Origin of the sequence: Paenibacillus sp. S150, assembly GCF_019352175.1 — a bacterium.
In the GTDB taxonomy this organism is placed as follows: domain Bacteria; phylum Bacillota; class Bacilli; order Paenibacillales; family Paenibacillaceae; genus Paenibacillus_AQ.
Window position 1 is genome coordinate 1 of record NZ_JACBYI010000004.1, and the last position, 57,671, is coordinate 57,671.

The 57,671-nt window shown below is 52.4% G+C and carries 56 protein-coding genes, 1 pseudogene and 1 riboswitch (1 of these 58 running past the window's edge); of the genes and pseudogenes, 35 read left to right on the forward strand and 22 right to left on the reverse strand.

All coding sequences use genetic code 11. The features are described 5' to 3' along the window. Positions 1–418, reverse strand: a pseudogene (locus HYD27_RS05895) (DUF6385 domain-containing protein); the annotation flags it as partial. Between the two features lie 326 nt (positions 419–744). Here HYD27_RS05895 and HYD27_RS05900 point away from each other — a divergent pair. Beyond that, positions 745–1,281, forward strand: a complete 537-nt coding sequence (locus HYD27_RS05900) for a hypothetical protein (RefSeq protein WP_219212542.1) — start codon at positions 745–747, stop codon at positions 1,279–1,281. A gap of 19 nt (positions 1,282–1,300) precedes the next feature. Next, positions 1,301–1,876: a hypothetical protein gene (locus HYD27_RS05905; RefSeq protein WP_219212544.1), complete on the forward strand. Its 576-nt coding sequence runs from the start codon at positions 1,301–1,303 to the stop codon at positions 1,874–1,876. 572 nt (positions 1,877–2,448) lie between these two features. Here the strand turns inward: HYD27_RS05905 and HYD27_RS05910 are convergent. Further along, a complete protein-coding gene (locus HYD27_RS05910; protein ID WP_219212546.1) occupies positions 2,449–3,468 on the reverse strand; it encodes a LacI family DNA-binding transcriptional regulator in 1,020 nt (339 codons plus the stop codon). 79 nt (positions 3,469–3,547) lie between these two features. Between HYD27_RS05910 and HYD27_RS05915 the strand changes: the two genes are divergently transcribed. After that, the gene (locus HYD27_RS05915; RefSeq protein ID WP_219212549.1) at positions 3,548–5,248 is read left to right on the forward strand and encodes an alpha amylase N-terminal ig-like domain-containing protein; all 1,701 of its coding nucleotides are present in this window, start codon (positions 3,548–3,550) and stop codon (positions 5,246–5,248) included. Positions 5,249–5,284: 36 nt separating this feature from the next. Here the strand turns inward: HYD27_RS05915 and HYD27_RS05920 are convergent, their stop codons facing one another. Further along, positions 5,285–6,349, reverse strand: a complete 1,065-nt coding sequence (locus HYD27_RS05920) for a M23 family metallopeptidase (protein WP_219212551.1) — start codon at positions 6,347–6,349, stop codon at positions 5,285–5,287. A 224-nt stretch (positions 6,350–6,573) separates the two neighbouring features. On the opposite strand from HYD27_RS05920, the gene lipA reads away from it, so the two are divergent. Together lipA and HYD27_RS05930 are read left to right on the forward strand one after the other, a co-directional pair. Then, positions 6,574–7,476 carry a lipoyl synthase gene (lipA, locus tag HYD27_RS05925; RefSeq protein ID WP_219212553.1) on the forward strand — a complete coding sequence of 301 codons (903 nt, stop codon included), beginning with the start codon at positions 6,574–6,576 and terminating at the stop codon, positions 7,474–7,476. A 33-nt stretch (positions 7,477–7,509) separates the two neighbouring features. Then, positions 7,510–8,103, forward strand: coding sequence for a YutD family protein (locus tag HYD27_RS05930; protein WP_219212555.1), 594 nt, complete (start codon positions 7,510–7,512; stop codon positions 8,101–8,103). A gap of 1,505 nt (positions 8,104–9,608) precedes the next feature. Here the strand turns inward: HYD27_RS05930 and HYD27_RS05935 are convergent. The 4 genes from HYD27_RS05935 to ylbJ all read right to left on the reverse strand — a co-directional run bounded on the left by HYD27_RS05935 (position 9,609) and on the right by ylbJ (position 14,664). Then, positions 9,609–11,051, reverse strand: a complete 1,443-nt coding sequence (locus HYD27_RS05935) for a S41 family peptidase (RefSeq protein WP_219212556.1) — start codon at positions 11,049–11,051, stop codon at positions 9,609–9,611. A 52-nt stretch (positions 11,052–11,103) separates the two neighbouring features. Continuing rightward, the gene (locus HYD27_RS05940; RefSeq protein WP_219212558.1) at positions 11,104–12,288 is read right to left on the reverse strand and encodes a stalk domain-containing protein; all 1,185 of its coding nucleotides are present in this window, start codon (positions 12,286–12,288) and stop codon (positions 11,104–11,106) included. A 224-nt stretch (positions 12,289–12,512) separates the two neighbouring features. After that, on the reverse strand, positions 12,513–13,316 hold the full coding sequence (locus HYD27_RS05945; RefSeq protein ID WP_219212560.1) for an NAD kinase: 804 nt from the start codon (positions 13,314–13,316) through the stop codon (positions 12,513–12,515). 85 nt (positions 13,317–13,401) lie between these two features. Next, positions 13,402–14,664, reverse strand: a complete 1,263-nt coding sequence (ylbJ, locus tag HYD27_RS05950) for a sporulation integral membrane protein YlbJ (RefSeq protein ID WP_219212563.1) — start codon at positions 14,662–14,664, stop codon at positions 13,402–13,404. Positions 14,665–15,077: 413 nt separating this feature from the next. On the opposite strand from ylbJ, the gene HYD27_RS05955 reads away from it, so the two are divergent. Continuing rightward, positions 15,078–15,461, forward strand: coding sequence for a globin domain-containing protein (locus HYD27_RS05955; protein ID WP_219212565.1), 384 nt, complete (start codon positions 15,078–15,080; stop codon positions 15,459–15,461). Between the two features lie 21 nt (positions 15,462–15,482). Then, positions 15,483–16,196, forward strand: coding sequence for a DUF2225 domain-containing protein (locus HYD27_RS05960; protein ID WP_219212567.1), 714 nt, complete (start codon positions 15,483–15,485; stop codon positions 16,194–16,196). Between the two features lie 138 nt (positions 16,197–16,334). Here HYD27_RS05960 and HYD27_RS05965 read toward each other — a convergent pair whose 3' ends face one another. Continuing rightward, positions 16,335–16,565 carry a hypothetical protein gene (locus tag HYD27_RS05965; RefSeq protein WP_219212568.1) on the reverse strand — a complete coding sequence of 77 codons (231 nt, stop codon included), beginning with the start codon at positions 16,563–16,565 and terminating at the stop codon, positions 16,335–16,337. Next, on the reverse strand, positions 16,562–16,753 hold the full coding sequence (locus tag HYD27_RS05970) for a YycC family protein (protein WP_219212570.1): 192 nt from the start codon (positions 16,751–16,753) through the stop codon (positions 16,562–16,564). The genes HYD27_RS05965 and HYD27_RS05970 overlap by 4 nt, the downstream gene beginning before the upstream one ends. 104 nt (positions 16,754–16,857) lie before the next feature. Between HYD27_RS05970 and HYD27_RS05975 the strand changes: the two genes are divergently transcribed. Beyond that, positions 16,858–18,657, forward strand: coding sequence for a M3 family oligoendopeptidase (locus HYD27_RS05975; protein ID WP_219212572.1), 1,800 nt, complete (start codon positions 16,858–16,860; stop codon positions 18,655–18,657). Between the two features lie 344 nt (positions 18,658–19,001). Continuing rightward, entirely contained in the window at positions 19,002–19,409 is a 408-nt protein-coding gene (locus tag HYD27_RS05980) for an O-methyltransferase (RefSeq protein ID WP_219212574.1), read from the forward strand. 120 nt (positions 19,410–19,529) lie between these two features. On the opposite strand, the gene HYD27_RS05985 is transcribed toward HYD27_RS05980, so the two are convergent. Together HYD27_RS05985 and HYD27_RS05990 are read right to left on the reverse strand one after the other, a co-directional pair. Then, on the reverse strand, positions 19,530–19,763 hold the full coding sequence (locus tag HYD27_RS05985; protein WP_074110156.1) for an alpha/beta-type small acid-soluble spore protein: 234 nt from the start codon (positions 19,761–19,763) through the stop codon (positions 19,530–19,532). Positions 19,764–19,864: 101 nt separating this feature from the next. Continuing rightward, positions 19,865–20,839 carry an aldose 1-epimerase gene (locus HYD27_RS05990; protein ID WP_219212576.1) on the reverse strand — a complete coding sequence of 325 codons (975 nt, stop codon included), beginning with the start codon at positions 20,837–20,839 and terminating at the stop codon, positions 19,865–19,867. Positions 20,840–21,279: 440 nt separating this feature from the next. Here HYD27_RS05990 and trpS point away from each other — a divergent pair, with 440 nt between their 5' ends. Continuing rightward, on the forward strand, positions 21,280–22,269 hold the full coding sequence (trpS, locus tag HYD27_RS05995) for a tryptophan--tRNA ligase (RefSeq protein WP_219212578.1): 990 nt from the start codon (positions 21,280–21,282) through the stop codon (positions 22,267–22,269). Here the strand turns inward: trpS and HYD27_RS06000 are convergent. Next, positions 22,266–22,460, reverse strand: coding sequence for a hypothetical protein (locus HYD27_RS06000; RefSeq protein ID WP_219212580.1), 195 nt, complete (start codon positions 22,458–22,460; stop codon positions 22,266–22,268). The two genes, trpS and HYD27_RS06000, sit on opposite strands and share 4 nt — an antisense overlap. Before the next feature lie 266 nt (positions 22,461–22,726). Beyond that, positions 22,727–23,731, reverse strand: a complete 1,005-nt coding sequence (locus HYD27_RS06005) for a metal-dependent hydrolase (RefSeq protein WP_219212581.1) — start codon at positions 23,729–23,731, stop codon at positions 22,727–22,729. A gap of 259 nt (positions 23,732–23,990) precedes the next feature. On the opposite strand from HYD27_RS06005, the gene cyoE reads away from it, so the two are divergent. Both cyoE and HYD27_RS06015 read left to right on the forward strand, forming a co-directional pair. After that, positions 23,991–24,923, forward strand: a complete 933-nt coding sequence (gene cyoE / locus HYD27_RS06010; protein ID WP_219212583.1) for a heme o synthase — start codon at positions 23,991–23,993, stop codon at positions 24,921–24,923. A gap of 15 nt (positions 24,924–24,938) precedes the next feature. Beyond that, positions 24,939–25,556 carry an SCO family protein gene (locus tag HYD27_RS06015; RefSeq protein ID WP_219212585.1) on the forward strand — a complete coding sequence of 206 codons (618 nt, stop codon included), beginning with the start codon at positions 24,939–24,941 and terminating at the stop codon, positions 25,554–25,556. Positions 25,557–26,389: 833 nt separating this feature from the next. Here HYD27_RS06015 and HYD27_RS06020 read toward each other — a convergent pair. The 3 genes from HYD27_RS06020 to HYD27_RS06030 all read right to left on the reverse strand — a co-directional run bounded on the left by HYD27_RS06020 (position 26,390) and on the right by HYD27_RS06030 (position 28,573). Further along, on the reverse strand, positions 26,390–26,746 hold the full coding sequence (locus HYD27_RS06020) for a DNA primase (RefSeq protein WP_219212587.1): 357 nt from the start codon (positions 26,744–26,746) through the stop codon (positions 26,390–26,392). 277 nt (positions 26,747–27,023) lie between these two features. Next, entirely contained in the window at positions 27,024–27,215 is a 192-nt protein-coding gene (locus tag HYD27_RS06025; RefSeq protein ID WP_219212590.1) for a hypothetical protein, read from the reverse strand. 185 nt (positions 27,216–27,400) lie between these two features. Beyond that, on the reverse strand, positions 27,401–28,573 hold the full coding sequence (locus HYD27_RS06030; RefSeq protein WP_219212592.1) for an MFS transporter: 1,173 nt from the start codon (positions 28,571–28,573) through the stop codon (positions 27,401–27,403). Between the two features lie 290 nt (positions 28,574–28,863). Here HYD27_RS06030 and HYD27_RS06035 point away from each other — a divergent pair, with 290 nt between their 5' ends. The 14 genes from HYD27_RS06035 to HYD27_RS06100 all read left to right on the forward strand — a co-directional run bounded on the left by HYD27_RS06035 (position 28,864) and on the right by HYD27_RS06100 (position 44,904). Continuing rightward, the gene (locus HYD27_RS06035; RefSeq protein WP_219212989.1) at positions 28,864–29,301 is read left to right on the forward strand and encodes a hypothetical protein; all 438 of its coding nucleotides are present in this window, start codon (positions 28,864–28,866) and stop codon (positions 29,299–29,301) included. 39 nt (positions 29,302–29,340) lie between these two features. Further along, entirely contained in the window at positions 29,341–30,486 is a 1,146-nt protein-coding gene (locus HYD27_RS06040; RefSeq protein WP_219212595.1) for a transglutaminase domain-containing protein, read from the forward strand. Positions 30,487–30,619: 133 nt separating this feature from the next. Continuing rightward, positions 30,620–32,692 carry a peptidoglycan D,D-transpeptidase FtsI family protein gene (locus tag HYD27_RS06045; RefSeq protein ID WP_219212596.1) on the forward strand — a complete coding sequence of 691 codons (2,073 nt, stop codon included), beginning with the start codon at positions 30,620–30,622 and terminating at the stop codon, positions 32,690–32,692. A gap of 34 nt (positions 32,693–32,726) precedes the next feature. Beyond that, positions 32,727–34,829 (forward strand): peptidoglycan D,D-transpeptidase FtsI family protein, encoded by a 2,103-nt coding sequence (locus tag HYD27_RS06050; protein ID WP_219212598.1) that lies wholly within the window; start codon positions 32,727–32,729, stop codon positions 34,827–34,829. Positions 34,830–34,939: 110 nt separating this feature from the next. After that, positions 34,940–35,716 carry a Cof-type HAD-IIB family hydrolase gene (locus HYD27_RS06055; protein WP_219212600.1) on the forward strand — a complete coding sequence of 259 codons (777 nt, stop codon included), beginning with the start codon at positions 34,940–34,942 and terminating at the stop codon, positions 35,714–35,716. Between the two features lie 12 nt (positions 35,717–35,728). Beyond that, positions 35,729–36,214, forward strand: coding sequence for a DUF456 domain-containing protein (locus HYD27_RS06060; protein ID WP_219212602.1), 486 nt, complete (start codon positions 35,729–35,731; stop codon positions 36,212–36,214). Between the two features lie 26 nt (positions 36,215–36,240). Further along, on the forward strand, positions 36,241–37,869 hold the full coding sequence (locus HYD27_RS06065; protein ID WP_219212604.1) for a putative polysaccharide biosynthesis protein: 1,629 nt from the start codon (positions 36,241–36,243) through the stop codon (positions 37,867–37,869). Between the two features lie 116 nt (positions 37,870–37,985). Next, positions 37,986–38,330 carry a thioredoxin family protein gene (locus HYD27_RS06070; RefSeq protein ID WP_219212606.1) on the forward strand — a complete coding sequence of 115 codons (345 nt, stop codon included), beginning with the start codon at positions 37,986–37,988 and terminating at the stop codon, positions 38,328–38,330. Positions 38,331–38,452: 122 nt separating this feature from the next. After that, a complete protein-coding gene (locus tag HYD27_RS06075; RefSeq protein ID WP_219212608.1) occupies positions 38,453–39,379 on the forward strand; it encodes a COX15/CtaA family protein in 927 nt (308 codons plus the stop codon). A gap of 55 nt (positions 39,380–39,434) precedes the next feature. Further along, complete coding sequence (locus HYD27_RS06080; protein WP_219212611.1) at positions 39,435–41,204, forward strand: UbiD family decarboxylase; 1,770 nt, start codon at positions 39,435–39,437, stop codon at positions 41,202–41,204. Between the two features lie 12 nt (positions 41,205–41,216). After that, the gene (locus tag HYD27_RS06085) at positions 41,217–41,978 is read left to right on the forward strand and encodes a Cthe_2314 family HEPN domain-containing protein (RefSeq protein ID WP_219212613.1); all 762 of its coding nucleotides are present in this window, start codon (positions 41,217–41,219) and stop codon (positions 41,976–41,978) included. Between the two features lie 75 nt (positions 41,979–42,053). Beyond that, a riboswitch (SAM riboswitch) is annotated at positions 42,054–42,193 on the forward strand. 101 nt (positions 42,194–42,294) lie between these two features. Continuing rightward, a complete protein-coding gene (locus tag HYD27_RS06090; RefSeq protein WP_219212615.1) occupies positions 42,295–43,311 on the forward strand; it encodes a methionine ABC transporter ATP-binding protein in 1,017 nt (338 codons plus the stop codon). Continuing rightward, positions 43,311–43,979 (forward strand): methionine ABC transporter permease, encoded by a 669-nt coding sequence (locus HYD27_RS06095; protein ID WP_219212617.1) that lies wholly within the window; start codon positions 43,311–43,313, stop codon positions 43,977–43,979. The genes HYD27_RS06090 and HYD27_RS06095 overlap by 1 nt, the downstream gene beginning before the upstream one ends. Before the next feature lie 58 nt (positions 43,980–44,037). After that, a complete protein-coding gene (locus HYD27_RS06100; RefSeq protein ID WP_219212619.1) occupies positions 44,038–44,904 on the forward strand; it encodes a MetQ/NlpA family ABC transporter substrate-binding protein in 867 nt (288 codons plus the stop codon). 211 nt (positions 44,905–45,115) lie between these two features. On the opposite strand, the gene HYD27_RS06105 is transcribed toward HYD27_RS06100, so the two are convergent. Next, complete coding sequence (locus HYD27_RS06105; RefSeq protein ID WP_025707697.1) at positions 45,116–45,364, reverse strand: NifU family protein; 249 nt, start codon at positions 45,362–45,364, stop codon at positions 45,116–45,118. Between the two features lie 82 nt (positions 45,365–45,446). Here HYD27_RS06105 and HYD27_RS06110 point away from each other — a divergent pair, with 82 nt between their 5' ends. Beyond that, positions 45,447–45,701 (forward strand): YuzB family protein, encoded by a 255-nt coding sequence (locus tag HYD27_RS06110; protein WP_219212620.1) that lies wholly within the window; start codon positions 45,447–45,449, stop codon positions 45,699–45,701. A gap of 16 nt (positions 45,702–45,717) precedes the next feature. Here the strand turns inward: HYD27_RS06110 and HYD27_RS06115 are convergent, their stop codons facing one another. Together HYD27_RS06115 and mqnE are read right to left on the reverse strand one after the other, a co-directional pair. Next, the gene (locus HYD27_RS06115) at positions 45,718–46,779 is read right to left on the reverse strand and encodes an NAD(P)/FAD-dependent oxidoreductase (protein ID WP_219212622.1); all 1,062 of its coding nucleotides are present in this window, start codon (positions 46,777–46,779) and stop codon (positions 45,718–45,720) included. 41 nt (positions 46,780–46,820) lie between these two features. Then, positions 46,821–47,927: an aminofutalosine synthase MqnE gene (mqnE, locus tag HYD27_RS06120; RefSeq protein WP_219212624.1), complete on the reverse strand. Its 1,107-nt coding sequence runs from the start codon at positions 47,925–47,927 to the stop codon at positions 46,821–46,823. Between the two features lie 339 nt (positions 47,928–48,266). On the opposite strand from mqnE, the gene HYD27_RS06125 reads away from it, so the two are divergent. Then, entirely contained in the window at positions 48,267–48,626 is a 360-nt protein-coding gene (locus HYD27_RS06125) for a HesB/IscA family protein (RefSeq protein WP_219212626.1), read from the forward strand. A 153-nt stretch (positions 48,627–48,779) separates the two neighbouring features. Then, entirely contained in the window at positions 48,780–49,598 is an 819-nt protein-coding gene (locus HYD27_RS06130) for an HAD family hydrolase (protein ID WP_219212628.1), read from the forward strand. Positions 49,599–50,114: 516 nt separating this feature from the next. On the opposite strand, the gene HYD27_RS06135 is transcribed toward HYD27_RS06130, so the two are convergent. Further along, a complete protein-coding gene (locus HYD27_RS06135; protein WP_219212631.1) occupies positions 50,115–50,324 on the reverse strand; it encodes a hypothetical protein in 210 nt (69 codons plus the stop codon). A 422-nt stretch (positions 50,325–50,746) separates the two neighbouring features. On the opposite strand from HYD27_RS06135, the gene HYD27_RS06140 reads away from it, so the two are divergent. Continuing rightward, on the forward strand, positions 50,747–51,409 hold the full coding sequence (locus HYD27_RS06140; protein ID WP_219212632.1) for a YheC/YheD family protein: 663 nt from the start codon (positions 50,747–50,749) through the stop codon (positions 51,407–51,409). 328 nt (positions 51,410–51,737) lie between these two features. Then, a complete protein-coding gene (gene sda / locus HYD27_RS06145; RefSeq protein ID WP_042217282.1) occupies positions 51,738–51,881 on the forward strand; it encodes a sporulation histidine kinase inhibitor Sda in 144 nt (47 codons plus the stop codon). A 234-nt stretch (positions 51,882–52,115) separates the two neighbouring features. Here sda and HYD27_RS06150 read toward each other — a convergent pair whose 3' ends face one another. Continuing rightward, the gene (locus tag HYD27_RS06150; RefSeq protein WP_219212991.1) at positions 52,116–53,090 is read right to left on the reverse strand and encodes an NAD(P)/FAD-dependent oxidoreductase; all 975 of its coding nucleotides are present in this window, start codon (positions 53,088–53,090) and stop codon (positions 52,116–52,118) included. Between the two features lie 323 nt (positions 53,091–53,413). Between HYD27_RS06150 and HYD27_RS06155 the strand changes: the two genes are divergently transcribed. Continuing rightward, positions 53,414–54,607 (forward strand): NAD(P)/FAD-dependent oxidoreductase, encoded by a 1,194-nt coding sequence (locus HYD27_RS06155; protein ID WP_219212634.1) that lies wholly within the window; start codon positions 53,414–53,416, stop codon positions 54,605–54,607. A gap of 1 nt (position 54,608) precedes the next feature. Beyond that, entirely contained in the window at positions 54,609–54,875 is a 267-nt protein-coding gene (locus HYD27_RS06160; protein ID WP_219212636.1) for a hypothetical protein, read from the forward strand. A gap of 145 nt (positions 54,876–55,020) precedes the next feature. On the opposite strand, the gene hemQ is transcribed toward HYD27_RS06160, so the two are convergent. Next, on the reverse strand, positions 55,021–55,779 hold the full coding sequence (hemQ, locus tag HYD27_RS06165; protein WP_219212638.1) for a hydrogen peroxide-dependent heme synthase: 759 nt from the start codon (positions 55,777–55,779) through the stop codon (positions 55,021–55,023). 301 nt (positions 55,780–56,080) lie between these two features. Here hemQ and HYD27_RS06170 point away from each other — a divergent pair, with 301 nt between their 5' ends. Then, entirely contained in the window at positions 56,081–56,377 is a 297-nt protein-coding gene (locus HYD27_RS06170) for a YuiB family protein (protein ID WP_219212640.1), read from the forward strand. 743 nt (positions 56,378–57,120) lie between these two features. Beyond that, a protein-coding gene (locus HYD27_RS06175; RefSeq protein WP_219212641.1) for a replication initiation and membrane attachment family protein crosses the window boundary here: on the forward strand, positions 57,121–57,671 show its beginning. It continues 994 nt past the right edge of the window; the window shows 551 of its 1,545 coding nt (coding positions 1–551); the start codon lies at positions 57,121–57,123; the stop codon falls past the right edge of the window.

Here is a 57,671-nt window from a genome sequence, read left to right on the forward strand (position 1 = left end):
CGGCAGTGATGGTAGCGCCGAGCACGCTGGTAATCGTGCCGTCGAGCAGGTTGGTTACAGTACCGGCGGACGTTAATGTCCCGGCAGTAATGGTAGCGCCGAGCACGCTGGTAATCGTGCCGTCGAGCAGGTTGGTTACAGTACCGGCGGACGTTAATGTCCCGGCAGTAATGGTAGCGCCGAGCACGCTGGTAATCGTGCCGTCGAGCAGGTTGGTTACAGTACCGGCGGACGTTAATGTCCCGGCAGTAATGGTAGCGCCGAGCACGCTGGTAATCGTGCCGTCGAGAATGACGGTAGTCAGATTTCCGCTGGAATCGGTGGTCAGGGGACGGTCGATCAGTGTAGAAGGGTCCCGCCCAAAGATCAGCGTTCTCAGATTGTCCGGGTTCGCCTGAAACGAACTGAAGTTTGGCAAAAGGATTCATCCTCTCTTAATAGAATAGGCAGAACAGCCTGCTCAAAGTAAAAATCCCAAACCGTCGTCTGGGGGCATGATCCATATGCAGCAATAGCCTGTACGGCATAATAAGACCATTCGAATGGTGTGATATTACTATATGGGGCAGCCTTGAGAATGATTGGGCAGCAAAATCAAAAATACGCTAATTTTCAAACAACCTGTCTAACAAAGCTGCATACTATAATAATATCCCATTAATTACTATTAATAGTATATTGTGTCCTGCTGATCCTATTTCTCTCGAAAAATACTTTCTATAAAATAGGAGGAATTGTAATCATATGCCAAATGATGCTATATTCAACCAGAGTACACAGCCGCTGTATACCGAGCAGGTCAATACTTATCTGGCACCCGGTATAGACACATTGCCCGAGGCCGGAGCAGCCCAGTCGGGCTTGCTGTTTGCCGTTCCATTTACTTCAACCGTAACTGCTTCAGCGCCGCTTGTGCTGCAAATCTCCAATCCGGCGGGCAGTGGACGGACGGTTTATATCTCCCGGGTTACTGCGAGTTCGGCAGCTGCCGGGGTGACGCTGGCCTTGCTGAGGAATGCGACGGTCAGCGGATCAACAGTGACACCGGTCAACTTCAATTTCAGCAGCTCTGTAACCAGTGTCATGACTGCCCGTTCCTCAACGGCAGCTCCAACCGGGAGCCCGGGAACTCTGATGTCTCTTTTGCTGAGCACAGGACCGGTAATTATTAATTTAAATGGAAGGATTATTGTTCCGCCGGGAAATTCGTTAACGCTCAGCTTAACTGTTGCTTCAGGAAGTATAGCGGGTACGGGCGGGATCAGCTGGTGGGAATACTGACAAGGGGGATGAGGGAGAAGTGCCTAATCAATATGTGTTCAACGACAACGATCAGCCGGTCTATGTGGAAATCACCAATACTTTTCAGGCTCCCGTAATTGCCGCACCGCCCGAGATGAATGCCTCCCAGCAAACCGTTTTATTCTCGGCTGCTGCATCCAACTCAGCGGTATCTATACTCGGTACTACTGTCAACATTTCGGTCCGCATCAATAATACTGCAGGCAGCGGCAGGACCTTGTATGTATCCCGCATGAGCAGCAGCATCGGCGGCACCGCCCTGTTAACCAATATCACCGGAACTTTTACGATTGTAAAAGGCGGCACCCTAACCAGCCCTTCCAGCATAACTCCGGTAAATAACAATCTGGCAAGCCCGGCAGTCAGTGTGATGACGGTACAATCATCCGCATCAGCGATTAGCGGGGGGACGATTCTCTATAATTATCAGCTGGAGCCGGGCATGTTCGCTCAGGACTTCACCGGCAGCCTCATTGTTCCTCCGGGCAATGCCCTCAGCATCAATGCGAGCTGTACGACTACTGTCGCCGGAACGATTGTGTCCGCAGTGAATGTGGCCTGGTGGGAAAGCTAGAAGCTTGTGCTGCGTCTGTATTGCCATGAACCTTGACGAGATTGCCGTTTATGCAAGCTGAACTTAGGAACTGCCTGCACAAATCCGGCTCCGCCCCAGTGAAGGACATGGGGGGATTTCAGCGTCTGGTGCGGGAGAGCTTTAACATCTATAAGCAGATTGAGACACCCGCCTTGATCGTTCAGGGCCGGAGGGATCATCTGGTGAGAGCCAAAAGCGCAGCCCTATCTGGAACGCCCCATCCCTTCGGAATGCAAACAGGTATGATTAGTGGAGCGAAGCGGCCATATGCTGTGCCATTGCAGCGAGAGCGGGCAGCTGATGAATGAGGTGCTGCAGTTTATGGGCAGCTCCGGCACTGCCCCAATAAACAGCTGAGGCAGGTACAGCTTACATTTTTGACAAAACCTCCTCCACGCTTGCCGTGAAGGAGGTTTTGTCAAATTTAAGAAAGTATGGGTTTCCCGCTATCGTATCAGCTTGTATAAGCAGCACATGCCATATTCCGTTGACATCCCGTTGCAGGTATGATATTTTCTAGTTAGGGAAACCGGTTTCCTTGAATTGATTTTCTACAGCTTTTTTGTTCTGAAGGTTGACTCCCGCGGAATTAATTCCGGTTCCAGCAGCAATCCCTGCCCCCGTTCGTTTCTGTCAATGATCCGTTCCATTAACAGCTGTCCGGCGGATACGCCCAGATGAAAGGTATCCAGATTAAGCGAGGTTAGCGGCGGTGTGGTATAGCGGGACAAGGGATACTCATCAAAGGTTGCAATTCCAAGCTCTGCCGGCACTTGAACCCCGAGCTCCTTTGCGGCCTGCAGCACCCCAAAAGCAGTGAAATTGCTCATGCAGATCATGGAATCCGGGGGCGCTTCGCCCAGCAGCAGCTCTTTTGCCGCCCGGCAGCCTTCTGCTTCTTCTGCTTCACCGTGTATAATCCGTTCCTTGAGGAGCGGCAGTCCAGCCTGCTGAAGCACCTGCCGGCAGCCATTCAGACGCCGGATGAAAAGGGGATCGCCCTCTTGTCCGCCAATAAAAGCAACCGCGGAATAGCCTTCCTCCAGCAGATGCCGGGTGAGCATTCGGCCGCCGGCTTCGTTATCGAAATCGACCCAGCACCCGGCAGCGGCAACTTCTCCCAGCGAAATATACGGGAACTGGAGACGGTTAAGCTCCATGCACAGCTCCTCTGTCAGCACTGAGGTGTTGGCGATAAGGCCATCCACTCTTTTGCTCATTACCAGCCTATGCAGGAAATGTCCTTCCGGATAATTATGCTGGACATTGGCGATGGTCAACTCATATTTCAGGGAGCCGATGATGCTCTCAATCCCGCCGATAATGCTGTAGAAGAACTGGTTCAGGAATTCACTTGATTTGGACATATCGATTAACAGCCCGATGTTGCTGCTGCTCTGCCGGGCTAAGCCAGTTGCGATGCTGCTGGGTGTGTAATTCATCCGCTTCATAATTTCTCTGACTCTGAGCTTGGTTTCTTGTGAAATTTTCGGTGAATCATTCAGCACCTTGGATACAGTGGATTTGGCTACACCCGCTGCGGCGGCAATATCCGTAATCGTAACCTTCATAGTTTCACCTCACGGTCCTGACGGTATTTTAAAAGATTAAAAGATAGACTTATCATACAATAAAAGGAGCTTGTACAATATGCCATCCCGCTGGTTTCTGTATCATACTGTTGAAGATCCCTTTGCTTATCCTGTTGGCCCCGGCACCTTGAAGCTGCGTCTTTTTGTGCAAAATGGCCAGCAGCTGTCCTGCACCGTGATTCATTCCGACCGCTACGATTCACCGGGAAGTGAGATTCCGCTTCCGATGGAGCGGATTGGCTCTGCCGGAGGTTACGAAATCCATGAGGCTGTCCTCCAGACCGCAACCGGCAAATGCAGATACCTGTTTCATGCCGAGAACCCCGCCGGTGAATATCTTTGGTATGGAGAGAGAGGCCTGTCGGAGATCAGGGAGCACGCCGGCTCCTTTCAGTATGCTTACTTGCATCGTTCGGAGGCCGTCAAGCTTCCTAAGTGGACTTCGGATACGGTTGTCTATCAGATTTATCCCAGCAGCTTTAACGGAGGAACCCTGAAGGGAGTAGCGGACAAAATCCCCTATCTGCAGCAGCTGGGCATTACAGCCATATACATGACGCCGGTTTTTGAATCTCCCTCCGAGCACAAATACAACACCTCGGATTATTATAAGATCGATCCCGGGTTTGGCAGCACTGCGGACTTGAAGGCATTGGTGGATCTGGCTCACAGCCACGGAATCAAGGTTCTGCTGGATGCCGTATTCAATCATGCCGGGGATGCATTTTTTGCCTTTAAGGATGTGCTTGAGCATGGGGAGAATTCCCGTTACAAGGACTGGTTCGTGATCCGCTCGTTCCCCTTAGTGCAGAGCCCCTCTCCGAATTATGAGACCTTTGGCAAGGCGGAGGCGCATATGCCGAAGCTGAATATGGAGAACCCTGAAGTGGCCGATTATATGCTGGAGGTATCCAGGCATTGGGTACGCGAGGCGGGGATCGACGGCTGGCGCCTGGATGTGGCCAATGAGGTCACACCCCGGTTTTGGACGCGGTTCCGCCGGGAGCTGAAGGAGGAATTTCCCGAGCTGCTGCTGATCGGCGAGGTTATGCATGCCTCCGGTCCATGGCTGAGAGGCGATCAATTCGATGGCGGGATGAATTATGTGCTGCGCGATGCAGTGCTGGAGTTTTTTGCGGAGCAATCCGCAGGGCCGGTTCGCTTCTTGGAACAGGTGCTTCACCAGGAAGCGTTCTGTAATGATCAGGCCAATGCCGCCATGTTCCAGCTGCTTGGCAGCCATGACACGCTGAGGTTTTTGACGGCTTGCAGAGAAGGGGGCCGGGGCTGGAACCATGAGAACACAGCCATACAGCGGATGCGGCTGGCCGTGTTTTTTCAAATGACCTATATTGGGCTGCCGATGATTTATTACGGGGATGAAGTCGGCATGGAAGGAGCGACCGATCCGCATTGCCGGAAGCCGATGGTGTGGCAGGAGCAGCATCAGAACATGGAGCTTCATGCCTGGTATACCTTATTGATCTCACTCAGACGGCAGTATGAGGTGCTGCGGACAGGCGCTTTCCGGCTCTGGTTCACGGATGAAGCCCGCAATGTTCTGGGGTATATCCGGCGCAGCGGGCAGGACTCCATGGGGCTGGTCATCAACAATTCCCCGAACAGCTACCAGCTGGAGCCGGACAGCTTCCGTCCTGATCTCCATGAGCTGACCGATCTGCTGACCGGAGCAACTGTCCGCAGCGCTGAACGTCTTTTTGTGGATGTTGAACCCTTTGGCTGTCTAATGCTTCATTAATTGGAACTGGAGTCCGATAAAAATGCGCGGGTGCTTCTACTTCCGCTTCTTCAAGGCTCTGTATTCCCGGTTTTCCCACTGCTTCAGCAAAGGATAGGGATCGAACGCCCATTCCGTGATTCCCCGGTCGCGATAAATCCCGTAATGCAGGTGAGGCGGAAACTTGCCCTGAGTGCCGGGATTTCCATAGCCGGAGCTGCCTACCCAGCCGATCGTCTGGCCGGGAGTCACAATATCTCCACGGGAGACGGACTTTTCATATCCCGCCAGGTGGGCGTAATAATGGTAGCGGTTCTCAATATCACGGATGCCGATCCGCCAGCCGCCATAGCGGTTCCAGCCCTTGGTTTCAACGATGCCGAAGCAGGTGCTGCGGACAGTCATGCCATGGGGAGTGAACAGATCTGTCCCTTCATGGATGCGCGCTCCTCCCCAGCTCCTGCCGGTACCCCACGTGCTGCGGTAGGAATATGTCGTTCCGACTGGGAGAGGAAAAGCACTGCCCGACAAATCAAGCCGTCCGAAATGCTCGTACAGCTTGGCAAATTGCGCGACCCGCTGCGCCGCCCGGCCGTTATGGTAATATTCCCAGACCCCGATGCTGAAGTCACTGGCAGAGTCCCCGTATTTCATCAGATGTCTTGCCATACTGTAGAGCACATCGGCACCATTCTCGGGATCGGCCAAACCATCGCCTGAGCCGTCCTTTCCGAAGCCTCCAAAAAAGCTGATGGACCGCGGTGACTGGTCCTCCTGATCCGGATTGAGCGGCCCGCACCATACCGGTGCGGGGATGCTGATTCCGGTAAGGCGCGGCTTTGTCTGCACCTCGGAGCCGCTTTTCTTTTTGGCGATCGTGCGCTCATACTGGTCGATAGCGGCGAAACGAAACCACGCAATCCCGGTAGCAGCACTCATTTGATCATAAAGCTCCTTGCGGCTGGCGGAGATATTCTCCTTGCTGGAAGCAGCTTCACCGCTGACTGGAGGCAGGCTGTGACCTGCGGCGGCGGCAGGACTGCTATCGCCCCACAGTATGGCGGCGGCCGACAGGCAGAGCACTGTTTTCCGTATTGTAGCGATTCTGAATAGGGCCAGCATGTTAACAACCTCCTAGGTCCGGGCGCTTAATTTGTTTATAAATTCTCAGCGGATGGCACCCGGGCGGGTGCTTTTCTTTAGGTTGAAGCAAAGGGGCTTTTTTTATCCGTTCTTGCCCAAAGGTTCACAAAAACAGGCAATTGCCGCTTGCACATGCTATAATATGAGGCAGCAAACTTTTAAGCATAGCAAATTCATATTCAGGCGAAAGCGGGGTTCTCCACTTGACTAATCGAACAGCCAAACAACCCAAGCCAGACTGGATCAAGATCAAGTTAACAACCGGCGATAATTATCAGGAAATTAAAGGCATGATGCGTTCCAAAACCCTACATACCGTATGTGAGGAAGCGCGCTGCCCGAATATTTATGAATGCTGGGCGAACCGCACGGCGACTTTCATGATTCTCGGCGACATTTGTACCCGTGCCTGCCGGTTCTGCGCTGTCAATACAGGCCAGCCGACCGAGCTGGATCTTCTGGAGCCGGAGCGTGTGGCGGAAGCAGCGGAAGGCATGAAGCTCAAGCATTGTGTAGTGACCAGCGTGGCCCGTGATGATCTGAAGGATGGGGGCGCAAGGATTTTTGCCGAGACGGTGGCCGCAATCCGTAAGCGTCTCCCTCTGTGCAGTGTAGAGGTGCTGATACCGGATTTCCTTGGCAGCCGGGAGAGTCTGGAGATTGTAATGAACAGCCGGCCGGATATTCTGAACCATAACATCGAGACGGTGGAGCGGATGTCTGACCGCGTGCGCGCCCGGGCCAAATACCGCCGTTCCCTTGAGTTGCTGGGCAGAGCCAAGGAGATCAAGCCGGACATTCCGACCAAATCCAGCATTATGCTTGGGGTAGGCGAGGAGTGGAACGAAATTTTGCAGGCCATGGATGATTTGCGGGCGGTGGATTGTGATATATTGACAATAGGCCAATATCTGCAGCCTTCCCCCAAGCATCTGAATGTGGAGAAATATTATACACCTGAGGAATTCGCCCTGCTCAAGGAGGAGGGGCTGAAGCGCGGCTTCAGCCATGTGGAGTCCGGTCCGCTGGTGCGAAGCTCCTATCATGCGCATGAGCAGGTGAAGTCTGCCACCGCTGCGCGCGAGGAGCGTTCGGTTTCCATGTAATTATCATCATACTGAAAGGCAGGCGACAAACGCTTGATCGTTATAGGTGGAAAGGGCTACGAGCTCATGCTGGATTACAAGGACGGCTGGAACCCGGAAGCGTTTCGCGGAAGATACAGCGAAGTGCTGGACCGTTACGATTACATTATCGGTGACTGGGGCTACAGCCAATTGCGCCTGAAAGGCTTTTACCGGGATAATCACCCCAAGGTGAACCGCGATACGGCGATTTCAGGCATGGTGGATTACATCAATGAGTACTGTAATTTTGGCTGCGCCTATTTTGTGCTGCACAAGCTGAAGGAACTCCCCAAAGAAGGCACCTTCAAGGATATTCTGATCAAAGAAGTTCCGGAGCCCGTCACCGAGGAGGAACTTGAGCCGGCTTCCGTGGTGCCGGCTGCAACGTCAAAGGTGCAGCGGGAGCATGTATCCAAGTCATCCTCCAACTCGCCCCGTGAGAAGAGCTTGGGGGGCGCGTCCAAAGAGCATGGGGCAAAAGACAGGCCCGTTCGTGAGCATCAGAGCCGGAATCATCGCAGCAAAGAGAACCAGGGGAAGCGGAATAACAAGGATTCCCAAGGCAGGCCGCCGCAGAACCAACCGCAAAATCCTTCTTCCAACTAATGACCGGACGTCACAAGGCCGGCAGCAAAAAAGGTGTCTCCGAAGCCGATAGCTTCCGGGACACCTTTTTTTAAAAGATAGGTTTACACTATAAATGATCCTCCGCTTTTCCGCTGAAACGGATGCCGCCTCTTTCAAGGACGGCGAAGCCGTTTCCAATTGAAAGATCAGAATTTATAGGTTTTGGGGGAAGCGAAGCTTATCCGTTATTTCACGGTTGCGCTGTAAATGAACGAATGGATCGGGACTTCGGCCAAGCAAACTGCGCGAATGCGTTGGCCGCAGCGGGGAGGTAGAGGGGATCAAAGGCAGAAGTACCTTTAATTTCGCCCGGAGCCGGCAGGACGGTGAAATCAGCGCGAAATGATTCTTCTCCTCCCCACTGTTGGCGGGTTACCGAATGTAAAAAGGACCTGAAGGAGCTTCAGGTTTTTCTTACGTAGGATAGACGTAGGCTTTTGGAGTGGACGCTCCGCGAACGGAGCGTTGTCCGGGTCGCTGTGCTCTCCAGATTTATTTCATTCCCTTAGCGGTGAAAATCCGGAGACCCAGGCGTCCGCTGCCGCTGTTCCGCGGGTCCGTCCGCTCCGCTGTTTAAGCGGGAGGCGGTTCTGTTATCTTTATAAAACACAATAAAGAAACTTAATTTATCCTGAAATGGAACCGGCGAATCTGAACAAGCTGATGGAACGCAAGGAGGTTCATGGGGAATGGAAGCGAAGTGGAAAAAGTAACACTAATGGGCTGGAATTCTGGATTTAACAGGCTTTAGTGGGATTTTGTACACTTATTGGAGGCCATCTCCCCTCATACACCTGATTTCAGCCGGATTAGTTGTACTTTTTCCCACTAGGGATGATCCAGGAGCCGAATGCGGTGGATTAGTTATCCTTTTTACCGCTAAGATGGCTGCCCTTTGGATGAATGTTTCAAGTTTATCTTAATTGAGACTTATACCTCTACCTGCGGGTTCCATATCTGGCAGGAGGAAGCGCGATATTATGGGGGCTAACCGGGATGCGGGGGCGGGGAAATGCGTACAATGAAGTGACTTGGAATTAGGTAACTTAACTGGAGTGAAGAGCTTGAGGTAGAAGGAACAGCGGGAAAAAGTAGAGTTAATTTCAGCGTATTCCCCTACCCTGTAAGCGGGAGAAACGGATGATTTAGGTATCTTTTTCCGCTAAAGCTGGCGAACAAGGAGAATGGGGAGAGTTAAGTTCACTTTTTCCACTTGGGCCTCCCGCCGGGTTTCGGCAGGCAACTGGCAATCCTAGACCTGACAAGCAGAAACGGCTACGCCGTCCTTGTATAGGACGGCATAGCCGTTTTGTTCTAAAATGAACCTGAAGCCGCAGCATGTATGTCCATTAACCAAAGGGGATTTGTGGTATGGCTGTACTCTGTGCAACAGAAAAGCTCAGTGTTCATAAACGAATCGATTCTGCTGCATAAAGTGCAGCAGAATCCCCTCCCCGAAACCCTTCTTAAGTTAGTCGGATGGATTATTTTACAGATAATTTCAACTGGTTCAGAGTGCTGTTGTAGCTCCAGGTAAAGGCCGGGAACTTCTTCTTAAAGGCATTTAGTTCAATGTAAGTCTCATCGTCAGAAATAACCGCATCTTTGGAGGCGAGGGTAAACCCTGAAAGCGTACCGTCCCCGGCAGTTATAAGCACCTTCTTATTCTTGGAATCCCAAGTAAGTTCGCTCTCTGTAAGTGCAGCCAGCACCTTTGCTGAAGCGTAAATCTTGTCCCCTTGCTTCAAGAGGCCGACATTTCCGGCGAAAGGAACTCCGTTAATATCCAGAATATGATTATCCCCGGCAGCAGAAATACCGTTTAGCCCGGCAATCTGCAATGCGGTAATCAGCTGTGCGGTATAGCCTTGAACTGTAATGTCGGGAGTAAGTCCAATATGGTTGAAGTCTTCTTTGTTGGGGGTCAGGTACTTTTGTGTTGTAAGCTTCAGCATATCCCCGTTTGACATAGGCAGCAGGCTTTGAATCCTCGCCTTGCCGTAAGTCCGCGTGCCGACAATGGTAGCCAGCTTGTTGTCCCGCAGTGCGCCAGTCAAGGCTTCTGATGCGCTGGCTGTGTATTCGTTTGTCAAAACGACAACAGGAACGCCGATTTTACTGCCATCGGTAATGGCTATGGGTGTCAGTGTCCCGCTTTGATCAGATGTGTACATCATAATCCCCGAAGCAATGAATTTGGCGGCGATATTGTAAGCCGATTCCATATACCCGCCTGTATTGTCGCGCAGGTCCAGAACCATGGATTTCATTCCGGCTGTACGCAGCTTGTCCAATACGGCCGTGAATTCCTCGTCAGCGGTTTGTGTGAAGCCGTTGATGGAAATATAGGCAATGCTGCTTCCGACAATCTTGCCCGTAACTGAAGCCGAAGCTATCTCATTGCGGGTAACACTGTAAGTTTTATTGACACCGTTCCGGGAAATCAGCAGCGTTACTTTGGTTCCTGCCGTACCGCTCAGTTCATCGCCCTCTGTATCCTCAATGGCAACGCCATTGATTTTGAGAATGACATCCCCGCGTTTAAGGCCGGCCTGCTCTGCCGGAGATGCCGGGATCACCTCTTCGATGTAGAGCTCTTTGGAGGTGTACATAAGCTTGATGCCGATCCCGACATATTCAAGGTCAACCTGATGTTCAAATTCAGCCGCTTCTTCACTGTCAAAATACATGCTGTATGGATCATCGAGAGTGTTCACCATGCCGTCGATTGCGCCGCGGATTAACGTATCCTGGTCCACTCCTGTCAGGTTATACGTCTCCAGATAGTTCATAACCTCATTGATAAGGTCAAGCCTTGAAGCTGCTTCATTCTGAGCGGTGGTTTCTGCGGAAGCCGCCGGTGCAAACACTATGGATAATGCCAGGCATCCGCTAAGAACAGTGCCGATTATTTTACCTGTTTTCATGAGTGCATACGTCCTTTGTTATATTTTTGCATGCCAATCCGGAAGCTGCCGGCTATCCCTTTAGTTCCTCAGTACTGATTTCAAAGCTGTTGTCTATGGTCCAAGTGCCATTGTCCGCTTTAGACATAATATATATTTTGGTTTGTTTGTAGCTGTTGCCTGAAGCCGCCTCTTTAATCGTTGTTTCGGTATAAACGGCCGCTTCATCGGAAGTGAAATAATAGATATTGGAATTATCCAGCGTGTATCGCAGGTCCAGGGAATTGAACAAGCTTTGCAGGGCGGTTTTGCCGTCAGCATCAGTATCGCTATTGAAAACGGACAGCATGCTGAGCGTACCCTCCACATTCTCTGTACTTAAAAACTCATGGTATTTGCTGAGCTGATCTTTAATATTCGAAGCATCGCCTTGGGGAACATTGGCGGCAGCCGTCATTCCTTGCTCCCTTGTTAAAAGGATGGTCTGCTTCTGCAGCTGCACATCGGAAATTTTCCACTTACCGTCTGTGCGGACAAGGCTGTAGAGATATTCGTTTTTCTCGTCAGGGTAGTAGTATCCGCCTTTCCATATGGAGGTTTCCAGGGTATAGGCAGTTGCTTCATCGCCTTGGATGTTTAGAACCTTGAGCGTGTTGATGGTATCGCTGAAATCGTAAGCCTGGAAAAAGCTGTTCAGATTGGATACGGCATCTGCATTGTCACTTTCCGAACTCATGAGGGAGTAAAAGCTTATTGCTCTCTCCTCATTGCAATACTGCATCGCCAGGGCAATGACTGCCGCGATTTCAGCTTCATCGCTGGCAGAAGGCTCCGGTGTGTTGATCTCTACACTTCTGGTGTCCGCAGCCCAGACAGTTGTTCCGCCGGTTGCTTCAGCGATGAAGCGTAAAGGTATGTATGTGGTTCCGCCCGTGGATACCGGAGCGGCAGTCAGTTTCTTGACCGTCCCATTGACCGTTGCACGGGTGCTGCCGATTTTCAGGCTAATGGAGAGATCCGCGCTTGTTCCTGTTACGGTGCCTGTATTGGCGTCCCAGAGCACTTCCAGACCCAGTTCCTCGAAAATCACCCGAAAAGGCACCATTACAGAGTTGTTCTTTATATAAGGAGAACCGGCCGGAAATGAGACCTCACTTCCGTTAATATAGACTTCAATCGGTTTGTCTGCGGCAAAAGCGGGGACAGCCAGCACCAGGGCGAGCAGGCTAATGCCAAATAGGGTTAATAGTTTCTTCAACAGTCTCTCTCCTTTAAATAACAACTCTTTGTAAAATAGGTTCATTATACCATCGGAATTTTCTTGCTGTCTATTCATTCGTGTAAGCTTAAATAGAGAGAAGTATTAATATCTGCAGACGCAGCATAAAGCCGGAGACGCAGCGTCATCTCCGGCTCTACTGCTATTGGTAAAGCTGCTCTCCAGGGAGCAAGCTTAATCCATGTATATCTTGCTGATTCCTGTTAGATCAGGAAAGCTTCACGGACCCGGTTCCAGAACGGAAACGGGCGGTATCTGGCAAAGCTGATTTTTTTGTCGGATACCTGGCAGCGCACGGAGATCAGGTCATCAACGGATATGTTGTTATGGTCTACCGTCAGCAGCAGGCGCTGTTCCTTGCGTGAAAAAATATCGCAGTGGTGATGCTTGGGCAGCAGCAGAGGCGACCCCATCGTGCGGAAGACACGATTGTTGATGGAAGCAATCTCTGCAATCTGCAGGGCTTCGATGCTCGGATGCACCATTGCCCCGCCGAGGCTCTTATTATAGGCCGTGCTGCCTGACGGCGTGGACACGCACAGGCCGTCTCCACGGAACATCTCGAAGGTCACATCATTGATGTCCACCTGAATAACTACGGTTCCGTCCACGCCCTTCAGCGTGAACTCATTCAGGGCAATATGCGAGGTGGAGCCGGATTTCTTGTGGATCTCCAATTCGAGCAGCGGATATTCGACCAAGCGCGGCTTGTGCGGCTCGGAGCTGCTGTTCCCGCACATATAATCAGCCAGAGCAGGCAGCTCGTCTGCCTTCCAATCCGCATAGAATCCCAAGTGACCGGTGTGGACGCCCACAAAGGCCAGATTGGGGATCTGATCGATAAAGGTGTGAAAAGCGTGCAGCATCGTGCCGTCTCCGCCAATCGAAATGACGATTTCCGGAGATTTGGCATCCAGCTCCAGGTTCCGCTCCGCTGCCAGCTTGTGAAATTGCTCCGCAAGTTTGATGGACAGTTCGTCACCGCGGTCCAGAACATAATATCTCAAGATGTATAGGCTCCTTTGTATGATTCAGTCATACACCGATCATAATCAATCCGGACCCGGAACACAATATTCGAAGTGTTAAAATTCACGGCCGCCGTCCCGGACGCGGGATGCGGCGGAGCAGGAGCATCAGCAGGGAGAGCAGCAAGGCTGAGCCGAGCAGTATGCCAAGCCAGCTAATACCGGCGGCAAAGCCGGACAGAGGGGAAGCGAAGCCGGCAGCGGCAGGAACCGTGCTGTAGTCGACGCGGAGCCCCGAACCAACCACAGGGTTCCAGAGCAGCATTACAAGTCCTGCGGACAGGAACGCGTGCACCAGCCGGGCGGCCAAAAAGGGCAGATAGCGCAATCCGGTCCCGTTCAGGATGCTCGCTACCTGGGCGTGTACAGACAGGCCGCCCCAGGAGAGGACACAAGCGGCTGCGGCGACCTTGAATTGCAGCGGCACGGAAGCGGCAGCCGCTCCGGCTGAACGGGCGCCTAGCGTCACTTCGAAGAGGCCGCTGACGAGAGCTGAGGACAGCTCCGCAGGGAAGCCTGCCAGGGTAAGCAGCTCCCCTGTAAAGCTGAAGAGCGCGGACATGATTCCGGCGCGGTCCATCAGCTCCATCAGCACATTGAAGAATACCACCAGCCCGCCTACGACAATAATCAGCTGCAGTGAAGACTGAACTGCTCCCTTCAGCAGCTCTCCCAGGCTTCGTCCGTCCCGCCGTCTTGCTTCCGCCATTGAGCGAAGCGCCATACGGAGCCTCCCGCTGCCGCCGGTGTCTGGGGCGGCCTGAGGGGCTTCTGCGGCGGCCTGCACATGCGATCCGGAGGCTGAATCCTCCCGCCGGCCGTAAAATGACAGCATTAGTCCTACAATGAGGCCTCCGCCGTAATGGGCAAGCGCCAGGATCAGACCCAGGGAGGCGTCATGAAAGAAGCCTACCGAGACCGCGCCCAGCAGGAAGATAGGATCGGAGGAGGTGGTGAAGGCCACCAGCCGCTCCCCTTCCACACGGCTCAGCAGTTCCTGCTCCCGCAGCTTTGCGGTTAATTTGGCGCCGACTGGGTATCCTGAGACATAGCCCATAGCCGCCACAAAGCCGCCGCTGCCGGGAATATTGAAGACCGGACGCATCAGCGGATCAAGCAGGGCGCCGAACAGATGAACTACCCCGAAGCCCAGCATCATCTCGGAAATCACGAAGAAGGGGAACAGCGAGGGAAACAGCACGTCCCACCAGACGGCAAGCCCGCGAAGGGCTGCATCCAGGGAGCTTGCCGGATGCAGCAGCAGCAGCAGCATGCATCCCGCAAGGAGGGCACCCAGCAGCAGGCTGCAGTTTTTTTTCAGAATCATCATCAACGCCTCCCGGTATATGGATAGATGTATGCAAAAAAAGGGACAAACAGCACAAAAAAATTAAGAAAGCGGTTACAAATGACTGTGCTTTTTGACTGAAATTATGGTATTATAAAATTAATTAATGCACACCTTATAAGGGATGGAGTGATGGTGATGAGTGTAGTTGCCGGAGTTCTGGTTTGTGCTTTTGTATATGTTATCCGGGTCTCTCTCGTCCCTCCTGGTGATGAGGAATTTAGGACCTATTAAATACTCAAGGCGCTAAACATGGTTTAGCGCCTTTTTTCTGCGGACAGGCCCTGGAATATGATACTTAAGGCAGGATAACCGAGCTGCGCAAATTTTGGTATAATAACAATGACGTTACATTCATCATTAATTTAATGGAAGAAAGCTGGTAGCCTCCAATGAATTCAAATGACAGCATATATGACAACCTGGGAGGCGCGGAGGGACTGCACCGGCTGGTTGAGGCTTTTTATGCCAAGGTGCAGCTTCATCCGCAGCTCGGTCCCTTGTTCCCGGCAGATATTGCTCCTGTCCTGGAGAAGCAGTATCAATTCTTAAGTCAATTTTTTGGCGGACCCACGCTCTATTCACAGCAGCATGGCAATCCGATGATGAGGGCAAGACATCTGCACATCCCCATTACACCCGAGCGCGCGGAAGAATGGCTGGATTGTATGAAAGAGGCGTTGGAGGAAACGGGTGTGGAGGAGCCGCTGCGGTCATTTGTGTTAAGCCGTCTTGCGGGTCCTGCGCATCATTTTGTCAACTTGCCCAAGGAGTAACGCGTAGCTGACCGTGAAAGGATGAGGGCATTGCCGGAATTAATACCGCTTTACACTATTAAGGTGATTTGCTGCAATTGTGAAAGGGAGTTTACAACCTCAAGAGTGCGTCCCAGCCTCAAAAAAGCTATTCGGCGCGATGCCGACTTCTGCTCCTATTACAAGGATGAGAATCCGGATTATTACGTTGTGCGGGTCTGTCCGAGCTGCGGCTTCGCCTCCACCGAAAATTCGGCGGACAAGCTGGCCGACTGGCAGCGCAAATCCTTCCGCGAGCAGGTGGGGGGCCGCTGGATTGTCCGCGATTTCGGAGATAAGCGCAGCTGGGAGGTTGCGCTGGAGACCTACAAGCTTGCGTTGATCTGTGCCCAAAGCATTAAGGACAAGGACCGCATTATCGCCAGTCTTCTGCATCATATTGCCTGGATGTACCGGTATCAAGGGGATACCGCCCAGGAGCAGCGGTTCTTGCGTTATTCGCTTGACATGTATATCAAGGTCTACGAAAATGACGGCATTGGCGGAAATGATGCCCGTCTGATGTACCTGATCGGCGAGCTGAACCGCCGCATCGGCGAATTCTCAAGTGCAGTGAAATGGTTCTCGCGTCTGATCAATGACCAGAAGATCATGGATGCCGCGATGATCCGGGCTGCCCGGGAACAGTGGGCGCTTCTGCGTGAACAGATGAACGGGGGCGAACTGGGGACGGACGGCCTGCCTTCAGGTACATAAGAATCAGCCGGGTGAGACGGAAGCACGGGGGGAAAAGAACGGACCCGTTTCGTTCCGTCAACCCTGTTGCGCCAAAAACGCACCAGGAAAGTTATCCTGGTGCGTCTTTGAGACAGGTGAAACGGTCTGAACCGCCGATCAGCGGACATCGCGGTCAAACAGCAGATAGTCGGCATCCGTGTCGATTACCGTGAGGCTGGCTTTGCAGCAGGGGAAGACCAGCAGCTTTTTTTTGCCTTCATGGACGAGCCGAAGCTCCTTCGGCTTCATGGGCAGCAGAACGTTCTCCTTGTCGCAGAACGGACAGTACTGCACATACATGTCTCCCGATATGATGTCATAAGGCCAGGTGTGGCTGAACGGAATCATTGCTCGCCCTTCTCGGGCGGCAGTGGCGCTGCTTCGCTCCCTGAAGTGCTTTCGTTCTGCTTCTTGGATAATTCCGCAATCTTTTGCAGCAGGATATGTTGTGGCATATGCATCAGGTGTTCCAGGGGAACGCCGAGTTGTTTGGATAAAGCAATCGCCGTTTCCGGTGAAATTTGCAGTGGCTTCATGGCCTGCCCTCCTTGAAAAAGTAGCTCTTTTGTAATTCACTTTACCATGGCTGCAGGCCAAACACAAAGAAAACCAAATGCAGGCAATTGAAAGGGGCAAGAAGATGAAACAACCGATATCATTGACCTGGGAATTGGATTCTATATTTCCCGGCGGGTCAGCTTCACCGCAATTCGAGAATTTCTTGCGGAAGCTGGAGACAGACATCGAAGCTCTGGGCCGGCAGGTAGCAGACGCTGCTCCACCTTCAGACCTGGAGTCAACCCGCAAGCTGGATGAGGTAATCGCGCTGCTGCAGAGCTGCTCCGGCCGTCTGGTGGAGGCTGCTGAATTTGCCGGATGCCTGGGTGCCCAGAATCAGCAGGATAAGGGTGCCGTGCGGCTGTCCTCCAAGGTTACGGGTCTGAGAGCAGGCTTCAAGGGGGTAAGCTCAACATTCGACAATTTGCTGCGCCAAACTACGGATGAAGTATGGAGCCAGTGGATGGCCCGTCCGGAGATTGCCCCGCTGGAATTTGTCCTCGGCGAGAGCCGGGATTTAGCCCGCGAAAAGATGAGTCCGGAGCTGGAGAGCCTTGCCCTTACGCTGGCCGTTGACGGCTACCATGGCTGGAGCGAGCATTACGAAACGATCGTAGGTTCCATACAGATCCCTTATGAGGAGGGGGAGGAAACCAGGCTGCTGTCTGTCGGACAAGCCTTCAACAAGCTGGATGATCCGGACCCCAAGGTACGGGCAGCCATGTTCCGCAAATGGGAAGTGGCCTGGGGCGGTGCTGAGGACTACTGTGCCGACACCCTCAATCATTTGGCCGGTTTCCGCTTGAATCTGTATAATGGAAGAGGCTGGGAGGATGTGCTGAAGGAGCCGCTGGGCATCAACCGCATGTCGCATGCATCGCTGGATATGATGTGGGATGTCATTACTAAGTCCAAGCCGGCGCTGGTCTCCTACTTGAACCGCAAAGCCAAGCTGCTTGGGCTGGAATCGCTGGCCTGGGTGGATGTGGAAGCTCCTGTGGGGAAGTCATCAGGCAAGATCCCTTATGATCAGGCGGCAAATGACATTGTGGCGCAGTTCCGCAAATTCAGCCCGAAGCTGGCAGACTTCGCCGAGCGTGCGTTCGACAGCAGCTGGATTGAGGTCGAGGACCGCCCGGCCAAACGTCCCGGCGGTTTCTGCGTATCTTTTCCTGAGAGCAGGGAATCCCGTATTTTCATGACCTACAGCGGTACCCCGTCCAATGTTTCCACGCTGGCTCATGAGCTCGGACATGCCTATCACTCTTATCTGCTGGAGGATCTTCCGCTGCTCAATCAGAATTATGCCATGAATGTGGCGGAGACCGCGTCAACCTTCGCAGAGGTTATTGTGGCCGATGCCCAAGTGAAGGCAGCAGCCAGTGCTGAGGAGAAGATTGCCCTGCTGGAAGCAAAGATCCAGAACAGTGTGGCCTTCTTCATGAATATCCACGCCCGCTTTTTGTTCGAAACCCGTTTTTATGAAAAGCGCAAGCATGGCCTTGTGAATGCCGGGGAGTTGTCGGCACTCATGGTAGAAGCGCAGAAGGAAGCCTTCTGCGGGGTTCTCTCCGGATATCATCCCCATTTCTGGGCCTCCAAGCTGCATTTTTATATATCGGAGGTGCCGTTTTATAACTTCCCGTATACTGTCGGTTACATGTTCAGCACAGGATTGTACCGGCTTGCACTCCAGGAAGGCGCATCCTTCGCCGATAAATACGACAGCCTGCTGCGGGATACAGGCATCATGACCCTGGAGGATCTCGTATCGAAGCATCTGGGCGCGGACCTGACTCAGCCGGAGTTCTGGCAGGGCGCAGCAGATCTGATTATTGAGGATATTAACGAATTTTTGAGAATGACGGAGCATTCCGGCTGAAAAGTTTGTCAGAACTAAGGCGTTTCATGTTTTGGCAAGCAAGAGCAGAGGCTTGACAAGCTGTATTAACGCGCAAAGACCCCTGTTAAGGGGTCTTTTTGTGCTGGGATATTGTCGAAATAAGACGATTGTAAGAGAGTAATATACAATAAAATAACGAAATGTGCGCATTTATAGGGATAAACACCCATTTATGTTGAATAATGTTGAACGCTATTACTGGGTGGCCTATAATGAGTCTAAAGCCTTATATAAGGGCTGCCAGGCAGCACATGCTTACGAAGCGAGTTCTGTAGGAAGGCTATTCAGGGAAGCCAGCTCACAAAACATTTAGGGGGAGACACATGCTGAGAACAGAACAACTATCACTCGCAAGACAGATTGATTTGGTGTTTAAGGAACTGCAGGAGGAATTGTCAGGATTGTCTTCCGGCACGGTGTTTGTACAAATCAGAAATAACGTTATTGGAAAGTTCGGAATCCGCCATAATCCGCTGGCCGGACGGAGCGGGACCTTTGCGGCAGAGCAGGAAGGGTTAACCTTGGAACAGCAATCCTCCTTCCGGCTTATGGCTCTGGAGAGCCTGAAATACAAGCGCCGCTGGACTCACGGTGAAATCAGCTATGAATTTGCATTGCGTCAGGGAATGGTGGTGGTCGATGCCACACTGGAATCCAATTATAATATGGCCAACCTGATGATCCGCTACCCCCGAAATGTCCAAGCCGACAACGATAAATTCTACGGCTGAGCTATTATACATAGGAAACCGCATATGCAAAAGCCCCCCTGCGCCAGAGGCGAAGGAGGGCTGTAAATCTGGTCCGCTTCAGGCGTCTAGCCTGGCGGGATACTTATGATAAGGCTGTTACTACGAACGACCGGACAGTTGTTGCTCTGCCAGTTGCACCAGACGTTTGGTGATGTATCCTCCCAAAGAACCGGTTTCGCGGGAAGTGTAGTTCCCATAATAACCGTCAGCTGGGATGGTTACTCCAAGCTCCTGTGCTGCTTCATATTTCAACTGCTGCAGCGCTGCAGTCGCTTGAGGAACGACCAGGTTATTGGAACGGCTACCACGACCTTGTTGACCTGCTTGACCCATGTTTGTTCACCTCCTTCGCCCGTTGTGAAGATAGTATGAGCGCTGGGAGAGGAATTCATGCACGGTTTCGGAAGGTTTTAAGGATGGTAATTATATGAAATTTAGAGCTCGGGATAGATCACTTCAAGATTGCTTGAAATCTCAAGGGTTTGGCCGGGCTTAAGCGTAATTAAGCCGGTAAAGGAAGCCTCTTTATCAAGATTGGGCGCATCCGGCAGCCAGGTATAGGGCTCGATGCACAGGAACTGGTCTGCCGTACCTTTAGTATATATCACCCAGTGCCGAAAGAATTCCTTGTCAGCGGTATAGCGCAGGCCGTAGCCGTCATCCCGGGTCAGGACAGCCTCTGCAGGCTGCTGATCTCCAATGCGCAGCACGGTATCCAGATTCGCTCCTTCCAGGCCAAAGCCCTGCTTCAGGGCTTCAAGCCCGTTAAGCGGAAGAAGATTGCCGCTTGTCAGCAGCTCATCATTCAATTCATAGACATTTTCGACGGGCAGCTGAAGCTTCCAGCGGCCAGGCTCGCCATCAATCAGGAACCAGGTATGATAGCCGATTCCAAAAGGAATTTGCCTGTCTCCCAGATGCGTGACCCTCAAGGTTTGCTTGAGACGGGCATCCTGCAAGCGGAAGGTCATCTCAAGCTTCAGTGGAGCCGGAAGCTGCTCCATCCAGCGGGGATCATCCACAGTGTTGAATTCAGTGGTCACCGCGCAGCCTTCCTCATCCTCTTCAATATCGCTGACACACCAGGCTTGCGTTCTGTGCAGGCCATGAATGTGGCTGCCTCCTGGTGAATTTGGTTCGAACTGATAGCTTATGCCGTCGAACTGGAATTGCCCCCGGCCGATTCGCCCAGGCGGAATAAGGAGCGGCATGCCGAAATGATAAGGCTTTTGCAGATAATAGGATAGCTCGCTCTCCTCGGGCCTGCGCAGAATTTCACGGCTTTCCTTACGGTCCCACAATGAAATAACGTTGTTACCCAGCCGCGGCAAAAGCGTGACTTCCAGCTCGCGGCTATGCAAAATATATGTATCATAACCGCCCCACTGCCCTTTGGTCACCTGTTTCATGAGATGTATGCTCCTTTGATAAATCTGTAATCGGATAGACACGGATACCCTTATCATACCAGATTTATATGCCTGTGGTTAAGTCATTTGACAACTTCTCCGCTTCGCACTATGATGAATGCATTCAGAAAGATGACAATGCGATGACAGGAACAAGTAGGCGGGAGAAGCACCTTCAGAAAGCCGGTGGTTGATGCGAACCGGCGGGGCACTCCAGGCTGAATGGACCCTTGAGCGCCGCGCTCGAACAGGCAGAAAGGCCTAAGTAGACCGGCCGGCTCTTCCCCGTTAACGGAAGTCAAGGCTGCCCTGGCACAGATCTCTCCAACAAGAGTCTGCAGGCGGCGAATAAGGGTGGCACCACGGTCTCACGTCCCTTGCGGATGTGGGGCTTTTTTGCGTACCGAGGCAAATGAAAATATGGAATCGGAGGGAATATCATGACTAAAAAAGTATTGTCGGGCATTCAGCCGAGCGGTTCACTGACTCTGGGAAATTACATCGGAGCGATCAAAAATTTCGTCAAACTGCAGGAGGAGCATGAATGCTACTTTATGGTGGTGGATCTGCATGCCATCACGGTCTCCCAGGACCCTGCCGCACTTCGCGAAAATTCAGAATCTGTGGCGGCGTTGTATCTTGCCGCTGGGATTGACCCGGCAGTCTCCAACGTCTATATGCAGTCCCATGTACAGCAGCATGCGGAGCTGGGCTGGATTATGACTACGCTCACAGCGATGGGCGAGCTGGAACGGATGACACAGTTCAAGGATAAGTCCTCCGGCAAGGATTCTGTAGGTGCAGGCTTATTCGTATATCCTTCATTGATGGCTGCCGATATTCTGATTTACAATGCCGATCTCGTGCCGGTTGGAGAAGACCAGAAGCAGCACCTGGAGCTGACACGCGATTTGGCGGGCCGCTTCAACCGCCGCTTTGGCGAATTCTTCACCGTACCGGAGCCATATATTCCCGAAGTAGGCGCACGTATTATGGCTCTGGATGACGGAACCAAGAAGATGAGCAAAAGCAATCCGAACCCGGGCAGCTATATCGCCCTGCTCGATCCGCCGGATGTCATCCGCAAAAAAATCAGCCGCGCTACGACAGATTCGGGGCGTGAGGTTGTCTTTGATCCGGCGAACAAGCCGGAGATCAGCAACCTGATGAGCATCTATGCCGAATGTTCGGGAATGACCCTGCAGCAGATTGCCGACCGGTATGAGGGCCAAATGTACGGCGGTTTCAAAAAGGATCTGGGCGAGGTTCTGGTAGCCACCCTTGAGCCTCTCCAGCAGAAATACCGGGAGATCCGCAGCTCCGGCGCCCTGAGCGGCATTCTTGCCGAAGGAGCGGAGCGCGCGCGCGGAGCTGCCGCCCTGACACTGGCGGGCGTCAAAGAACGGATGGGTTTCCTGCCGCTGCGCTAGGAAGGCTGCTGTGCTCTGGCTTCAGCCTTGCGTCTCAGCCTGGCCTTGAGGATGAAGCCCCAGCCAATGTTCAAAATGCATAAAATTCCCAGCAGCAGCGCCAGCCAGATGTTATAGCTGATGGAAATGGATGCTGCGGTGAGGATCAGGATGGAAGAGCATGCGAACCAGAGGGACAGACCTTTACCCATAACGAGCCAGCCTTCTTTCATTTGTAGGATTTGAAGTAACAGCAAGCCACTTGGATGCATCCCGCTGCGCTTTTCCGCACAGCGGGATTTTTATATTTCCGGACCTGGGTGAAAACGCTTTATGGTGATTGTGCCCTATGTGCTGCCAGGCGTCAAGAGGTGAATGGTGCAGGACAAGCCGGTCCCCGCACCGTGCGGGCCTGGCAAGAGCTGCTTCCCCGGTGAAAAAAAGGCGTCCGCAGAAACGGACGCCTTGCCTGCTGAGGCTACAGCTTCATGGAACCCGGATCAATGGCGAACCGCTCATCCAGTTTTTCATTGCTGAGCCAGCCCACATAGGTGTTTAGCGGATGGTACTCATTGTCCATGACCAGCACCGCAACGAACGGGAATTGCTTGCGGTGTAAATAACGCACATCTCCCCAGCGTACAATATAACCAGAGGGTACTTCCTCGACCTCGGCTACCGCATAGGATGTGAAGTACAGAAAGGCCTGAATATCGGGATGGCTTTTGGAATGCTCAACTGCGGGGTGGGCGGAGCACACCGCATGCTTGAACCATTCAAGCCTTCCGCTGTTCAGCAGCCCGATAATATAGCTGCCGTCCGGCTTGGCCTTGACCACATTCCAGCGTGTTGGCGAAATGGTTGGAATCACAAAATAACGTTCGCCGGCGTTATGATGGATGTCTTTGTCCTTAAGATTCCTTGTCAGCCGCGCATGGACCAGTGTCCGCCAGATATAATAAAGCGCGATGCTGGCATACAGCGTAATAAATAAAGGGGCCGGAGGAACGATTCCGCTGATCCAGAGTATTATGGCCGCCGCATGGCTGCCAAATATAAACGGATCAAAGATATGGATAATGTTCCAGGCGATCCACTTCTCCGTGAAAGGACGCGCGGCCTGGGTTCCATAGGTATTGAACAGGTCGCTGAATATATGAACCGCCACCCCGACGAAGCTCCACAGCGCAATATGGCTCAAGGAATCAAGATCAGTGAATCCGAAGGCCGGGCCTATAACCAGTGTAATCAAAGCGGGCCACAGCAGTAAAAACGGCAGTGAATGAGTAATTCCCCGGTGGTTGCGGATATACAGCGCATTATCCTTCAGGCGAAGCGCGGTATCGGCATCCGGCGCTTGAGAGGCCAGTACGGCGGCGATCATGACTGCCCCGGCCAATGTCGGCTGGGAAGCAACTGCGGGATCGACGAAGGACAGTCCGGCGAGTCCCAGGCCCATAACGAAATGTGTAGCGGTATCCATTGGTCAGATCTCCTTTGTACGGAAGTTCTCTATTAATATCTACCCAATTTGACGTCCAGTTATTTAGGGGGGATAAAATAAATAATGTCACGTAATTGTCAAATTGATGAACATCTTGGTCGATGATTGTCAAACTCTTTCATGGTTTGTTATGATAAAGTTAACAGCAAAGTGATTTATATTCTCAACTTGGAGCGTTGATTCCAAAGAATCCGCTCCTGCGGAACGCAGAAGTCCCTTAGAAGGAGGAACACCCGACGTGGACAATCAATTGAGATATCAAGCTTCTTCCGATTCCGCAGCCGTGTCTGCCAAATCGCCCAAGGAAGGTGCCAGCTGGCGCGATTTCATTGCGGTGACGAAGCCCGGCATTATCCGCTCCAATCTTATTGCCGCATTTGCGGGTTACTGGGTCGCCTCGGGCTGGGATGTGCAGTATGGCCGGCTTATTCTGACCTTGCTTGGCACTATGCTGGTCATGGCCTCGGCCTGTGTATTCAATAACTATTTTGACCGCGATCTGGATATGAAAATGGAAAGAACACGCGAGCGCGGTCTGCCGACGGGAAGACTGAAGCCAAATACCGTGCTGGTCTATGCCACAGGGCTTGGCATCGCCGGTCTGGCGGTGCTGTTTGCCTTTTGCGGTGTGCTTGCCGGAATATTCGGCATCGTCGGCATGTTTGTTTATGTAGTAGTTTACACCCTTTGGCTCAAAAGAACATCTACATGGAGTACATCAGTGGGCGCGATTTCCGGGGCAATGCCTCCGGTAATCGGTTATGTAGCCGTTACCGGCACCGTGGATCTGGGGGCGTGGCTGCTGTTCGCCATGCTGTTTCTGTGGCAGCCGCCGCATTTCTGGGCGCTTGGCATCCGGCGCAAGGAAGAATACAGAGCGGCCGGATTTCCTTTGCTGCCGGTAGTCAAGGGCACGCGGCGCACGAAGCTCCAGATGATTCCCTATGTGGCGCTGCTGCTGCCGATCCCGGTGCTGATGTATGTATACGACTATGCCGGAATCTTTTACCTTGTCATCTCTGCGGGGTTGTCGCTGGCCTGGCTGTATCTCACTCTGAAGGGCTTCAGGGCGAAGGATGACGATGCCTGGGCGAAGCAGAACTTCTTTTTCTCCATTAATTATCTGACGGTCAGCATGATTGTGCTTGTGCTGAACACGATCCACGGCTAAGGGGGAATATGTCCTGTGCAGACCTTGAAACGCTACAAATGGACCTGGCTGCTGCTGCTGCTGGCCTTGGGCATGGCCGTTTACCTGGCAGCCAATTCTTTGAGCTCCGGCAGTCACAAGCTGCCGGTACTCGGGGAGGTGCAGGACTTCTCGCTTGAAAATGTGGACGGCCGGCAAATTGCGCTGGCGGATACGGAAGGGAAGCCGAGGCTGGTCTATTTCTTCTTCACGGAATGTCCGGATGTGTGTCCCATCACTACCTATATGCTGTCGCAGACACAGGACTTGCTGATCAGGGACGGCAGCTTCGGCAAGGATGTGGAGTTTGTATCCATCTCCTTTGATCCCGGGAATGACACCCGCGAAGCGATCAAGACGTTCGCTGACCGCTTTCACGCCGATTACAACGGCTGGTATTTCCTTCGCGGCGACCAGGAGCAGGTGCGCACACTGGCTGCCGATTCCTTCAAGGTGCTGATTTATGGAAACAACAAGGATAACTTTGCCCATGCGAATCTGATCGGTCTGGTGGACCGGGATAACCGGCTCCGGGGATTGTATGATGCGGGGGACACGGAGAATGTGACGCCGGAATTTTTGGCGGGCAGCCTAAAAAAACTGGTCCGGGAATAACAGAACATAGACAGGACAAACGCCTTATTCAGTTTCTTGCGTGTGATGCGTGAAACGAACAAGGCGTTTTTGTGTTCAGGCGGCTGGTTAGCCAAGTACAAGAGGCATTTTGTAAATTAAGGAATTATATAGATTGAACTTGTAATTTTTCTATTTAGGACTGGTCGTAATTCCAGAGAATGCTTGGACTTCCCGCCGCTGCCCGTCTGCAGATTTCTTGATGTATACCACTGTTCGCGGTGAAAATCCGCAGACAAAGGCAGACGCTCCGCTCCTGCAGTCTCCAAATTTTCTTCCGCCGCTTTTTCGCCAGCCGTAATTAGTGGTAAAAAGGACCCCTAAGGTAGCGCATGCGGATCCTGGATCATCCCTAGTGGGAAAAAGTACAACTGATTCGCCTGAAATCAGGTGTATGGGGGGAGATGGCCTCCAATAAGTGTACAAAATCCCACTAAATCCTGTTAAATCCAGAATTCCAGCCCATTAGTGTTACTTTTTCCACTTCGCTTTAGTTCTCTATGAACCTCCTTGCGTCCCATCAGCTAGTTCAGGTTCTCCGGTTCATTTCATATAGTGGAAAAAAGGCAACCTGATTCTCGGTTTTTTTGGCCGAATGAGGGAGTATACAATTCAATTACCATTTAGCCGCAACAAAATTTGTCCTGCGTCATAGGCTGGGATAACAGGCCCTTATGAGATTGAGTGCTGCCGGCTGCAGTTTGGAGTGAGGATATCTGCATTGACAGCCCGTGGAACAAGGCATGTGGCGGCTGAAACAGCCGGTACAGCCTTTGCGGCACCGGAAATCCGCCATTTCCGCCTGTTCTGCAAAGCTACGGCTCCATATGAGGCAAGGGCTGCGGATAGATGATGAATTCCTCAAGCCCGGCTTTTTCGAGCTGGGTGATGCTGTATTCATCCGGTGTGCCTTCTACGCCGGCATAACCCTTTCTGGTATAAATATGAACCGCATCCGGAAAGGCATCGCGCAGAATGCCGCGGATTTTTTTGCCGGAGCTGTCATTGTCCATGTACAGGTATACTTCCCCGTCTCCAACTTTGCGCCGAAGTGCTTCCAGCTTCAGCGTATTGAGAGTCCCGAAGGTGCACTGGATGTCGATCTCCGGTGCGAGCAGCCGGCGTAATCTGCTGCGGTCGTTTTTGCCTTCGACAATAATGGTTATGGACATCTTCTGTCAGCCTCCTCCGTTGTTGATATGTCTATGTCGATATTTTACCTGAGAGCCGCCTTTTTTAAAAATAGAAGCGGTTTATATGTTTCACACCGCAATCTTTCCTTATATTTCCCGCTGAAACGATATCGTTCTTAAAAAGGACGGCAGAGCCGTTTCCGCTGTTGGGGTCCCCGCAAAGTACCTGAGTCATCATCGAAGCCAAGGCCCCGCTTTGTGGGGTTATTTTGAAAGATAAGAATTTATATATTTCGGGGGAAGCGAAGCTTATCCGTTATTTCACGGCTGCGGCTGTATATGAAAAAATGGATCGGGATTTCGGCCAGGCAAACTGCGCGATTGCGTTGTCCGCAGCGGGCAGGTGGAGGGAACCAAAGGCAGAAGTACCTTTGAATTCGCCCGAAGCCGGCTGGACGGTGAAATCAGCGCGAAATGATTCTTCTCCTCCCCACTGAAATGACAGCATTCTTATTATAGGACGCCGATAGGCGTCTTTCTTGTGGCACGAAGGACATTATGTATTCATTCCCCGGGAAATGTCGTAAAAAGAAACAATCACCCTGCGGCACAAGCGCCGGGGTGATTGCAGTTTGTCGATACGGCATCTGCAGGGAAAATTAGAATATTCCGGCGCTCATACAGCAACGCGCCCTAAGCTGCCGGGTTGCTCCATTCCGCACGGTAAGCCTGGAGCTTCCCTGAGCCTCTGGGCGGGAGCAGCAGAATGGCGGTCATCAGCAGCACGAAGGCTATGAAATAGGGAGAGACGAAGCCCCGCAGCTGACCGGCGGCAACCGGACCGGCAAAGGCGCCGAGCGACATGGCAATCGACTGCAGTGAGAAGGTGCGGCCCATTCGCCCCGCGCCGCCAAGGCTGATGAAGAGCGAGGCCATTGCGGGGAACAGGACACCCTTGGCGGCGCCAAGCAGAAAGAGAATTACTCCGGCAGGTATGCTGCGGAAGGCAGCCAGAGCGAAGAAGCAGAGCGCCATGGCGAGCAGCGCTGCGGCGATTCTCATTCCCGGTGCAAGCCGGTTCAGGAAGAACAGGCTGAGCGTTGCCAGCGCCCCCAGGCTAAGCAGCGACAGAAGAATGCCTGTTGAGACCATTCCATCGCTGCCCTGTGACAGAGGCAGCTCGAAGAACAGCACGCCTTGCGAGCAGGAAACGAAGAAGGGCAGCAGGTAATAGCGCCGGGATACGGGGAATTCTTCCCGGACCGCCGCTTTTGAGGGTGCATCTGCCGGCAGAGGCGGTTTGGCGGCCGATATGCTCCGGACATGCTTCGGCACGCTGAACAAGGCCATCACACCTGTGAAGATCAGCAGCCAGCCAAGTGTGCTGAAGGTTCCGGAGTACCCGGCCTTCGCTACAATGAAGGCTCCGGCGGCCGGAGAGACGACGGACGCCAGTGTATGCACGATGCCATGGCCGGACATGTATTTGCCCTGCGTCGCGGGGTCGGAAGAGAGCGAGGCCAGCAGGGTCATGCAGGCCGGAGAGAGGAAGGCCAGCGCGAACCCGCTGGCTGCCCGCAGCAGCAGCAGGTGCCAGGGCAGCTGCGCGTGGGCCTGCAGCAGCAGGATGACCCCGGCCGCGGTGAGCGCGAACACAATGTAGCGGCGGCTGCCGTTGCGGTCGACCAGCACACCGGCCAGCAGATTGCCGGGGAGATGAGTCAGCGAATACATGCCCATCATCCAGCCGATGAAAGCCGGGCCTGCGCCCAGAGAGATGGCAAACGGCGTCAGAATAGGATACTGGGCATGCAAATCGAAGAAGGCCAGAAACAGAAACAAATACAGCCACAGCGCGGTTTTCAAGGAAAACACCTCCACGGGGCCCGTCTTACGCACCTAGGGTGCAGGCAGGCGCTTTTTTCACAACATAAGGATTTAAAGGTTCATGCTGTTAACAATCTCGGGAATGACCTACTTGTACTTTACGTGCGGCCCGGGGGGCTTATACCATTTTATTAAGCCGCCTTGCAGGAGAAAGGCTAAGACCATGAATTATAAAGGTCGTTCATGTATAATAATTAATAATAATGAAATGTCCCGGGGACATGCTCCCTGATGTGACGAAATTTGGCGATAGGGGTGTTGTGAAATTGATGGATCCGGCAGTGTGGTCACAATTTATAAGAGAGAACTGGCTGGTCATCGTAATTGCGCTGGTCCTGCTGTTTGCGGTAATTAACCTGGTTAAAACAGTCCTGAAATGGGCGATTGTTATTGCTATCGTAGCGGGCTTGTTTATTTACAGCGGGGTTACGCTTGATCAGATTGGCAACGCTGTGAATAAGGTTGCGGACGGAACGGTAAGCACGCTGAAGAGTGAAGCGCAGGAAATGATGCTGAAGGATGCCAAGGATGCCACATACACCTCCGGTGGCGACGGCACCTTTACAATCACAACACCGAATCTTGAAGTGAAGGGTGCGGCGGGAGAGGATAAGGTGGAAGTGATCTTCCGCGGAGTAAGCCTTGGGAAATGGAGTGTTACGGACACGACCAAGACCTTTATTGACGAAGCCCGGAAGAATCAGTAGCACAGGCAGAAATCTATAGAAAAGAAAGGTGGGACAAACATGGTTAAAGGATGGGCCGACAGCCTTAGCGATGCCAACATCATTTCCATCCTGCTGCTGCTGATTGTCCTTTTTTCACTGCTTCAGGGCTGGAGCAGGGGCTTCGCAAGAGCAGCGGGAGGCTTGTTCGGCCTGCTGGGGAACGGCTTGCTTACCATTCTGGCACTCGCTATGGCAGTTCCTGCTGCGGTCTATCTGTCGCCCGTCGCAGGAACCTGGGCGTCCGGAATTGTACTGCCGGATGCTCAGCTCAGCAGCTGGCAGCAATTGTATTATACTGCTGTATCCGTTCTGTCGGGATCGCCTGTTGTCCGCTTTCTGCTGGTTCTGCTGGTCTCTTACAGTCTGATCCGGCTTCTGCTCGGGCTGCTCTTCATGCTGCTGCCTTTCCGGCTGCCCCGTTTCCGGCCCGGGGGCACGGACCGGAGGCTTACGCCAACCAGCCGTTTGAGCGGCGCATGCATCGGCGCTGTAATCGGGCTTGCGCGGGGACTGATCCTGGTGCTTGCCCTGTACATTGGCGTAGGCCTGAATCCGGACAGCGGCTTCAGCCGCTATGTAGAGTCCTCCCCGATTTACAGCCGCAGCGCTGCGGCTGTGTTCGAGCCGCTCGCGGGTGAGGATGTGCGCAGCAAACTGCCGGTATTGACGAAAGCAGTCGCAGCAGAGATGAATGATATCCTGCGGCGGAAATATGAAGTAATCGACCGTGAGATTTCACCCGATATTACGGGAGCCGCCGCCGATATCGCCGGACAAGCCGGTGGGGATGAGCGCAAGGCCAGACTGCTGTATGACTGGGTAGGCACGCGGATTGCCTATGACTACGGCAAAGCGGAGAATTACGAGCAGAACCGCATCTGGCATGAGCAGACGCCGCAGGATACCTTCGATACCCGGCTTGGTGTCTGCATTGATTACGCCCGCCTGTACGCCGTGATGGCCCGTTCGCAGGGGCTCCAGGTGCGCGTAGTCACGGGACAGGGCTACGATGGCCAGGGCGGATACGGGCCGCATGCCTGGAATGAAGTCTATATAGCGGATAGACAGGCTTGGATACCGCTGGATTCCACCTGGGCGCGCAGCGGGGATTGGTTTGACAGCAAGGATTTTGATAAAACCCATATTAAAGAAAGTGCGCTTTGAGAAAGAAGCGGCAGCCTTGGGATGTATGTTACAATAAAAGGGCATCCCGGCAGTCCTGCCGGCTTCGGCTTGAGAAGGATTTTCCATTCCAGCAAACTGCAACAAACTGCAACAAATAAGGAGAGAAAACGCCGTGAAATGGTTTCGTCACCCGGAAGCACGCCCGGATGGGGCTCATGGCCGAAGTACACCCGGTTTCCGCATACATTTATTTTTCTTCGGCACGTTTATTATTTTTTGTATCCTTATTGTCCGTCTTGCTTCACTGCAGTTCGCCGAGGCTGCGGCCTTGACCGAAATCGAGGAGAACCAGGAGACCAAGACCGTTCCGCTCTCCGCGATCCGGGGGATTATTCATGCTGCCGGCGGAGAAGACATTGCGTACAGCACTCCTGTTCAGTCCCTCTACGTCACATTAACCAAAGACTACACTGAAACCTATAGGAACAAGGAAACCGGCAATTACGATTTCACGGAAAAAGCCAAGGCAAACACCGCTTCGCTGGCAGCCAGACTGGAATCTGTCTTCAATGAATATGGCGATCCGGCCGCAGGTAAGCTTGCCCAAGAGGATATTACCGCACTTCTCGATCTTAATTTCAAAAAAGCGCTGGGCTATTATCCGCGTAAAATTAAAACAGGCCTTACGCCTGAGGAAGTCGCCTATTTCCTGGAGCAAAAGGATCTATATCCCGGACTGTCGATTGTGGAAGAGGCCGCACGCCATTATGACAAGGATACGGTGGCTGTGCAGACGGTGGGTTACATCAGGCCTTACAAATCCTTGGACAGCCTGGATATCTATAAGAACATCCGCAGTGCGATGAAGAAAAATAATGCCGATCCCGGCTTAGCTTATAAAGAGGAAGAATTCGCAGGCGCTTATGGCTTGGAGCAGCAATACCAAAGGGAGCTGCGCGGAAAAAACGGCTACCAGACCATTTCCGTAAATCCGCAGAATATGGCTGAGGAGGTCATTGAATCTGTCCCCCCTGTGAAGGGAAATGACATCTGGATGACGATCAACAAGAACATCCAGATGAAGACCGAGCAGGCAATTATGGACCAGCTCAGCTGGCTGCACAGCAATCCGGTGCAGGGAAAGCTCCATCCCGATGCCCTGACAGGCTATGCCGTAGCGATGGAAGTGGATACCGGCAACATAGTGGCGATGGCCAGCATGCCGGACTATGACACGAATGTATGGACAGCGGAAAAGGTTAAGCCAGAGGTGTTCGGGGCAATTGAAGACAACTATCTGAATGGCACAATCAACGATACTACCTCCGGCATCTCAGGCAACGGCCTGAAGTCAATCCTATATCTGGGCTCCACCATCAAACCTTTAAGTGTGTTAATTGGTTTGAATGAAAGGCTGTTCTCCACAACCGACACTTACAATGACAAGGGGATTGCCTATTTCGGCAAAAACGACAATGCCCGCGTAAGCAATTCCTCAGGCCATGTTCTGGGACCGATCAGACCGGCAAAAGCGATTCAGGAATCCTCCAACGCTTTTATGGTCGATAGGGTCGGTAATCCGCTGTACAAAAAATATCAGGGCAAGGCGCCGGAGGTCTGGGATCAGTATTTGAAGGCTTTTGGCCTGGGCGTATCCACACAAAGCGGCCTGCCGGGTGAAAGTGCCGGCGTCAACGATTATATGAATATTGAGGCGGCCGGAAGCACCCAGGCCGCCATGGTCTACGCCTCCTTCGGCCAGAAAGGCAAATATACAGCACTTCAGCTGGCGCAGTATACTGCAACACTTGCCAATGAGGGAGAGCGCATCAAGCCGCAGCTGGTCAGCCGGATCACGGATGCGGATGGCGATACCGTCAAGGAGTTTCACCGTGAAGTGCTGGACAAGATTACGCTGGCTCCTTCGTATTGGAGGGAGATCAGGCAGGGGATGAATACAGCGGTTAAGGCTTTTGACGGATTTCCGTACGACTTTGCCCGCAAGACAGGCACCTCCGAAATGGAGGCGTACGGCAAGGTACGGGACAACGGCGTATTTATCGCATATGCCCCGCGTGAGCATCCCAAGCTGGCTGTGGCTGTAGTGATTCCTGAGGGAGGCTTCGGCTCGAACAGTGCCGCCCCGGTAGCGCGTGAAATTTTTGATGCCTACGATTGGGAGTACGGACTGGATGGAATTCCCAAAAAGAACGGATCAACCGTCACGGAGTCAACACCGCAATAAAAGGTTATTTTAAGATGCAGAGGAGTGAAAAACTGTGAGTGTTTTCCGTAAGCAGGCCTCTCCCCAGGATGAGAAGGACAGCAAGAGCTCGCTTGGCCTGCGCCTCAACGTGTTTTTCTTCAGCACGTTTGTTATTTTTTGTGTCATTATCATCCGTCTTGCCGTCGTTCAATTTGTGGAAGGCCCCACCTTAACGGAAGTGGAGACGAGCCGTGATACCAAAAATGTTCCGCTTGCAGCAATCAGGGGGTCCATCCGTGCCGCCGGCGGCGAGGAAATCGCTTACTCCACCTCTGTCCAATCGCTGTATATTACGCTGACAAGCGATTATACCAAAAAAGAAAAGGACGGAACCCTTTCGTCGACTTCGAGGGAGAATGCCTACGCGCTGGCGGACAAGCTGGTGGAATATTTCAATAAATACGGTGATCCCAATGGCGATAAGCTGACGGTCAACGAGATCATCAATTCCCTGGATTTGAATTTCAAGAAATATTCCGGCTTTATGGCGCGGCGGATCAAAGCCGGCCTTACCTCGGAGGAGGTGGCTTATTTCATGGAGCATAAAGCGGAATATCCTGGTCTTGAAGTGGTCGAGGAGAGCAGCCGCCACTATGATAAGGATACGGTCGCGGTGCAGACGGTTGGATACATCAAGCCCTTCAAGTCCTCAAGCAGCCTGGATATTTACAAAAATATTCAAAATGCAATGAAAAAGATTGACGCCGACCCGGGTCTGAACTACAAGGATGATGAATTTGTCGGGTTCGATGGTCTGGAGCTGCAATATCAGCGTGAGCTGCGCGGCAAAAACGGGTATCAGGTCATTTCGGTGAATCCGCAGAATATGGCCGAAAAGGTTGAAGAAGTCGTTCCGCCAGTGAAAGGGAATGACCTGTGGATGACAATCAATAAAGATATACAGATGAAGACGGAGGAGGCCATCACTGAGCAGATCAGCTGGCTGCACACCCATGCGGTGCAGGGCAAAACACATCCGAATGCCATTACAGGCTACGCTGTGGCCATGGAAGTGGATACCGGCAATGTCGTAGCCATGGCGAGCATGCCGGACTATGATACCAATGTGTGGACGTCCGGCTCGCTGCCTACCGATGTCTGGAACAGCATTATCGATAACTACCAGAACGGGACGATCAACCCGATCTCTTCCGGAATTTCGGGCAATGGACTCCGCTCTGTACTGTTAATGGGCTCAACCATTAAGCCATTGAGCGTGCTTATCGGACTGAACGAGGGCTTCTTCTCGACTTCGTATACTTACCAGGATAAGGGGATTGCTTATTTCGGCAAAAACGATAATTCCTCCGTCCGCAATGCTTCCGGGCATGTGTACGGTTCTATGGACCCGGCAAAAGCGATTGAGAAATCCTCCAACGTCTTCATGGTCGACATGGTCGGCAAAAAGCTGTATGAGAAATATGGAAGCAAAGGCATCGAGGTCTGGGATAAATATATGAAGGAATTCGGGCTTGGCGTATCGACGCAAAGCGGCCTTCCCAGAGAGTTTCTGGGACAAATCAACTATACCGATACAAAAGCGGCGGGAAGCGCCCAGGCGGCGCTGGTCTATGCATCCTTCGGCCAGCAGGGCAGCTACACTACGCTGCAGCTCGCACAGTATGCTTCGACCCTTGCCAATGAAGGGGTCCGCATCAAACCCCAGCTGGTCAGCAAAATCACCGATTCGGACGGCAAGGTAGTCAAGACCTTTGGCCGTGAGGTGCTTGATGAAGTCACGACCTTTGACAAGTCCTTCTGGAAGGAAATCAAAAAGGGCATGAACAGTGATGTATCCGCCTTTTCCGATTTCCCGTATGACTTTGCCCGCAAGACAGGAACCTCACAGCAGCAGGCCAAAGGAGATTTGCGCGATAACGGGGTCTTCATTGCCTTCGCTCCGCGTGACAATCCCAAGCTGGCTGTAGCTGTAGTCATTCCCGAAGGGGGATTTGGCTCGAACAGTGCGGCCCCGGTTGCCCGCAAAATTTTTGACGCTTACGATTGGGAGTACGGACTTGACGGTGTACCCAAGAAAAGCCTGAAGACCGAGGACGCCACAGGCGGCAATGCCGCCGAGACGTCGGCAGAAAACACTGCGGAGACAAACAACTGATATAATAGTTGAGTATAATAGTTGAGACGACGGAGCTGGAGAAGCACTCAAAAACACAAAATACAATGCTGCTCTGATACAGAGGGCATACAAGAATGGAGGGGTGGCAAATGATTGCCAAATACCGCCTGCTTGCACTGGATATGGATGGAACCCTGCTGAATGATGAACAACAGATTACCCCCAAAACGGTGGAATGGATTAAAAAAGCGATGGATGCAGGCGTTCATGTCTGCCTGTCCACCGGACGCTCGGCCAGAACCGCTCTGCCCTACGCAGAGCAGCTGGGGCTTGAAACCCCGATGATTATGGTGAACGGCAGTGAAGTGTGGCGTGCGCCGCATGAGCTGTACCGCCGCTCCCTGATGGACATGACGCTGGTCAAACGGATGCACGAAATCGCCGAAGAGTACGGCATCTGGTTCTGGGCCTATTCGGTGGATGAGGTCTATAACCGCGACAATTGGGACGGAGATATCGAGGGCCGGGAATGGCTCAAATTCGGTTATTCCACGGAGGACGATGAAATCCGCCACAAGCTGCTGATGCAGCTTCAGGATATGGGCGGCCTGGAAATTACCAATTCCACACCGTATAACCTGGAGATTAACCCGCTGGGTGTGAACAAGGCTTCCGGCATCCGCGAGGTCTGCAAGCTGCTTGGCATAGACATGTCCCAGGTGGTTGCCGTCGGCGACAGCCTGAATGACCTGGCTGCCATTCAGCAGTCCGGCTTCGGGGTGGCGATGGGCAATGCGCAGGAGGTTGTGAAGCAGGAAGCGGATGCTGTGGTTGCGTCGAACAATAATGATGGGATTGCGGAAGTGATCCAGAAATACATTCTGGCCGAAGCCCCGGCTTCGGCATTCTCACCTCAAAACTTTTAGGAGTTGAAGGAATTGACGATTCTGGGATGGGTTTTGATTATTGCTTTATTCGCCGTAGGGCTGGCCGGAGCGGTATTTCCGATACTGCCCGGCGCGCTGGCGATTTACCTGGCCTTTTTCGTATACGGCTGGTTCTTTTCTTTCGATCCCTTTGGCCCGCTGTTCTGGATCATCCAGACGCTGATTGTGGTTGTGCTGTTTGTGGCCGATTATGCGGTCGGAGCCTGGGGCGTCAAGAAGTTCGGCGGCTCCCGCGCCTCCGTCATCGGCAGCACCGTCGGGCTCATTCTGGGGCCCTTCCTCATTCCGGCTTTTGGCCTGCTGATCGGCCCGTTTGTCGGCGCATTCGCCGGTGAACTGATCGCCGGCTCAAAGCCCGGCAAGGCCGTGAAGGTCAGCTTCGGTTCATTGCTTGGCCTATTCAGCAGCACGGTCGTCAAAATTGTGCTGCAAATTGCCATGGTCGTCCTCTTTTTTATCTGGATCGGCCGATATTAATTTAACAGCGAAGAAGGGGAAACAGTTTGTCCACCAAGAAAGAGTCCTTTGTCAAAGGCACGCTTATTCTGGCTGCGGCGGCGCTCGTGGCCCGCGTGCTTGGCCTGGCCCAGCGGGTGCCGCTGGAGCATTTATTCAATGATATCGGCAATGCTTCATTTACGCAGGCGAACAATGTGTATCTGATGCTGCTGCCGCTGGCGACAGCCGGCATTCCAAGCACGCTCAGCAAAATGGTATCTGAGCGCTACGCGCTGAACCGGCCGCAGGAGGCGCAGCAGGTATACCGTGCGGCATTGATTTTTGCCGCAGTTGTCGGTGTGCTGATGAGTACAATTCTGTACATAGCCGCTCCGTATTATGCGGAGTATACCAAGGTTCCCGAGAGTACGCTGGCGATCCGGGCGATCGCACCGGCGCTGCTGCTGTTCCCTGCAATCGCCATGATGCGCGGGTATTTCCAGGGACGCAACAATATGATGGCAGGCGGGATCTCACAGATTATTGAGCAGATTGCCCGCGTGTCCACTGCAATACTGCTGGCCTTTATCCTGCTGCGCCAGGGCTACAGCAATACCTGGATGGCGGCGGGAGCTTCCTTTGGCAGCGTGATCGGCAGCATCGGGGCGTTTGGCGTCATGCTGTATTACGCAATGAAGCTGCGGCGCAGCGAGGGGCAAAAAGCCTTGTATGATTCAAGTGAGGCACGCATTCCGCTGCTGAAGATCTATAAGAATATCTTTAAGCTGTCGATTCCGATTGTGCTCTCATCCGTTACCGTTCCGGTAGTGAATTTCATTGATACCTCGTTCATCGTTCCGCTGCTCAGCGGGCAGATCGGCGTGGATGCGGCAACCCAGGCCCTGGGGATCTTCGGCAGCCGGGCGCAGAGTGTGGCCGGCATTCCGCCGGTCCTGTCCATCGCGCTCAGCACCTCGCTGATTCCAATCATATCCGCTGCCTACGCAAGACGCGACGATGCGCATCTGAAGCGGCAGGTGACGCTGGCGCTGCGGATTTCGATTCTAACGGGAACACCGATTGTCCTGTCGCTTGTTGTAGCGGCCTACTCAGTCAACGGACTGCTGTTCAGCAGCCTGGACGGCAGCGGCATCGTGGCGATGCTGACACTCGGGACAATTTTCCAGATCACGATGATGACGACCAACTCCATTCTGCTCGGAATGGGCAAAGCGCGGATTTCCATGTACTATGTGCTGGCCGGCTTGCTGGTCAAGTTTGGTTCTAACTTCCTGCTCAGCCGCCTGTTCGGGATTTACGGCATTATTGCCGCTACGGCGCTGTGCTTCATTGTTATTACACTGCTTAACCTGAGAATGCTGAAAAAGATTGTCCCGTTTGAAATTCTCGGCAAACGCTGGGGCGGCTTCGCTGTGGCCGTATTGGCCTCGGGCGGGATCGGATACGGACTTAATGAGGCGGGCCTGATCCTTACACATATGATGCCTGCCCGCCTGGCTTTTCTGATTACCTGCCTCGTTGTGGGTTCAGCGGTGATAGTCGTCTATCTGGTGCTGCTGATTGTTCTGGGAGTGCTGAGCCGCCAGGAGATCGCCGGTTATCCGCGTCCGCTGCAGAAGCTGCTGAACCCGCTTATGAAGCTGCAGCCCGAACGAGTTCGTTCTGAACAATAATTCTGTGATAATTGTTTTATTCTTCCTTTTTTATTTGACTTATTCCGTACAATTTGCTTCACTTAAAGAAAATATAACAGAGGTTCACTCTAGCTTAAGAAGGGACTGTTCACTTCATGGATAAAATTACTTCTCCTGCGGAATTTCAGGTGGCCATCCAGCCGCCGCGTCTGACTGTGGCCGTATTCAAAGCCGACTGGTGCTCGGACTGCAAGTTCATTGATCCGTTCATGCCTGAAGTGGAGCAGAAATACACGGACCGTCTTACACTGGTTGAAGTGGATGTTGATGCTGTAGGCGATGTCAGCCAGGAGCAGAACATTCTGGGCATTCCGAGCTTCGTTGCTTATACGGATGGCCGCGAGCTGGTGAGATTCGTCAACAAGCTGCGTAAATCCCGTGAGGAGATTGAGAGCTTTCTGAACACGGCGCTGGAGGTTTATCTGACCATACACAAGTAATACCGTTGCACCGCTTTCGCCCTACCCGAGCAGAAGCGGTGTTTTTTCTAACACTGGCCTTACATAGATTCTGGCAAGCACTTTTTCCCATTCATTCCTAATAAAAGATGCGGGTGATCTCATTGACGGTGAATCAATTGAAATGGCTCAGCTATGTCACTTGCCTTGTCATGTTTCTAGCCCTGTTCGGAGGCGCCGTAGTCACCAAAACAGGCTCGGGGCTGGAATGCGGCAACGAATGGCCGCTCTGTCACGGAAAGCTGGTCCCTGCCTACACGATAGGTTCTCTGATCGAATATACCCACCGTTTGTCCAGCGGCCTTGCGGGCCTGCTGTCCCTGGCTTCGGCGTTTGCATTTTGGCGTTATGCGCATAAGCGGAGAGATCTGCTGGTGTATGCGCTGCTGACGCTTTTATTTGTGGTGGTGCAGGGAGGAATGGGAGCGCTTGCGGTAATTAAACCGCAGTCGGCTGCGGTGATGGCGCTCCATATGGGCTTCTCCCTGATCGCTTTTTCCAGCTCGCTGATGCTGGCGCTCGGAGCGAAACGGAGCCATGCGCTGGGGGATGAACTGCCTGCGGCAGGGCAGCGTGTCGGGAGAGGCTTCCGCAACTTAACGTGGGCAGCGGCGTTATACTCTTATATGGTGGTTTATCTTGGGGCATATGTCAGCCATACCGACTCTCAGGGAGGCTGCACGGGATGGCCGCTCTGCAATGGGGAGTGGGTTCCGGAGCTGTCGGGCGGTGTGGCGGTTGTTTTTATACACAGGATTGCGGCAGCGCTGCTGTTGCTGCTGGTAGCAGGTCTTGGACATATCGCGTTCTGGAAGCATAAAGCACTGCCTGAGCTGAGAGCGCTTGGCGTTGCCGCCGTAGTGCTGTGTCTGCTTCAGGTGTTCAGCGGCGCTGCTGTTGTCCATACCCTGTACAATGAACGGCTGTACCTGTTTGCCGCGCTGGCGCATATTCTGCTGGTTGCCGGACTTTTCGGTGTACTGTGCTACATGAGCGTGCGCGTATGGCAGCTGGAAAGAGCGAATAAATAAGCTACGCTCATCAAACTTATGTGGGATAGCGCCCTGTTTGAGGAGGAACGATATAGTGGGATACAGCAATTTGCGTCAATGGATTGAACAGCTCCGCCGGGATGAGGACCTTGCCGTTATTGATGCTCCGGTGGACCCTTATTTGGAGCTGGCGGAGATTCATCGGCGTATTGTAAGGGAAGAAGGGCCGGCTCTGCTCTTCACGAATGTAACCGGGACCCCTTTTCCGGTTGCGACAAATCTGTTCGGGACGGTCCGCAGAGCCAACCAGGCCTTCGGAACCCGTCCCGAGCAGCTGATGAAGACGCTGGCAGGGGCAATCGAATCCTTTCTCCCGCCTACAGCATCCGGGATGTGGAAGGAAAAAAGACTGCTGCTGGACCTGCTTAAGGTCGGGACCCGAAATGTGCCGCAGGGCGAAGCACCGGTACTCGGAGTCTGCCGCAGCACAGATCCGCTGAAGGAGCTGCCGCACATCACCAGCTGGCACGGGGATGGAGGTCCTTCCATTATCCTGCCGATTGTCTATACGGAGAGCATCACCCGGCCGCAAGACCATAACCTCGGGATCTACCGCGTCCAGATTTATGACGAGAGCAAGGCGGGAGTACACTGGCAGAATCATAAGGGAGGCAGCTTCCATCACAGGGAAGCTGAGCTTCTCGGGGAGACGCTGCCGATATCAATTTTTCTGGGGGGACCTCCGGCATTGATTGCCGCCGCCGCTGCTCCCGTGCAGGAGCGGTTGCCCGAACTGATGCTGGCATCCCTCGTGCTGGGAGGCAAGCTGCAGATGGTTAAAGATCCGATGGGCGGGCATTCTATTCCGGCCGAAGCGGAATTTGCCATCCGGGGACTGGTTGCACCGCAGGAACGGCGAACGGAGGGCCCTTTCGGTGACCACTACGGGTATTATTCTTTTCCGAGGGATTTTCCGGTAATGCATGTGCAGCGTATCTGGCACCGCAAGGATGCCATCTTTCCCGCAACCGTTGTCGGACAGCCGCGGCAGGAGGATTATTATCTCAGGGAGTACATACAGCGGCTGCTGGCCCCCGTTTACCCGCTGCTGATGCCTTCAGTCAAAGCGCTGTGGGAGTATTCGGAGGCTGGCCCGCATTCATTGGTGTCTGCCGTCGTGCGGGCAGGCTATCCGGGAGAAGCGCTGGTATCAGCTTCCCGCATTCTGGGTGAGGGCCAGCTGTCCCTGACCAAATTTCTGCTGCTGACCGATGAACCGGTGGAGCTAACGGATTTCCCGAAGCTGCTGGAAAGCGTGCTGGAGCGTTTCAATCCGGCCTCAGATCTCCTGGTGTACGGAAATACTGCCCAGGATGAGCAGGACCAGGGGGTTAATCCCGTGAATCGTGGCAGCAAGGCCATTATGCTGGGCGCTGGGCGTGCCGTCCGTGAATTGCCTTATGCTTACACAGAAGGTCTGATTCCGGGCATTGCAGAGGCAATTCCTTACTGCCGGGGATGTCTGGCCGTTTCCGGTGCATCCTATGAAGAGGACCCTAAGCTGGCCTCCCGCTTGCTTGCTTTTCTGCGTGGGCAGGCCACGGCCTGGCCGCTGGTGATTGTGGTGGACAACGCCTCTGAAGCGGTGCGCACACAAACTTCATTCCTGTGGACGTTGTTCACATGGTTCGATCCGGCAAGCGACATCTATGCGGAATATGAGATCAAACGCCATCATATCGGCTACAAGCTGCCGCTTGTGATCGATGCCCGGATGAAGCAGGGCTATCCGGAGGAGCTGGTTCCGCGCGAGGATATTGTCCGGCGGGTTGACCGCAACTGGAGGAGCTATTTTCCAAACTGAGGAGGATGCAGGATGCTGCGGATATTACTGGGTGAACCGCCCCGCGAGAACAGCGGGGTGCTGGCTGAAGCCATGGAAAATATGGCTAAGGCCGCATCCCTGCTGCGCAAGGAAATGAACACGCATGAAGACCGCGACCACGAATCCCGCAAGCTGGAAATCTGGACGCGCGGGCTGATCTCCTCTCTGGATGAGCTGGAGCAAAGCTGGTTCGCGGCCGCTTTTTTCCGCAAATCAGTGGTTGCCGGTTATATGGATGATATGTCGCCTATGGAGCAGGGCGAATATGCGCGTTATGTTTACTTTTATAAAAATGGCTTCATTCGTGTATTCTCTTTGCTGGACAAGCTGGGTACGGTGCTCAACAGTCTGTATGGCCTGAATACCGGCAAAGTCAAAGCCCATTTCTCCTATTTCACGGTGCTCCGCCAGTTTCAGCTGCAGAATGAGCATACAGCGCTCGCGGGTGAACTGGAAAAGATCAAGAACTCCTACCGCGACCCGATCGAGAACCTCCGCAAGCGCCGCAACGCCGAGATTCACTATATGAACGCTGAAATGCAGGATGATCTGTGGCAGCGGCATCAGGGCCTCCATGACAAAATTCATCTGGAGGATCTGGACAGCCATCTGGAGGATCTGAAGCAGAGCCTGGAGATGGTCTGCAAATCCTTGGCAGCCGCATTCAGGTACAGCGTTGAGCAGTGGCATAAGGGTGAAATTGCTGCAAATATGAAGACCGGACCAGCTTCTTCCTTTAAAAGTTCCCTTTGACAAAAAAACTGAAACTTACTATACTTGAATTTGTGTTAACATCTAACATGCTACGGCAACTAATTGCATAATTCACTCTTATCGAGAGCGGCGGAGGGACAGGCCCGATGAAGCCCGGCAACCGATTCGTACGGAAGGCGCAATGCGTTCTGTACAAATGTCATGGTGCTAATTCCTACAATGCCGCGTGGTTTGCGGTCGTTGGCAGATGAGAAGGCATGATTAACTTAATCACAGGGCCTCTTGCGATCTGCAATCAATCGGAAGAGGCCTTTTTGTTTTTTTATAAGGGATACTTGGGGGAGGACACATAGTTTTGATAGAGCTGAAAGGTTTGACCAAGGTTTACGGAAAAGGCAGCAAAGCTGCAACGGCGCTCTCCGGACTGGATCTGTCCATTCGAAAAGGTGAAATCTTCGGGGTCATCGGCCACTCCGGGGCGGGCAAAAGCACGCTGATCCGCTGCATTAACCTGCTGGAACGCCCGACAAACGGCGAGGTTTGGGTCGATGGAGTGGAATTAACGGCTCTCAGCCAGGGGCAGCTTCAGGAGCAGCGGCGCAAGATCGGCATGATATTTCAGCACTTTAATCTCTTGTCTTCCGCCACGGTGTATGACAACATCGCTTTTCCGCTGCGGCTGGCGGGGACCTCCAAAGCACAGATTGACAGCAAAGTGCTTGAGCTGTTGGCGCTTGTGGGTCTTGAAGAGCATCGCCGCAAATATCCTTCCCAGCTGTCCGGCGGCCAAAAGCAGCGCGTCGGCGTAGCCCGGGCTCTGGCCAGCGATCCGGATGTGCTGCTCTGTGATGAAGCAACCTCGGCGCTTGACCCGCAGACGACCGACTCCATCCTGCGCCTGCTGCTGGACATTAACCGGAGGTTTCACCTGACCATTGTGCTGATTACCCACGAAATGCATGTCATTCAGAGCATTTGCGACCGGGTTGCGGTAATCCATGGCGGCGGGATTGTCGAGCAGGGCGAGGTGGCCAAGGTGTTCCTGAAGCCGAAGCATGAAGTGACGAAGGATTTCATCCGCAGCGAAAGCCAGCAGGACGGGCCGCTCCGCGCAGCGCTGGATACCGTGCATCGACAATACAGCAAAGCGGTCAAGATCACCTTCCTTGGACAAAAGACTTATGAATCTACTCTCTCCCATGTGGTCCGGGGGACAGGCGTGGATTTTGCCATTCTCCAGGGAACCATCTCGACGCTCAAGGATGTGCCTTACGGCCAGCTCATTGTGCGCTTTGAGGGAACCTTCGAGGCTGTTGAGGCGACCCTTGCCGAACTGGCGGCCCAAGGTCTTGATGTGGAGGTGTTCGCCTGATGGGCGGTTTGAACTTTAACGTGATTAATTGGAAAGAAATGCTTGATGCAGGTATAGCTACGCTTCGAATGCTGGCTTATTCCGGAATTTTCACAATTATCCTTGGTTTACCACTGGGAATTGTGTTATATTTATGGAGCAGATCTAATAACTCATTTATGAGGGCGGTATACTCGGCATTATCGTTCGTCGTGAATATCCTGCGTTCGGTGCCTTTTATCATCCTTATGGTTGCTTTGATTCCTTTGAGCAAATCGATTATGGGGACATCGATTGGTGTATTGGGAACCATTCCGGCGCTGGTGATCGGGGCAGCTCCGTTTTTTGCCCGGCTGGTAGAGACGGCCCTGCGGGAGGTTGACCGTGGAGTGATCGAAGCGGCGCAAGGGATGGGAGCATCCACGGGGCAAATCGTCTGGCGTGTGCTTTTGCCTGAGGCTCGTCCGGGTCTGCTGGCCGGTGTGACGATTACCATCGTTACATTGGTCTCGTACACGGCGATGTCGGGAATGATCGGAGGCGGAGGTTTGGGGGACCTGGCTATCCGTTATGGCTATTACCGCTATCAGAAGGAGGTCATGATTATATCCGTAGCGCTGATGGTTATCCTGGTTCAGCTGCTGCAAATGGCCGGCGACAGGCTGGTTCAACATTTTACCCGGAAATAAGGTACAGCCATATAGAACCTTATTCATACACACATAATTATTTGAGGGGGATTTACAGATGAAAAAAGTATTGCTCACATTCTTCAGCTTGACCTTGGTATTGGTGCTTGCAGCCTGCGGCAACAATAATAATACCAATAATGCAGCGGACTCTGCGGCCACGAATGCTCCGGCAGCGGATGCTTCGGCCGAACCGGCTGCAGAGCCGGTAACCCTTGTGATTGGCGCATCGCCAGTGCCTCATGCCGAAATTCTGAAGGCTATTGCTCCACTTCTTGAGGCACAGGGGATCAAGCTGGAAATCAAGGAATTCACGGACTATATCCTGCCTAACACACAGCTTGCCGAGAAAGAATTGGATGCCAACTTCTTTCAGCACAAGCCGTACCTGGATGACCAGAACCAGCAGAACGGCACGGACCTGGTATCCGTAACGGCGGTTCACGTAGAACCTTTCGGAGCCTACTCCAAAAAAATCAAATCGGTCGACGAGCTGGCTGACGGTGCAAAAGTAGCAATTCCGAATGATGCCACCAATGGCGGACGCGCACTGATCCTGCTGGCCAAGAACGGCCTGATTACGCTCAAGGACGATACGAATATCACCTCCACCACAGCAGACATTACCGAGAACCCGAAGAATCTTAAAATCGTTGAGCTGGAAGCCGCTATGCTGCCGCGCCAGCTGGATGAAGTGGATCTTGCCCTGATCAACACCAACTTTGCGCTGGAAGCGGATCTGGTTCCGACCAAGGATGCTCTGTTCATCGAAGGAACCGATTCTCCTTACGCCAACCTGCTGGTAGCCCGTCCGGATAACAAGGATTCGGATGCCATTCAGAAGCTTGCAGCCGCATTGACTTCCCCGGAAGCCAAAGCCTTCATTGAAGAGGAATACCAAGGCTCGATTATTCCTGCATTCTAAGCTGATATCTTAGCTGAACATGTACAAACTACAGACCAGAGGTTGCCCGGAAGCCAGAAATGGCGGCTGGAGCAGCCTCGGGTCTTTAATCCGTTCATTCCCGATAACTTATTTTGGGGTAGGTTCTAAGGTTGAAGCCAAATGTGAAATCCACTATAATTAAAAAAATCCCGGCCTCTTCATCGGAGGCCGGGATCGTTATGAAACGGGATTAGAATACTTGAATAACTTCTTCCACGCCTTCTACTTCTTCAAGGAGGGCGCGTTCGATCCCGGCTTTAAGCGTGATCGTGGAGCTGGGGCAACTGCCGCAGGCACCCATAAGCTTCAGCTTCACAATGCCGTCTTCGACATCGATCAGTTCGACGTCGCCGCCATCGCGCTGCAGGAACGGACGAAGCTTATCGAGCACTTCCAATACTTCATCATACATGGTTGTGCTTTGTGCATTCTCACTCATTTCTCAATCACTCCTTTCGTATGTTTATTATAGTACAAAAAGTTAAAAAATAAAATGGTTCACACAGAATAAGGAGAACATCATGAGACCACTTATTGAATTTTGTGCCAGCAATATCGGACACGGCACGGAACCGCTTAAGCGCAAGCTGGAACAAAATCCCGAATATGATGTCATCGAATACGGCTGCCTGAACAATTGCGGGCAATGCTACCTGCAGCCGTTCGCCATGCTTGAAGGGGAGATTATTGAAGCGGAGACTCCGGCAGAGCTTGAAGAAGCCATTGAGGCTGCCATTAAGGAACAGGAAGCCTGGGACAGCCTTGAGATCGATTAGTCCGGCGCCGCCTGTTCTAGCCGAAATGCCGCTTGGACATCCAGAGCACACCGCTTTTCAACAGGCGGGGAACCCGTCCCATCACAGAGCGGCGGCCCATCAGGCCAAAGCCGGCATTTTTACCAAGGGAGCCAAGAGTGCCCTTCAGCTTAATTTTGTGCAGCTTCGGCGTTTCGTCGCGCCACAGGGCCTGAATAATCTGGGCCACCTGTTCACCCTGTGCTCCGGCAGCCTGAGCGCTGGGGGCAAAGGGAAGACTGGCGCAGTCGCCTATCACATAGACCTCGGGATAATCAGCCACATTGTAATATTCTCCTACAATAACCCGTCCGCCCCTGTCCTTTGGCAGCTCCAGCTGCTGCACCACCTTCACCGGCTGGATGCCTCCGGTCCATACGGTAACATCAGCAGGAATAGCCTGGGTGCCATTGAATATGGCATCCCTTTCGACGTGGGAGACCGAAATCCGCGCCAGGGTCTCGACGTGATGCTCGCTGAACCATTCTTCCACATACTGCGACAGCTTTGCGGGAAAAGAGGACAGCACGCGTTCCCCGCGGTCCAGAATGGAGATGTTCAGATCCGGACGGCTCTCCCGAAGCTCTGCTGCGATTTCCACTCCGCTGAGTCCCCCGCCCACAATGTTAACGGTTCCGTAAGGCTTCACATCGTTCAGGCGGCGATACGTTTCGCGCGTACCCGAGAAGCTCTGGATACTGCAGGTATACTGCTGCGCTCCGGGAATATTATGATAGTTGTCCGTGCAGCCCAGCGCGATGGCCAGGATGTCATAGGATACGGGTTCCCCGGTCTCAAGGAATATCATCCGGCTCTCCAGATCAATGGAGCCTACTTCGCCGTAACGTACCGTGAGACGGGGATGAACCGGAAACTGGATGCGCAGATGATAATCGTTAACGGTACCCGCAGCCAGTGCGTAATATTCCGTCTTTATTCCCTGATAAGGCATCCGGTCAATCAGTACAATTTCAACATCATGGGGGAGATGGTTGTCGAGTAATCCTTGAATGAGGGCCAGGCCGCCGTAGCCGCCGCCCAAGACGAGTAATGTTCTCATGACATCTTCCTTTCGGATGATCATTGCAGCAGCTGTCGCAGTTATTCGTATACCTTAATTTCGTTATAGAATGTGTCACGTTCAACCGGAATCCGTCCGGCGCCCTTCACCAGCCAGATCAATTCCTCGCGGGTCAGTCCTTCCGGAGTCAAAGCCCCGGCCGCATGACTGATGCGCTCCTTGAGAATCGTGCCGTGCACATCAGAGGCTCCGAAGCTGAGGGCAACCTGGGTGAGCTGTGGCCCAATATTAATGAAGTAAGCCTTAATATGATCGAAATTGTCCAGCATCAGCCGGCTGATCGCAATCGTTTTGAGATCCTCGTAAGCCGAGTTGCGGCGCATGATTCCGGCGTTCTTGTTCTTGGGCTGCATGGACAGAGGGATGAACACCATGAAGCCGTTCGTTTCATCCTGCAGATCGCGGATTTGAAGCATATGGCGCACACGGTCCTCGTGGGATTCAATCGATCCATACAGCATGGTGGTATGTGTTTTCATCCCAAGCTGGTGTGCGGTCCGGTGCACCTCCAGGTATTCCTCTACATTGGCTTTGTTGACACGCATTTTTTTGCGGTATTGGTCGGACAGAATTTCCGCGCCGCCGCCTGTCAGAGACTGTAGTCCGGCTGCACGCAGTTCCTCCAGCACTTCACGGATGCTGAGTCCGCTGATTCGCGTGAAGAAATCAATCTCCGCCGCTGTGTATGCTTTGAGAGTAACCTCCGGGAACGCTTCATTCAAAGCCTTGAGTGAATCAACGTAATACTGGAAGGGCATCTTATCATTATGGCCGCCGACAATATGGAACTCCCGTACCCCGGGATGGATATGCTGTTCGACATATTGCACCATTTCCTGACCTGAAAGGGTATATGCGCCCTCCTCACCGTCATCCTTGCGGAAATTGCAGAATGCGCAGTGCGCTTCGCAGACATTGGTGAAATACAGGCTCATGTTTTCGATAAAATACACCTTATTTCCGTTCTTGCGCTGATTGGCTTCGTTGGCCAACTGGCCAATGGTCAGCAAATCGTTGCTTCCATATAAATAAACGCCATCTTCCAAGCTTAATCGTTCTCCGCCGCGAACCTTCTCAATAATGTTCGCCATTCTGGCGTCGGTGTGGGGTGTTATAAGAGTAGACATATAATTTCCTCCTGAAGGTTTTGGCGAGGCAAATGCATCGCAGAATGATCCCCGAAACAAACATCGGGAGTGGCCGTCCATTACAAATAACTGCGATGTCAGGTGCCTGCGTGACAATTTTCCGAATTTTACGCATATTGCTTTTCCTATTATAAACCTCTCACAGAGGGCGAGCAACCGCTGAGAAGAGATGGAATTTGCAGAATGCAATGATCCGGGCCGGTGCAGTTTTGACTTGAGAGCATGGAAATAGTGGAGTATACTTGATTTTATATAGATAATTATTTTTTGGCCGGACGGCCGTCTGATACAGAATACTTCATTAGGAGGTTAGAAACCATGATTACAATCAGTGAAACTGCAGCAGGACAGCTCAAGACGATGCTGGCCGGGCAGGAGATTCCGAACATGTTCCTTCGCCTTGGCGTAACGGAGGGCGGCTGCAGCGGCTTCTCCTATGCAATGGGCTTCGATGACAATGAGACCGACCAGGATGTATACTTGGATGTTCAAGGCATGAAGGTAGTTGTCAGCAAAGACGATATCCGCTATCTCAACGGCCTGGAGATCGACTTTGAAGAGTCCGGCATGACCGGCGGCTTCACCATCAGCAACCCGAACGCTATCGCCACCTGCGGCTGCGGATCGTCTTTCCGCACGAAGGATGATGCGGGCAAGCCTGCGGCGGAGCCTTGCTAACGTTCTAATACATTTGATACGAAGCCTTCAGGTGCTGTACCTGGAGGTTTTTTGTTGTTCAGGATATTATGGAATTAGGCAGCCTAAAAGGAATTGAAATTCCAATTAATACCAGAGAATTCAATAGCTTATCTTATGGGGGAGATTCTTATAATGAAGTATTCCGCAGTAATACTGGATTTGGATGGGACGCTGTTGAATTCGGATAAAAAAATTTCCGCGCGCAGTTACAACAGTGTAATGGCTTGCCATGAACAAGGGATGAAGCTGATTTTTGCCACTGCGCGGCCGCCCCGGGCCGTTAAGGAGTTTTTGCCCCGAGAATGGTTGGATATCGGTTCGTTTGTGTATTACAATGGCGCGATGACCGCTTGCCGGCAGCTGGGGATCAACGTTCATGAGCCAATTCATTCCAGCATCACGGCGGCGGTATTCGATCATTGTGTCAGCAGCCATCCCGATCTTGAGATTGGAATTGAAGTTCAGGATGAGTGGTTCAGCCTCAAGGAAGTCGATTATTCCACGGTTATGAATGTAAAAGGGAATCCGGTTGTGAAGTCCCTGGAAGAGCTTAAGGCATATGATGCCACAAAAATTCTGATCACAGGAACAATGAACGTGGAAGCGCTCCGGGAAAAATTCCATACCGAGCTCAATATTCTGGTCACGGACAACGGAACACTTATCCAAATCATGTCCAAGAAAGCCTCCAAGGAATCGGCGGTGTTGAATGTTCTTGCGAAGCTGGGGCTGCCCAAAGAAGCGGCGGTGGTTTTTGGCGATGATCATAACGATATCGGGTTGTTCAGGGCTTGCGGCAGGTCGTATGCCATGGGCAATGCCATCCAGGAGCTGAAGGATATCGCAAGCAGGGTTACAGAAACCAATGATAATGACGGAGTTGCTGCCGGATTGGAACAAATTCTGAATGCTGAAAGGAAACGTAACGCACTAACTAAGTGGAAAAAGTAAAACTAATTCGCTGGAATCGTGGCTGCAAAGCGGCTTTAATGGGATTTTGTACACCTAATTTCAGCCCCGCTCCCCCATAGGGCTGCTTTCAGCAGAATTAGTGTTATTTTTTCCCGCTACGAGTCCTCCACGAGCCCAATGGGTTCAATTAGTGGTACTTTTTCCCGCTAAGATGGTAATATAACCGCACTGGAATCCGTTAGCATGGTGAAACCAGGGCTTTCGCCCGAAATAAGAGCGGCTCAGTCCGTCGCAGGGCGGGGGAACTTTTCCATCACAAAAAAGCCGGACCGGATTGCAGGACTTTACTGCACCGCCGGGGCTTGAAGTTCGCCGGCAGATTTCCGCCCTTAAACCAGGAATATCAGCGAATCAAGCTGTCCATTTGCACAAGCCGCCGGCGAGCTTTTTCATAGATTATAGTAAAGAGGGCAGTGGCAGGAGGATCACAAAAAATACCCTGCACAGAATGCTCTGTAGCAGGGCAGCAGGCAGGCAAAACTCACACTCTTTCAATCATGCGGGAATAATAAATTTGATATTAATCATAAAGATGATCAGTGCGGCGGCACCCAGAGAAAAGGCGATGCAGCCCGTGCCAAGGACCCGGCGGCGGTCTTTGATGAATTTGAAGCCCAGTGCGCACACCAGCGCCGTAATACCCGCCAGGACAGCCGTCATGGCAACCATAGCGAACCAGTACAGCACCTCAAACAGCTCTGCCATGAAGTGGCCTCCCCTCCAGGCCATAATACAATGGATTTTTAGGATTTTCCAGCAAAAAGTATCCGGGCCCGCCAAAGGAAGCAAGCCGTCCAATCCCCACCAGCCGCAACAATTAATCCTGATAAAATCAGCCGCGGTATATATAACTTCATTAAATGTTCAAAATGCTGATGCCAGCCAGAAAATTCGTCATCCTCCGCACCTGTTTCCGCTCCTGGCGGTTGCTGTCGATTCCCGTCAGCCGGGTTGCCGGAGCCTGCAGCATCTCCGCCGCCCTCAAGAATATACCGGGACATAAGGCCCTGCGGCTATATGCCCTTTTTTGCTGTGCGCACTGCTTACACGGACAATCATACAGGAGGGCGGGACCTTTTCTGAGTAAAGTATAGGGTAGGCTGGAATGCGAAAGGAGTGGGAAAACAATGGCGGGAAGACAACTGGCCAGCAAGTGGCTGAAAACCGAGGCGCTGCTCAGCGATCCGCGGGTTGCCGGTTACATTCCGAGAACGATGGAATATAGCGCTGCTGGGTTGTTAGGAATGCTGGGGAAATACGGTGCTGCCGTAATAAAACCTGTGGTGGGCGGCGGCGGCTACGGGGTGATCAAGGTGTTCCGGAGCGGCCGGGGGTATGGCTTCACGTATATGCACAGCACAAGAATGTTTCGGGACTTCTCAGCGATGAGACGCGCACTCGACACGTTCAAGGTCAAACGGAGATATTTAATGCAGCAATGCATCTCGCTGGCCCGGATTAATGGACGTCCTATTGATTATCGGGTCAAGGTGGTGAAGAACGGAGAGCATTGGGAATTTCGCTCCATGGTGGGAAGATTGGCCCGCCCGGGGCTGTTCGTGACTAATCTTTGCAAGGGCGGCACGATGTTGAGCTGCCGCGAAGGCCTGAGAAGATCGTTGCCCCGGGTCAAGACTTCTGCCAAAAAAGCGGAGATGCGGCGTCTGACTCTAACCTGCATAGAACTCTTGGAAGGGCACTTTCCGGGGATAGGTGAGCTTGGATTTGATTATGCCGTGGATCAAAGAGGGAAAATATGGATTTTGGAAGTGAACACACGTCCAAAGTGATTAACAAATATTTTTGAATTGACGATAAATACAGTAATAAGTTAAAATTGCGTTTAGTTGTGTGGTAGACGAGGTAATATAACATAAAAAAAATCCACAGGATTATGAACATTGTAAAAATATTTCTGGGCAAAGCTGCTGTGGATGAAGCCTGTGTATAACTGTTATCCCCACAGTCCACTGTGCAGTGAATGACTTCTTAACCCTTACTAACATATTATGCACAGGATTTCCACAGTTGCTTGTGGATAGTGGGAACGCTTGTTCGAGAAATGATAGTTTGCTATGATAGATTCAGATTCAAATAAAGGAAAGGTAGGTGAACGTTATGGTTGAATTGTCGGATGAGATGCTCTTGGACTCCTACCATAGAGCTATAGAACTGCAATTAGAGCATGATTTCATCGCTCTGCTGCTCGCTGAAATTCGCAAACGGAACTTACACTCTCCAGTTCATGCGGTTCTTCACTAAAGCTCAGGGCATACCTTTGCAGCAAATCTATCAATTTAACCGCAAGCAGCACAAAATAGGGTATCTTTTCAAGTTGAAGTGCAATCAACCTGAAAGGATACCCTTTTATTTAAGTATAAGAATTTATATGCTGCCCGCTATAAATTATCCTTCTATTTCTTGCAGAAACGGTGCCGTCCTTAGAAGAGGACGGCACCGTTTCTGCTTGGTACAATATCAGAGAAGAACGTGAAGCTACAGCTTAAGATTGCTGCTGTGCCCCGGAGAGAGCTTGGCGTCCGGATCGAGATAGACCTTGGCGTTATTGACTGCGGTAGGCGCTTCTCCAAATCCGACAGCGATCAGCTTCAGCTTGCCCGGATATGTGGTAATATCGCCGGCGGCGAAGATGCCGGGAATGCTGGTCTCCATGCGGGAGTCCACCACGATGGAATTGCTGTCAATATCTATACCCCATTCGGCAATCGGCCCCAGCGAGGAGACAAAGCCGAAATTGACGATGACGCTGTCTACTTCAAGCTCCTGTGTTTCTTTGGTTTTGATATGGGACAAGGTTACCTTGGTAATGAATTCTTCGCCGTGCAGCTCAGTGATCTCCGTAGGCGTAATTACATTGACCTTGGATGCCATCAGGTTCTCCACACTGTGCTCATGTGCGCGGAATTTATCACGGCGGTGAATCAGGGTTACCTGCTCAGCGATTGGTTCCAGCATCAGTGCCCAGTCCACAGCAGAGTCGCCGCCGCCGCTGATCAGCACTTTTTTGTCCTTGAATGCATTCAGATCGCTTACAAAATAATGCAGATTGGCTTTCTCGAAACGCGCTGCTTCCGGAAGCTCCAGACGGCGCGGTTCAAAAGCACCTACGCCCGCGGTGATAATCACTGCTTTGCTGTGATATTCCGCTTTATCGGTGGTCACGACGAAATGGCGCTCGTCCTGCTTTTTAAGCGAAACAACCTTTTCCTCCAGCCGGATATCGGACTGAAACAGGTCCATCTGCCGGGATAGGTTCTCCACCAGCTCCTGACCGGTGATCTTTGGGAATCCGGCTACGTCGTAAATATATTTTTCAGGATAAAGAGCAGCGAGCTGCCCCCCCAGCTGGGGCATACTTTCAATAAGGGTTACCGATGCCTGGCGCATCCCGCCGTAAAAAGCGGCAAACATCCCGGCTGGACCGCCTCCTATGATCAGCAGATCGCTCATAGGAACGGATTGCTCAAGTGTCACGTAGTATTACACCTCCGAGTTGATAGTTTCAAATCGCCATATTGGCCTATCTAACATTATAAACATTGTGGCACCTGCCTGCAAAGGCTTGATTTCCACAGAAGTTTGTGACATTTTATTGTATGATTGTATTTGATTAAAACGATACTAAGGTTTACAATAGATATGGTTATTTTAGAAATCCTTTAAGTTTAATTGGAAATTCTTCTGAATTTAAGTGTATAAATTCACAAAAGAAACCGAATTTTTTTACAAAAAATAACACATAGACAGATTCACCTGTTGGAAGGAGCCGGAACATGAGCAGTATTCCCAAAATCGTTATCCTAGGCGCGGGATATGGAGGTATTCTGACCGCGCAGCGGCTGCAGAAAGCTTTGAATTATAACGAAGCGGACGTGACACTGGTGAACCGCCATGAGTATCACTATTTCACGACCCATCTGCATATGCCTGCTGCGGGTACAGACAGCATCGAGCATACCCGCGTATCTATTTCCAAACTAATTGATGAATTCAAAATCGATCTCGTAAAATCTTCCGTGCAGGAAATTCGCACCCAGCAAAAAAAGGTGATTCTGGAAGACGGAACGCTGTCCTATGACTATCTTGTGATCGCCCTGGGCGGGGAGCCGGAAACGTTTGGCATTCCGGGGCTGGACAAATACGCGCTGACCATCCGCAGCATTAATTCCGTGCGTCTGATCCGTGAGCATATCGAGTATCAATTCGCCAAATACAAGAATGAGAATAATGCACAGGAGCATATTAATTTCGTTGTGGGCGGCGCCGGCTTCAGCGGCATTGAGTTTGTGGCGGAGCTGGCAGACCGCATTCCGGCGCTGTGCAAGGAATATGATGTAGATCCGAGCATGGTTAATATCTACAATGTAGAGGCTGCTCCGACGGCACTGCCGGGCTTTGCGCCTGAATTGGTAGAGCATGCGATGACTGTACTGACGAAGAAGGGCGTGACCTTCAAGATTGGCGTGGCGATCAAGGAATGTCTGCCGGGCGGCGTTATTCTCGCAACCGGTGAGGAGATCAAAGCCTCTACCATTGTCTGGACCGGAGGTATCCGCGGCAACCGTCTGATCGAAGCGGCGGGCTTTGAAGCCATGCGCGGACGGGTGAAGGTGGATGAATATTTGCGCGCTCCGGGACATGAGAATATCTTTATTATCGGCGACGGCTCGCTGATGATTAATCCGGAAGGACGCCCGTATCCGCCAACGGCACAAATTGCCATGCAGCAGGGCGAATGCTGCGCGCATAATCTCGTGGCCGCAATCCGCAGCCAGCAGCCCAAGAAGTTTGCCTTCAGCAACAAGGGAACCGTAGCTTCACTGGGCAAGGGCCAAGGCATTGCCGTGGTCGGCGAGAAGAAATATAAGGGCTGGACAGCGGCTCAGCTGAAAAAGGTTGTAGACATGCGCTACCTGTTCATCATCGGCGGCATTCCGCTGGTGCTCAAGAAAGGAAGATTCTTTTAAGATGCGCCATTGCAGCGTGCAAGTCCGCGGACTGCTGACGCGTGAGGAGCTGGACCGGTACAACGGTCTGATTGAGGCGGGCTCTTATCTGGAGGATCAGGGCCGCTACGATCTGGCCTACATTGTTCAGAAGGAAATCGACATCCTGATTCTCCCGGCGATCGAGCGCCTGAAGGACAAGGGCCGGGCCCGCGACCGGGCGACGGCGGAATACCTGGAGGGCCTGCGGGAAGGGAAAGAGGTTGACGGCGAAGACCCGTCGGCATGAAGCTTTAAATTTGTATATACTTATTTATTAGACCGCATTCCTTGCTTGGAGGGCGGTCTATTTGCGTTTACTGATTACCAGAAACTCAAATAAAGGGAAGGATCGCCTATCTGGCACCCTTCCCTTTATGAATTATCTTTTCCTGCTATAGCTTCAGCATTTCCTCTAAGCTTTCCGGGGTCAGCAGATTGCCGACATAAAACGGGCCGAATTCGCCGTAGCGGGCGCTGACCTCGTCAAAGCGCATCTCATAGACCAGCTTTTTGAATTGCAGCGCATCTTCGGCAAACAAGGTAACGCCCCATTCCCAGTCATCAAAGCCCACAGAGCCGGTGATAATCTGCTTCACCTTGCCGGCATACCCGCGGCCGATCAGTCCATGCGAATACATCAGCTCGCGGCGCTTCTCCATATCGAGCATATACCAGTTGTCGGCCAGCTCGCGTTTCTTGTTCATCGGATAGAAGCAGATATGCTTCATTTGCGGCAGAATTGGCTTCAAGCGGGCGGCTACATGCGGATTCTGCATAGGATCACTGCCGTCTCCGGCGTTTCCGCCTGCCGCATAATTGCTAAGCTCCACAATACTGACATAGGAATAGGACTTGCTGGTGTATTGGGCAAAGGCGATTTTGTTAAAAGCGGTCTCAAGCGCATTCAGCGCTTCCAGGCTTTCCCGCAGAAACATCATCACGAAATCAGCCTTCTGGCCGACAATGGAGTACACTGCGGTGCTTCCTTCCCCGGCTTCCTCCACGGGTCCCCATTCCTGCATAAAGGCATGCAGCTCTTCGAGGGCAACGGCGCGTTCTTCATCATCGGCGGCCGTCCAGGCCGTCCAGTTCAGCGAGCGGAAGTCATGCAGGGCATACCAGCCTTCCAGTGTCAACGCGGCTTCGTTCATGTGTCTCACTCCTTAAAAGTTTTACGAAGCATAGGCTCCGTCAGAAATTACTTCGCGTAAAACTGGCTTCGGAAGCATGCGCTTAGTTTCGAAGCATAGGCTTATATGTACAATCCGTTTGATTCTATTTGCATTGTATCGCATGCGGGCGGGCAAGAGCAAACGCCTCCCTTCTGAATTTGCCGCACTGACACTTGGAGTGAGGATAATGTTCATTGCTTCGCTACATTTTTTCTAGTAAACTTACTATTAATTAAGGTTTGCTGTGCGGTTCTTTATAGAGAGAGGGGATGACGGTACAATGGGGTTTATTCCTGTATTTGTTCTGGCCGTTTTGTTCTTTGTCATGATGTTTGGCATTGGCTTTATCCTTAACATGTTAATGAAGACTACCTGGTTCCCGGCCTACCTGTTCGTAATTGTGATTCTGCCTGTGGTTGTCTACTCCATCTGGGACCGGAGCGCCATGACCCTCTGGGAGCATCTGTCGACCTTTCATGTTGTGGATTATCTCACCGGGATTGCCGGACTCGCCGGGGCGGTGCTCAGCGGCTGGACCATTCAGAAGCTGCGGCTGGGCGGCTACAAAATGTTCTGATGAAGCTTTTACAACACACAAACGGCTGCTGTCCTTGTCCGGGGCTGGCGAGGCCGTTTTTTCTTAAAAGATAAGAATTGTAACTACTTTAGGTACAACATTTTGATTTTAAAGGCTACTTAAATACTTTATGTTGTGTTTTTTATCTACTTAAATTTGAGTTTGCACCTATGTTCAAGGCAACACGACCAGATAAACATCTACATGTAGTGTTTCAAATCCCAATTGGTACAAAATGCACTATATGGGTACCTAAGTAGTAACTAAGAATTTATAAGTTTTGGGGGAAGCGAAGCTTATCCGTTATTTCACGGCTGCGCTGTAGTATGAACAAATGGATCGGGACTTCGGCCAGGCAAACTGCGCGATTGCGTTGGCCGCAGCGGGCAGGTAGAGGGAATCAAAGGCAGAAGTACCTTTGAATTCGCCCGAAGCCGGCTGGACGGTGGAATCAAAGGCAGAAGTACCTTTGAATTCGCCCGAAGCCGGCTGGACGAGGGAATCAGCTCTTCTCCTCCCACTGAAATGGCAGCATTCTTATATAGGACGCCGACAGGTGTCTTTCTTGGCTTGGTTGATATATTTTTGTATTTTCCGCTAGCGCCAGCAAGGGGCAACAAGCTGTCGATATCCGGGGGATAAACGCTGAAATTGGACTTTTTTTTACATTTCCGGGCGGAGCTTTTGTGATAGAATAGAAATCTGAATGGATTCGTGCAGAAAAAGAGGGAGGTAATCCGCAGATGCGCATGAGTCACCTGCATCATTTCACCGAACATCATCGGTACTGCGTTTCCCGCGAATTCGGTCTAAGCAGTGTGGATGGACGTATGCTCAGCTCGGTATACCAGCCGATGGTAGGCGCTTTTGCCATCAGTCTGTACCGGCTCCTGTTCGAGCATATTCCGGCAGAAGCTATCGGCTACTCTCCGGTGGAGCAGCAGCGGCGCCTGTTCATGACGCTGGGTGTTGAGCCGAATGAGAAAGGCCGCAAATATATCGTGGATCAGGCATCCCGGCTGGAGGCGGTGGGACTGCTGCAGACCTGCCGTATCTTTGTCGCGGAAACCGATGATTATATGTACGAATACGAACTGCTGCCGCCGCTGTCGCCTGCTGATTTTTTTGCCACCCAGCATTTGACGCTGCTGCTGCGTGACAAGATCGGCAAATTTGCCGTGTTGGCGCTGCGCGAGCAGTTCTGGAACCGGGAACCGGAGGAATGGAGCCGCCGGTCAGTCGGCAAGGAGAATATTTCCCTGCCCTTTTATGATATTTTTCAGCTTAATACCCA

Bases quoted from the DNA above. Each gene is read 5' to 3' on its own strand.
- HYD27_RS05955 (WP_219212565.1), top strand. From the start codon at position 15,078: ATGAATTCAAATGACAGCATATATGACAACCTGGGAGGCGCGGAGGGA.
- HYD27_RS05920 (WP_219212551.1), bottom strand. From the start codon at position 6,349: ATGCTGGCCCTATTCAGAATCGCTACAATACGGAAAACAGTGCTCTGC.
- HYD27_RS06105 (WP_025707697.1), bottom strand. From the start codon at position 45,364: ATGAGTGAGAATGCACAAAGCACAACCATGTATGATGAAGTATTGGAA.
- HYD27_RS06040 (WP_219212595.1), top strand. From the start codon at position 29,341: ATGGTTAAAGGATGGGCCGACAGCCTTAGCGATGCCAACATCATTTCC.
- HYD27_RS05900 (WP_219212542.1), top strand. From the start codon at position 745: ATGCCAAATGATGCTATATTCAACCAGAGTACACAGCCGCTGTATACC.
- HYD27_RS06085 (WP_219212613.1), top strand. From the start codon at position 41,217: ATGCTGCGGATATTACTGGGTGAACCGCCCCGCGAGAACAGCGGGGTG.
- HYD27_RS05910 (WP_219212546.1), bottom strand. From the start codon at position 3,468: ATGAAGGTTACGATTACGGATATTGCCGCCGCAGCGGGTGTAGCCAAA.
- HYD27_RS06070 (WP_219212606.1), top strand. From the start codon at position 37,986: ATGGATAAAATTACTTCTCCTGCGGAATTTCAGGTGGCCATCCAGCCG.
- HYD27_RS05965 (WP_219212568.1), bottom strand. From the start codon at position 16,565: ATGATTCCGTTCAGCCACACCTGGCCTTATGACATCATATCGGGAGAC.
- HYD27_RS06000 (WP_219212580.1), bottom strand. From the start codon at position 22,460: ATGGGTAAAGGTCTGTCCCTCTGGTTCGCATGCTCTTCCATCCTGATC.
- HYD27_RS06020 (WP_219212587.1), bottom strand. From the start codon at position 26,746: ATGTCCATAACCATTATTGTCGAAGGCAAAAACGACCGCAGCAGATTA.
- HYD27_RS05990 (WP_219212576.1), bottom strand. From the start codon at position 20,839: ATGAAACAGGTGACCAAAGGGCAGTGGGGCGGTTATGATACATATATT.
- HYD27_RS06055 (WP_219212600.1), top strand. From the start codon at position 34,940: ATGATTGCCAAATACCGCCTGCTTGCACTGGATATGGATGGAACCCTG.
- HYD27_RS06130 (WP_219212628.1), top strand. From the start codon at position 48,780: ATGAAGTATTCCGCAGTAATACTGGATTTGGATGGGACGCTGTTGAAT.
- hemQ (WP_219212638.1), bottom strand. From the start codon at position 55,779: ATGAACGAAGCCGCGTTGACACTGGAAGGCTGGTATGCCCTGCATGAC.
- HYD27_RS06170 (WP_219212640.1), top strand. From the start codon at position 56,081: ATGGGGTTTATTCCTGTATTTGTTCTGGCCGTTTTGTTCTTTGTCATG.
- HYD27_RS06150 (WP_219212991.1), bottom strand. From the start codon at position 53,090: ATGAGCGATCTGCTGATCATAGGAGGCGGTCCAGCCGGGATGTTTGCC.
- HYD27_RS06125 (WP_219212626.1), top strand. From the start codon at position 48,267: ATGATTACAATCAGTGAAACTGCAGCAGGACAGCTCAAGACGATGCTG.
- HYD27_RS05985 (WP_074110156.1), bottom strand. From the start codon at position 19,763: ATGGGTCAAGCAGGTCAACAAGGTCGTGGTAGCCGTTCCAATAACCTG.
- HYD27_RS05975 (WP_219212572.1), top strand. From the start codon at position 16,858: ATGAAACAACCGATATCATTGACCTGGGAATTGGATTCTATATTTCCC.
- HYD27_RS06110 (WP_219212620.1), top strand. From the start codon at position 45,447: ATGAGACCACTTATTGAATTTTGTGCCAGCAATATCGGACACGGCACG.
- HYD27_RS05960 (WP_219212567.1), top strand. From the start codon at position 15,483: ATGAGGGCATTGCCGGAATTAATACCGCTTTACACTATTAAGGTGATT.
- HYD27_RS06140 (WP_219212632.1), top strand. From the start codon at position 50,747: ATGGCGGGAAGACAACTGGCCAGCAAGTGGCTGAAAACCGAGGCGCTG.
- HYD27_RS06115 (WP_219212622.1), bottom strand. From the start codon at position 46,779: ATGAGAACATTACTCGTCTTGGGCGGCGGCTACGGCGGCCTGGCCCTC.
- HYD27_RS05915 (WP_219212549.1), top strand. From the start codon at position 3,548: ATGCCATCCCGCTGGTTTCTGTATCATACTGTTGAAGATCCCTTTGCT.
- mqnE (WP_219212624.1), bottom strand. From the start codon at position 47,927: ATGTCTACTCTTATAACACCCCACACCGACGCCAGAATGGCGAACATT.
- HYD27_RS06025 (WP_219212590.1), bottom strand. From the start codon at position 27,215: ATGCTGTCATTTCAGTGGGGAGGAGAAGAATCATTTCGCGCTGATTTC.
- HYD27_RS06155 (WP_219212634.1), top strand. From the start codon at position 53,414: ATGAGCAGTATTCCCAAAATCGTTATCCTAGGCGCGGGATATGGAGGT.
- sda (WP_042217282.1), top strand. From the start codon at position 51,738: ATGGTTGAATTGTCGGATGAGATGCTCTTGGACTCCTACCATAGAGCT.
- HYD27_RS06100 (WP_219212619.1), top strand. From the start codon at position 44,038: ATGAAAAAAGTATTGCTCACATTCTTCAGCTTGACCTTGGTATTGGTG.
- ylbJ (WP_219212563.1), bottom strand. From the start codon at position 14,664: ATGATTCTGAAAAAAAACTGCAGCCTGCTGCTGGGTGCCCTCCTTGCG.
- HYD27_RS06005 (WP_219212581.1), bottom strand. From the start codon at position 23,731: ATGGATACCGCTACACATTTCGTTATGGGCCTGGGACTCGCCGGACTG.
- HYD27_RS06135 (WP_219212631.1), bottom strand. From the start codon at position 50,324: ATGGCAGAGCTGTTTGAGGTGCTGTACTGGTTCGCTATGGTTGCCATG.
- HYD27_RS05935 (WP_219212556.1), bottom strand. From the start codon at position 11,051: ATGAAAACAGGTAAAATAATCGGCACTGTTCTTAGCGGATGCCTGGCA.
- HYD27_RS05980 (WP_219212574.1), top strand. From the start codon at position 19,002: ATGCTGAGAACAGAACAACTATCACTCGCAAGACAGATTGATTTGGTG.
- HYD27_RS06095 (WP_219212617.1), top strand. From the start codon at position 43,311: ATGGGCGGTTTGAACTTTAACGTGATTAATTGGAAAGAAATGCTTGAT.
- HYD27_RS06160 (WP_219212636.1), top strand. From the start codon at position 54,609: ATGCGCCATTGCAGCGTGCAAGTCCGCGGACTGCTGACGCGTGAGGAG.
- HYD27_RS05970 (WP_219212570.1), bottom strand. From the start codon at position 16,753: ATGAAGCCACTGCAAATTTCACCGGAAACGGCGATTGCTTTATCCAAA.
- trpS (WP_219212578.1), top strand. From the start codon at position 21,280: ATGACTAAAAAAGTATTGTCGGGCATTCAGCCGAGCGGTTCACTGACT.
- HYD27_RS06035 (WP_219212989.1), top strand. From the start codon at position 28,864: ATGGATCCGGCAGTGTGGTCACAATTTATAAGAGAGAACTGGCTGGTC.